This window comes from Streptomyces sp. rh34, assembly GCF_002551245.1.
Classification (GTDB): Bacteria; Actinomycetota; Actinomycetes; order Streptomycetales; family Streptomycetaceae; genus Streptomyces.
Genome location: NZ_NTGZ01000026.1, coordinates 1 through 45,341, shown reverse-complemented (window position 1 = coordinate 45,341; position 45,341 = coordinate 1). Strand labels below are relative to the sequence as shown.

The 45,341-nt window shown below is 70.5% G+C and carries 37 protein-coding genes and 2 tRNA genes; 26 read left to right on the top strand and 13 right to left on the bottom strand.

Annotated elements, in window-relative coordinates:
• The coding region (locus CR470_RS08440; RefSeq protein ID WP_097866939.1) for a hypothetical protein at window positions 1-622 on the top strand (622 nt) is incomplete at its 5' end.
• A gap of 5 nt (window positions 623-627) precedes the next feature.
• Here CR470_RS08440 and CR470_RS08435 read toward each other — a convergent pair.
• The 3 genes from CR470_RS08435 to CR470_RS08425 form a co-directional block, all read right to left on the bottom strand.
• On the bottom strand, window positions 628-1,377 hold the full coding sequence (locus tag CR470_RS08435) for a DUF2071 domain-containing protein (protein ID WP_097866938.1): 750 nt from the start codon (window positions 1,375-1,377) through the stop codon (window positions 628-630).
• Window positions 1,374-1,709: a metalloregulator ArsR/SmtB family transcription factor gene (locus tag CR470_RS08430; protein WP_097866937.1), complete on the bottom strand. Its 336-nt coding sequence runs from the start codon at window positions 1,707-1,709 to the stop codon at window positions 1,374-1,376. The genes CR470_RS08435 and CR470_RS08430 overlap by 4 nt, the downstream gene beginning before the upstream one ends.
• A 170-nt stretch (window positions 1,710-1,879) precedes the next feature.
• Entirely contained in the window at window positions 1,880-2,521 is a 642-nt protein-coding gene (locus tag CR470_RS08425; RefSeq protein WP_097866936.1) for a superoxide dismutase, read from the bottom strand.
• Window positions 2,522-2,835: 314 nt separating this feature from the next.
• Here CR470_RS08425 and tkt point away from each other — a divergent pair, with 314 nt between their 5' ends.
• The gene (gene tkt, locus CR470_RS08420) at window positions 2,836-5,055 is read left to right on the top strand and encodes a transketolase (RefSeq protein ID WP_097866935.1); all 2,220 of its coding nucleotides are present in this window, start codon (window positions 2,836-2,838) and stop codon (window positions 5,053-5,055) included.
• Window positions 5,056-5,133: 78 nt separating this feature from the next.
• Entirely contained in the window at window positions 5,134-5,805 is a 672-nt protein-coding gene (locus CR470_RS08415) for a Dps family protein (protein ID WP_097866934.1), read from the top strand.
• 27 nt (window positions 5,806-5,832) lie between these two features.
• Here the strand turns inward: CR470_RS08415 and CR470_RS08410 are convergent, their stop codons facing one another.
• The 4 genes from CR470_RS08410 to CR470_RS08395 form a co-directional block, all read right to left on the bottom strand.
• Window positions 5,833-7,068, bottom strand: a complete 1,236-nt coding sequence (locus CR470_RS08410) for an epoxide hydrolase family protein (protein WP_097866933.1) — start codon at window positions 7,066-7,068, stop codon at window positions 5,833-5,835.
• A 141-nt stretch (window positions 7,069-7,209) separates the two neighbouring features.
• Window positions 7,210-8,277, bottom strand: a complete 1,068-nt coding sequence (locus tag CR470_RS08405) for a glycerophosphodiester phosphodiesterase family protein (protein WP_097866932.1) — start codon at window positions 8,275-8,277, stop codon at window positions 7,210-7,212.
• A 304-nt stretch (window positions 8,278-8,581) separates the two neighbouring features.
• On the bottom strand, window positions 8,582-10,054 hold the full coding sequence (locus CR470_RS08400) for an amino acid permease (RefSeq protein WP_097866931.1): 1,473 nt from the start codon (window positions 10,052-10,054) through the stop codon (window positions 8,582-8,584).
• A 122-nt stretch (window positions 10,055-10,176) separates the two neighbouring features.
• A complete protein-coding gene (locus CR470_RS08395; protein ID WP_097866930.1) occupies window positions 10,177-11,658 on the bottom strand; it encodes an amino acid permease in 1,482 nt (493 codons plus the stop codon).
• A 338-nt stretch (window positions 11,659-11,996) separates the two neighbouring features.
• On the opposite strand from CR470_RS08395, the gene CR470_RS08390 reads away from it, so the two are divergent.
• A complete protein-coding gene (locus CR470_RS08390; RefSeq protein WP_097866929.1) occupies window positions 11,997-12,590 on the top strand; it encodes a biotin transporter BioY in 594 nt (197 codons plus the stop codon).
• A gap of 12 nt (window positions 12,591-12,602) precedes the next feature.
• Here the strand turns inward: CR470_RS08390 and CR470_RS08385 are convergent, their stop codons facing one another.
• Window positions 12,603-13,889, bottom strand: a complete 1,287-nt coding sequence (locus CR470_RS08385) for an FAD-binding oxidoreductase (protein WP_097866928.1) — start codon at window positions 13,887-13,889, stop codon at window positions 12,603-12,605.
• A gap of 98 nt (window positions 13,890-13,987) precedes the next feature.
• A complete protein-coding gene (locus CR470_RS08380) occupies window positions 13,988-15,421 on the bottom strand; it encodes an amino acid permease (RefSeq protein WP_097866927.1) in 1,434 nt (477 codons plus the stop codon).
• Between the two features lie 225 nt (window positions 15,422-15,646).
• On the opposite strand from CR470_RS08380, the gene CR470_RS08375 reads away from it, so the two are divergent.
• The 3 genes from CR470_RS08375 (at window position 15,647) to CR470_RS08365 (ending at window position 18,411) form a co-directional block, all read left to right on the top strand.
• Complete coding sequence (locus CR470_RS08375; RefSeq protein WP_032790965.1) at window positions 15,647-16,135, top strand: ribose-5-phosphate isomerase; 489 nt, start codon at window positions 15,647-15,649, stop codon at window positions 16,133-16,135.
• An 80-nt stretch (window positions 16,136-16,215) separates the two neighbouring features.
• The gene (locus tag CR470_RS08370) at window positions 16,216-17,040 is read left to right on the top strand and encodes an Fpg/Nei family DNA glycosylase (protein WP_097866926.1); all 825 of its coding nucleotides are present in this window, start codon (window positions 16,216-16,218) and stop codon (window positions 17,038-17,040) included.
• Between the two features lie 225 nt (window positions 17,041-17,265).
• Complete coding sequence (locus CR470_RS08365; RefSeq protein WP_097866925.1) at window positions 17,266-18,411, top strand: PP2C family protein-serine/threonine phosphatase; 1,146 nt, start codon at window positions 17,266-17,268, stop codon at window positions 18,409-18,411.
• A gap of 90 nt (window positions 18,412-18,501) precedes the next feature.
• On the opposite strand, the gene CR470_RS08360 is transcribed toward CR470_RS08365, so the two are convergent.
• Entirely contained in the window at window positions 18,502-19,686 is a 1,185-nt protein-coding gene (locus CR470_RS08360; RefSeq protein ID WP_097866924.1) for a cation:proton antiporter, read from the bottom strand.
• 273 nt (window positions 19,687-19,959) lie between these two features.
• Between CR470_RS08360 and CR470_RS08355 the strand changes: the two genes are divergently transcribed.
• Window positions 19,960-20,460 carry an HD domain-containing protein gene (locus CR470_RS08355; protein WP_097866923.1) on the top strand — a complete coding sequence of 167 codons (501 nt, stop codon included), beginning with the start codon at window positions 19,960-19,962 and terminating at the stop codon, window positions 20,458-20,460.
• A gap of 91 nt (window positions 20,461-20,551) precedes the next feature.
• Here CR470_RS08355 and CR470_RS08350 read toward each other — a convergent pair whose 3' ends face one another.
• A complete protein-coding gene (locus CR470_RS08350; RefSeq protein ID WP_097866922.1) occupies window positions 20,552-21,718 on the bottom strand; it encodes an acyltransferase family protein in 1,167 nt (388 codons plus the stop codon).
• A 511-nt stretch (window positions 21,719-22,229) separates the two neighbouring features.
• On the opposite strand from CR470_RS08350, the gene CR470_RS08345 reads away from it, so the two are divergent.
• The gene (locus CR470_RS08345) at window positions 22,230-22,424 is read left to right on the top strand and encodes a hypothetical protein (protein WP_026290750.1); all 195 of its coding nucleotides are present in this window, start codon (window positions 22,230-22,232) and stop codon (window positions 22,422-22,424) included.
• Between the two features lie 61 nt (window positions 22,425-22,485).
• Here the strand turns inward: CR470_RS08345 and CR470_RS08340 are convergent.
• Window positions 22,486-22,559: transfer RNA gene (locus CR470_RS08340), tRNA-Gly, on the bottom strand.
• A gap of 144 nt (window positions 22,560-22,703) precedes the next feature.
• Here CR470_RS08340 and CR470_RS08335 point away from each other — a divergent pair.
• The 5 genes from CR470_RS08335 to clpX all read left to right on the top strand — a co-directional run bounded on the left by CR470_RS08335 (window position 22,704) and on the right by clpX (window position 27,469).
• A tRNA-Pro gene (locus tag CR470_RS08335) sits at window positions 22,704-22,780 on the top strand.
• Window positions 22,781-22,930: 150 nt separating this feature from the next.
• Entirely contained in the window at window positions 22,931-24,343 is a 1,413-nt protein-coding gene (gene tig / locus CR470_RS08330) for a trigger factor (RefSeq protein ID WP_097866921.1), read from the top strand.
• 300 nt (window positions 24,344-24,643) lie between these two features.
• Window positions 24,644-25,249, top strand: a complete 606-nt coding sequence (locus tag CR470_RS08325; RefSeq protein WP_169808568.1) for an ATP-dependent Clp protease proteolytic subunit — start codon at window positions 24,644-24,646, stop codon at window positions 25,247-25,249.
• Between the two features lie 82 nt (window positions 25,250-25,331).
• A complete protein-coding gene (locus CR470_RS08320) occupies window positions 25,332-26,015 on the top strand; it encodes an ATP-dependent Clp protease proteolytic subunit (RefSeq protein WP_097866920.1) in 684 nt (227 codons plus the stop codon).
• A gap of 155 nt (window positions 26,016-26,170) precedes the next feature.
• Entirely contained in the window at window positions 26,171-27,469 is a 1,299-nt protein-coding gene (clpX, locus tag CR470_RS08315) for an ATP-dependent Clp protease ATP-binding subunit ClpX (protein ID WP_097866919.1), read from the top strand.
• 73 nt (window positions 27,470-27,542) lie between these two features.
• Here clpX and CR470_RS08310 read toward each other — a convergent pair whose 3' ends face one another.
• The gene (locus tag CR470_RS08310) at window positions 27,543-28,553 is read right to left on the bottom strand and encodes a hypothetical protein (protein WP_097866918.1); all 1,011 of its coding nucleotides are present in this window, start codon (window positions 28,551-28,553) and stop codon (window positions 27,543-27,545) included.
• 138 nt (window positions 28,554-28,691) lie between these two features.
• Here CR470_RS08310 and CR470_RS08305 point away from each other — a divergent pair, with 138 nt between their 5' ends.
• From CR470_RS08305 to CR470_RS08250, 12 genes are all read left to right on the top strand, one after another.
• On the top strand, window positions 28,692-31,313 hold the full coding sequence (locus CR470_RS08305; protein ID WP_097866917.1) for a valine--tRNA ligase: 2,622 nt from the start codon (window positions 28,692-28,694) through the stop codon (window positions 31,311-31,313).
• 135 nt (window positions 31,314-31,448) lie between these two features.
• Window positions 31,449-32,972, top strand: a complete 1,524-nt coding sequence (gene folC / locus CR470_RS08300) for a bifunctional tetrahydrofolate synthase/dihydrofolate synthase (RefSeq protein ID WP_097866916.1) — start codon at window positions 31,449-31,451, stop codon at window positions 32,970-32,972.
• Between the two features lie 8 nt (window positions 32,973-32,980).
• On the top strand, window positions 32,981-33,334 hold the full coding sequence (locus CR470_RS08295; RefSeq protein WP_097866915.1) for a DUF4233 domain-containing protein: 354 nt from the start codon (window positions 32,981-32,983) through the stop codon (window positions 33,332-33,334).
• 188 nt (window positions 33,335-33,522) lie between these two features.
• Entirely contained in the window at window positions 33,523-33,936 is a 414-nt protein-coding gene (gene ndk / locus CR470_RS08290) for a nucleoside-diphosphate kinase (RefSeq protein ID WP_097866914.1), read from the top strand.
• A 288-nt stretch (window positions 33,937-34,224) separates the two neighbouring features.
• Window positions 34,225-35,244, top strand: a complete 1,020-nt coding sequence (locus tag CR470_RS08285) for a rod shape-determining protein (protein ID WP_018959187.1) — start codon at window positions 34,225-34,227, stop codon at window positions 35,242-35,244.
• A 195-nt stretch (window positions 35,245-35,439) separates the two neighbouring features.
• Window positions 35,440-36,489 carry a rod shape-determining protein MreC gene (gene mreC / locus CR470_RS08280; RefSeq protein WP_097866913.1) on the top strand — a complete coding sequence of 350 codons (1,050 nt, stop codon included), beginning with the start codon at window positions 35,440-35,442 and terminating at the stop codon, window positions 36,487-36,489.
• A gap of 11 nt (window positions 36,490-36,500) precedes the next feature.
• Window positions 36,501-37,166: a rod shape-determining protein MreD gene (mreD, locus tag CR470_RS08275; RefSeq protein WP_097866912.1), complete on the top strand. Its 666-nt coding sequence runs from the start codon at window positions 36,501-36,503 to the stop codon at window positions 37,164-37,166.
• Window positions 37,167-37,265: 99 nt separating this feature from the next.
• The gene (gene mrdA, locus CR470_RS08270) at window positions 37,266-39,488 is read left to right on the top strand and encodes a penicillin-binding protein 2 (RefSeq protein WP_097866911.1); all 2,223 of its coding nucleotides are present in this window, start codon (window positions 37,266-37,268) and stop codon (window positions 39,486-39,488) included.
• Entirely contained in the window at window positions 39,488-40,681 is a 1,194-nt protein-coding gene (gene rodA, locus CR470_RS08265; protein WP_097866910.1) for a rod shape-determining protein RodA, read from the top strand. The genes mrdA and rodA overlap by 1 nt, the downstream gene beginning before the upstream one ends.
• Window positions 40,682-40,710: 29 nt before the next feature.
• Window positions 40,711-42,237, top strand: coding sequence for a CYTH and CHAD domain-containing protein (locus CR470_RS08260; RefSeq protein WP_097866909.1), 1,527 nt, complete (start codon window positions 40,711-40,713; stop codon window positions 42,235-42,237).
• A 52-nt stretch (window positions 42,238-42,289) separates the two neighbouring features.
• Entirely contained in the window at window positions 42,290-44,218 is a 1,929-nt protein-coding gene (locus CR470_RS08255) for a TIGR03960 family B12-binding radical SAM protein (RefSeq protein WP_097866908.1), read from the top strand.
• Window positions 44,219-44,312: 94 nt separating this feature from the next.
• Window positions 44,313-45,341, top strand: a 1,029-nt coding sequence (locus CR470_RS08250; protein ID WP_107489454.1) for a hypothetical protein, incomplete at its 3' end; no start/stop codon positions are given.

Here is a 45,341-nt window from a genome sequence, read left to right as displayed (position 1 = left end):
CGCCACGGCGGCGGGCCTCGTCCGGGCCGCCGACGCCGGCTCGCTCCTGGCGGGCGGCGGACTCGTGCACGATCACAGCGGGGCGGTGCTTCCCGCCGCCGTCGCCGCTGCTCCCCTCCTCCTCGCCATCGCCCGCCACGGGCACCCGGCGGCCGGGGCGACCGCCCTGGGGCTGCTCGACGACGCCCTGGCGTTCGCCACCCGCGACCAGTACACCCGGGTGGCGACCCCGTACGCCGAGGCCGCCCCGATCTGCTGCGCACTCGCGGACCACCTCAGAAGCGGCTCCGGCCTCCTCGCCGCACGCGGGCGCGAAGGCAAGCGGCTGCTCGCCGACGCGGCCGGGCACTGGCGGTTCGATGCCCAGGAGGTCATCGCCGAGGGGGACGGCATCGCGGTTCTCGGGACTCTCGCGGGACGCTTTCCGGACGGGCCTCAGGCGGCGGAGCTCCACCGCGCCGGCCACGTCACCGCGCTCGAACGGGTCGTCCTTCTTCACCCACCGGAGGCGGGCGGGGGCCCAGACGCGTGCCTGCGCGTCGACGGCGTACGTCCCGATGAAATCGCCCCGCCCGCCGTCCTGTTCCCGGCCCGGTGCGCAGCCGGGCCCGTGGTCCGGTAACCGCCCTACGCGGCCACGGCCCCCGCCCCGCACCCCAGCCGGAACGGCTCCCCCTGCGACCAGTCCGCCGCCACGCCCCGCATCACCAGCGCGCTGTCCAGCACCGCGCTGCCCGGCGGGAAGCGGTCCGGGTCCTCGAAGAACGAGGAGCGTACGGAATGGGGCCGGCCCGCCGTCACCTTCCAGGCGTCCGTGGACAGTTCGAGGACGTCCAGGTGGTCCCCGCCGGCGTTGGGGGAGAGGCCCCGGCTGCCGAGGCGGAAGAACTCCGACGCCTCCGCCAGGTCCGTGAACAGCCCACTGCCGCGCAGCTCGTCGGCGGGCTCCACGGTCGCGTCCACCTCCACCTCGCCGTCCCGGGTCGCGAAAGCCACCCGTACGGAGCCGGTGTCCTCCCGGACGGTGAAGTCCGCGCGGCCGTGCTCGCCCGGGTAGATCCGCCCGCCCGCGAAGGCGTTGAGGCGGGAGGCGGTGTCACGGCGCGGGATGTAGACGCCGCGCTCGACGCCGTCCGGCCCGTCCCACTCGACGGCGATGCGGTGCGCCGCGTTCTCGCTGGTCAGCCCGGTAGCGGCGGGGGCCCATGCGGGGCGGACGCCGCCGATCCGCAGCAGACAGATCCCTGCCACCGCCTGACCGCGCACCAGTTGGGGCCGCAGCGGCGCGGGCAGCAGGGCCGCGGCGACGTGAGGGTCGACCCGGTAGTTCACCAGGAGGCGGCGTTCGATGACGCTGGAGAGCCGGGTCCGGATCATGAGGCGTCGCCTTCCGGCGCTGAGCGCCACTTGGTGGTGCGGAGCACGATCTGCTCGGGGCACACGGCGCTGAGGAAGCGCCCCACGCACATGGCGAGCCGTTCCTCGGCGAGGGAGTAGAGGATGCGGTTGGCGTCCCGGCGCTCCGTGACGAGCCCGGCCCCCTTGAGCACGCCCAGGTGGCGCGAGATGGACGGGGCGCTGATCGAGAAACGGCTCGCGATCTCCCCGGCGGCCAGTTCGCCGCCCCGCAGATCCTCCAGGATCTGGCGGCGGGTGGGATCGGCGAGCGCGCGGAAGGCGCTCGCCTCTTCTGCGGCGGGTGAATCCATGGATGCATGTTTAGCACATGAGCTAAGTAGCTAAACAGGTGCCATGGGAGAGCCCCCGCGAGTCATGTCCTCGCGGGGGCTCTCCGTTCATCCGCCTGCCGAGGTGAAGGTTGAGAAGACGATCACGAGGCAGGACGTCCGTGGTGGTGGGGCGGCGTGCCGGTGCCCGGTCAGGGGGCGAGCAGCAGCACGTCCGCGCGCTCCTTGGCGGCGGCGTAACGCTTCGCCACGTCCTGCCAGTTGACGACCCGCCACATCGCCTCGATGAAGTCCACCTTCTGGTTCTTGTACTGCAGGTAGAAGGCGTGCTCCCAGGCGTCGAACACGAGGACCGGGACCGAGCCCTGGCCGACGTTGCCCTGGTGGTCGTAGACCTGCTCGACGATCAGCCTGCCGCTCACGGGCTCGTACGCGAGCACGCCCCAGCCGGAACCCTGGGTGGTGGCCGCGGCCTTCGTCAGCTGGGACTTGAAGCCCGCGAAGGAGCCGAAGGAGTCGGTGATCGCATCGGCGAGGTCGCCCACGCCGTCCGCCGCGAGGGGCTCGCCGCCGCCGTCGCCGGTCATGTTGTGCCAGTAGATCGAGTGCAGGATGTGACCGGAGAGATGGAACGCGAGGTTCTTCTGGAGGCCGTTGATCGCGCCCCAGGCCTCCTTGTCGCGGGCCTCTTCCAGCTGCTCCAGGGTGTCGTTCGCGCCCTTGACGTACGCGGCGTGGTGCTTGTCGTGGTGCAGCTCGATGATCTGCGGGTTGATGACCGGTTCGAGCGCCGCGTAGTCGTACGGGAGTTCCGGGAGCGTGTACGTGGCCATGATGCGAGCCCTCCGACTGCTGGGAATGCCGTCCAGTTGTTATTGCAACCTATGTGCAAGAGCAGGCTAACAGCAGGAGTGCTCCGAAATGATCAGCCCTTCGGCCTAGGACCAACGGCACCGCGCTTCCCTTCCCCCTCCCTTCCTCCCGTTTGCCCGCCAAAGGTGATTTGCTCCTTATTCCGTGCTGCGTGGCCGTCGCGCGTTTGGTCCCGTCGTTCCGGGGGACCCGGCCAGGCAGCCGGGCGGCACGGGGCCGGGACCACGGTCGCGCCGTCCGCTGCCCGCCCCGCCCCGCTGATCAGGAGGACTTGATGGCACCCCCCGAAACGCCGAACGGCCCGAACGACGGTCGCGATCCGCGACTGGCCCCGCCCCTCGCGGACGCGGCGGGCTGGGAGCCGCTCGACGTCCGCGCCGTCGACACCGTGCGGGTGCTGGCCGCCGACGCCGTACAGAAGGCGGGCCACGGCCACCCGGGCACCGCGATGAGCCTGGCCCCGCTGGCGTACCTGCTGTTCCAGCAGGTGATGCGGCACGACCCGGCCGACGACCAATGGCTCGGCCGGGACCGCTTCGTGCTGTCCTGCGGACACTCCAGCCTCACCCTCTACATCCAGCTGTACCTGAGCGGCTACGGCATGGAGCTCGCGGATCTGGAGGCGCTGCGCACCTGGGGTTCCACCACCCCCGGCCACCCGGAGTACCGGCACACCAGGGGCGTCGAGATCACCACCGGGCCGCTGGGGCAGGGGCTGGCCTCCGCCGTCGGCATGGCCATGGCGGCCCGGCGCGAGCGTGGCCTCCTCGACCCCGACGCCCCGGCCGGCACGAGCCCCTTCGACCACCACGTGTACGTCGTCGCCTCCGACGGCGACCTGATGGAGGGTGTGACGGCCGAGGCCAGTTCACTGGCGGGACACCAGGAGCTCGGGAATCTGGTGGTCTTCTACGACTCCAACCACATCTCCATCGAGGACGACACCGACATCTCCTTCAGCGAGGACGTCGCCGCCCGCTACGCCGCGTACGGCTGGCACGTCCAGACGGTCGACTTCACCCGGACCGGCGACTACGTCGAGGACGTCGACGCCCTGCTCGCCGCCGTCGAGGCCGCGAAGAGCGAGAGCGGCCGCCCCTCCCTGATCCTGCTGCGCACGATCATCGGCTGGCCCGCGCCCACCAAGCAGAACACCGGCAAGGCGCACGGCTCCGCGCTCGGCGACGACGAGGTCGCCGCCACCAAGAAGCTGCTCGGCTTCGACCCGGACGCCGACTTCCCCGTCGAGGACGACGTGCTGAAGCACGCCCGCGCGGTCGTCGAGCGCGGCGCCGAGGCCCATCGCGCCTGGGAGCCCGGCTATCAGGAGTGGCGCGCCGCCCACCCCGAACGCGCCCGACTCCTCGACCGGCTGCGGGAGCAGAGGCTCCCCGAGGGCTGGGCCGACAGCCTGCCCGTCTTCGACCCCGACCCCAAGGGCATCGCCACCCGCAAGGCGTCCGGCGATGTGCTCACCGCGCTGGCCCCCGTGCTGCCCGAACTGTGGGGCGGCTCGGCCGACCTCGCGGGGAGCAACAACACCACCATGGAGGGCGAGCCGTCCTTCGTACCGGAGCGCAAGCAGACCGACGAGTTCCCCGGCGACCCCTACGGCCGCACGCTCCACTTCGGCATCCGCGAGCACGCCATGGGCGCGATCCTCAACGGCATCGCCCTGCAGAGCCTCACCCGCCCCTACGGCGGTACGTTCCTGATCTTCAGCGACTACATGCGCCCGGCCGTCCGGCTCGCCGCCCTGATGAAGCTCCCGGTCACCTACGTCTGGACCCATGACTCCATCGGCCTGGGCGAGGACGGCCCCACCCACCAGCCCGTCGAGCAGCTCGCCGCCCTCCGCGCGATCCCCGGCCTCGACGTCGTACGGCCCGCCGACGCGAACGAGACGGCCGTGTGCTGGCGCACCGTCCTGGAGCACCACGACCGGCCCGCCGGTCTCGCCCTGACCCGGCAGCCGCTGCCCGTCCTGGAGCGGGGGGACGACGCGTACGCCCCCGCCGAGGGGGCCGCCCGGGGCGGCTACGTACTCGCCGACAGCCGGGGCGGGACGCCCGATGTCATCCTCGTCGCGACCGGGTCGGAGGTCCACATCGCTCTGGAGGCGCGGGAGTTGCTGGCCGCCGAGGGGCGCGACGCGCGGGTGGTCTCCCTGCCCTGCCGCGAGTGGTTCGCCGAGCAGCCGTACGCCTACCAGGACGCGGTCCTGCCGCCCGAGGTCCGGGCCCGGGTCAGCGTCGAGGCAGCCGTCGCCCAGGGCTGGCGCGACGTGGTGGGGGACGCGGGCCGCATGGTCAGCCTGGAGCACTTCGGCGCGTCCGCCGCCTACGAGCGCCTGTACGAGGAGTTCGGCATCACACCCCGTGCCGTCGCCGACGCCGCACAGGAGAGCATCCGCGCGGCGGCCGGAGCCGTCCGGCCCGGCGGGGAGCGCGCCGGCGCCGCCCCGGTCGAAGGCGGCACCGGAGACGTCGGCTAGGCGACCTCCCCCCCCACAACCACCACCACCGTCAACCATCAACCATCACCGCTGTTCACCCCCCCCCAGAGGAGCCCCATGCCCCCCGCACGCACCCCCCGCTACACCGTTCCCGGCCTCGGCGTCGACGAGGGCCGACAGGTCATCGACCTCCTGACGCCGCGCCTGCACGCGCTCAACGACCTCGCGCTCACGCTCAAGCACATCCACTGGAACGTCGTCGGGCCGCACTTCATCGCCGTCCACGAGATGCTCGACCCGCAGACCGCCGCCGTACGGGACATGGCCGACGCCGCCGCCGAGCGCATCTCCGCCCTCGGCGGCGAGCCGAACGGCACCCCGGGCGCCCTGGTCAGGGAGCGCACCTGGGACGACTACAGCGTCGGCCGCGCCGACGCCATCGCCCACCTCGGCGCCCTGGACCTCGTCTACACGGGGATCATCGAGGACCACCGTGAGGCGGTCGAGAAGGCCGGCGAGATCGACCCCGTCACCGAGGACCTGCTCATCGAGCACCTGCGCGGCCTGGAGCAGTTCCAGTGGTTCGTCCGGGCCCACCTGGAGTCCGGCTCCGGCACCCTGTCGAACGCCGGCGCGGTCACCGAGGAAGCGGCCGCCGAGGCCGCGTCCCCGAAGCGGGCCGCCGCCAAGCGCACCCCCGCCAAGAAGACGGCACTGCCCGCCCCGGCGAAGAAGACCGCCAAGAAGGCGGCCAAGAAGACCACGGCGAGCAGGCGCACCACCCGCTGAGGAGGCCCGGGCCCTGGACGAGGTGGTTCAGGGCCTACGGCCGCGGAAGGTGCGGCGCAGGTCGCTCACCCACGCGTCGGGGTTCTCCCAGGGGATGAAGTGGCCTCCGTGGTCATGGGCGTTGACGTTGACGTGGTTGAACCAGTCCGCCTGCGGTCCGTTCTCGAACGCCCGGACGCGCTCGTCGGCGGTGTGGACGCCGGGCGGGTTCTCGTACGTGACGAGGGTGAGGCCGACCGGTGCCTGCACGACCGGGGTGCGGTCGTGCGCCGGGGCCCAGGGGTAGCGGTTGGCGTTGGCGTAGTAACGCATCGACGTGGCGATGGAGTTGTTCACCCAGTAGATCGTCGCGTGGGTCAGCAGGTCGTCCGCGCTGAAGACGGACGCCAGGTCGCCGCCGTTGTCGCTCCAGGCGTTCCACCGCTCCAGCAGCCAGGCGAGCAGCCCGGCGGGGGAGTCGCTGAGCCCGTGGGCCAGGGTGGCGCCGTCGAGCATGTGCACGGCGAGGTGCGGCGCCCAGCGGCGGTCCTGCTCGACGACCCGGGCGCGGACGTCGGCGGGCTGATCGTCGGTGAGGGGCCGGTTCCGGGCGAAGTCCCAGGCGCGGGGGCCGGTGAAGAAGTCGAGCGGGAGCCCGGAGCCGATGTGGATGCCGTACAGCTCGTCGGCGTACTTGTGGCCGAGCTGGCTGGAGACGATCCCGCCGATGTCGCAGCCCCCGGCGGCGTACTTCTCGTACCCCAGTGTCTCGGTCATCAGGGTGTGCCAGAGGTCGGACACCTTCCAGAAGTTGACGTCCGGAAAGCCGGTGAGCGGGCCGGGGAAACCGAAACCGGGCAGCGACGGCACGATGACGTCGAACGCGTCGGCCGGGTCACCGCCGTACGCCGCCGGGTCGGCGAGGGGGCCGATCACCTTCGACCAGTGCCAGAACGTCCACGGCCAGCCGTGGGTGAGGATCAGCGGGATCGGGCGGGGGCCCCGGCCGGGCCGGCGCATGAAGTGCACGGGGACGCCGTCGACGCTCACCCGGTACTGCTCGTGGGCGTTGATGGCGGCCTCGGCCGCGCGCCAGTCGTAACCGTCCCGCCAGTGGGCGACCAGCTCGCGCAGGTAACGGTCCGGAACGCCGTAGGACCAGTCCTCGTTCCCCTCGTCCAGCGGCGGCCGGGTCCGTGCGAGACGGGCGCGCAGGTCGTCGAGAACCCGGTCGGCCACGTGTATCGGGGTGGGCTCCAGGGGGAAAACGTGCGGGGCGGTCATGGCGTGGTCCCTTCCGGGAAGGAGGCAGCGCTGTCACCGGAACGTTTCCACATCCGGCCCCGCGCCGTCGTCCGCCCCGCCCCGCGCTTCCCGACGGCCCACATCCGGACCGCCGGGCAACCCGCCCCCGCACGGCGGGAGTTATGCCCGCAGGTCGTCCCTCGCCTGCGCCGCGAGGTCCGGGAAGTCCGTCACCACCGCGTCCACGCCCTGCCCGTAGTGGAAGGCGTACTCGGCGAACGCGTCGCCGAAGGCGGTGGGCGCACTGCCCCGGCGGTACGCGGCCGGGAGGTACTGGTTCTCCGCCCGGAAGGTGTACGCCCCGACCTTCAGGCCTGCCGCGTGGGCGTCCGCCAGCAGGGTGCTCGGCGGGACGAGCGAGGACTTGTCCGGGCCGATCCAGTCCGCGTACGAGGCGATCTCGCGCAGCCCGGCCGGGGTCATCATGTCCCGGTAGGAGACCCCGTGCCCGTACGGGCCGCCGCTCGTGCCCAGCGCCTGCCACAGGGGGAGTCCGAGGCGGGCCGCGGCCACCCGGCGCAGGCTCGCGGGATCGAAGGACTGAACGACGCAGTCCCGGGCGGTCAGCCGGTTCCGGCGGATCACCCGGATCAGCTCCTCCTCCAGCGGCAGCCCGATCGAGCGGAAGTACGTCGGGTGCTTCGTCTCGGGGAACACCGCGATCCGCCGGCCCGACTCCCGGGACAGCCGCCGGGCCAGGTCGATCACTTCCTGGAAGGTCATCACCGAGCCCCGCCCGTCGAAGACCGTGTTGCGGTCGCGGACCAGCGGAAGCCGTTCCACCGTGCGCAGCGTCCTCAGTTCGCGCAGCGTGAAGTCCTCGGTGAACCAGCCGGTCACCGCCTTGCCGTCAACGGTCTTCGTGGTGCGGCGGTCCGCGAACTCGGGGCGGCCGGCGACGTCCGTCGTCCCGCCGATCTCGTTCTCGTGCCGCACGACCAGGACGTGGTCCTTCGTCGGCACGAGGTCCGGCTCGATCCAGTCGGCCCCGGCCCGTACGGCATAGGTGTACGCGTCCGCGGTGTGCTCGGGCCGCCAGCCCGCCGCGCCGCGATGCCCGATGACCAGGGGGCCCGAAGGGCGGTGGGGGTGCCGGCCGGCCGGGGCGGCGACGGCCGGGGCGGTGGCCGCGGCGGTGAGGGCGGCGGTCGCCAGGAGGATCGAACGACGCCTGGGGGCAACGGACATGACGGCTCCTCGGGTGGGTGGAGCCACCACGGAAGCGAGGGCGGATGACGGCCCGGCGTACGGTGCCCGGCCCTGCGATGTCCTGTTGGTCACGGGTGCACGCAGCGCCGGAACCACACACCGGAACGCCGGACGCCGAAACGCCGGGCTCCACCCCGATCGTACGAGGAGGAGCCCGGCGTTCGTAGAGGTCGTGCGGGAACCGCTGCCGGGAGCCGTGCGGGAACCGGTGCCGGGAGGCGTGCGGGAACCGGTGCCGGGAGGCGTGCGGGAACCGGTGCCGGGAGGCGTGCGGGAACCGGCGCTACTTCCGCTGCGCCGGGATCTCGGCCGTGCCGTCGCCGCCGTCGCCGACGCCGCTCCCGCCGGTGTCGCCCCGCCGCCGCTGACGTACGAGACCGATGCCGATCAGCACCACGGTCAGCGCACCCGTGGCCAGCAGCTGGTCCCGGGTGTCCGGCTGGCGCAGCATCAGCAGGAAGATGCCCGCCATGGCCACCAGGGCGACGATCGTGCCGACGGGGAAGAACCACATCCGCACGACCAGCTTCTCGGGCGCCTCCCGCTCGGTACGGCCGCGCAGGATCAGCTGGGAGGCCGCGATGAAGATCCACACCACCAGGATCACCGCGCCGATCATGTTCAGCAGCCACGGGAAGACGTCATCCGGCCGCCAGTAGCTGAGCAGCACGCACGCGAATCCGAAGACCGAGGAGAACAGCACGGCGTTGCGCGGCACCCCGGAGGTGATCTTCCCGAGCACGGCCGGGCCCTGCCCCCGGGCGACCAGCGACCGGGCCATGCGGGACGCGCCGTAGATGTTGGCGTTCATCGCGGAGAGCAGCGCGATGAGGATGACCACGTTCATGATCTGCGCGGCCGACCCGATGCCGAGGTGGTCGAGCATCGCGTAGAACGGGCCGACCTCGGCGACCTTCGGGTCGTCCCAGGGGACCAGCGTGACGATGACCGCCATCGAGCCGATGTAGAACACCGCGATGCGCCACATCGCGGTACGGACCGCCTTCGCGACGCCCTGCACGGGGTTCTCCGACTCGGCCGCCGCGATGGTGACGGTCTCCAGACCGCCGTACGCGAAGACGGAGGCGAGGAGTCCGATGATGAACCCGTCCATGCCCTGGGGGAGGAAGCCGCCGTCCCCCGTGAGGTTGGAGAGGCCGGGCGCGTCCGTGTCGGGCAGCACGCCGAGGATCGCCAGCAGGCCGAGCACCAGGAACAGCGTGATCGCGATGACCTTGAGCGCGGCGAACCAGAACTCGAACTCGCCGAAGTTCTTCACGGCGGCCAGGTTCGTCCCGAGGAAGATCACCATGAACAGGGCGACCCACGCCCACTCCGGCGTCCCGGGCAGCCAGCCGCTGACGATCTGCGCGGCCCCGATGCCCTCCAGGCCCACGGCGACGCAGAGCAGGAACCAGAAGGACCAGCCCGCGGCGAACCCGGCCCACGGGCCGATCGCCCGCTCGGCGTGCACGGAGAAGGAACCGGACGCCGGGTTGGCGGCCGACATCTCGCCGAGCATGCGCATCACCATCATGACGAGCAGCCCGGAGATGGCGTAGGCGACGACGATCGAGGGCCCCGCCGCGGCGATCCCGGCGCCCGAGCCGACGAACAGCCCGGCGCCGATCACCCCGCCGAGGGCGATCATCGAGAGGTGGCGCTGTTTGAGGCCGTGGGTGAGCGCGGAGTCCGCCGAGGGGCCGGCGGGGGCCGCGGAGTCAGCGGTGGGGGGCGACGCGGAGGTCCGAGGCATGGACGGGCTCTGTTCGGTAGCTGAGACAAGGGGGATGAACCCACAGTCTGAACATCCGTACCGCTCACACGGAACAGGTGTCCGCTATACGGTCACCAGGCTCACACAAGGTGCACATTCGCCTACCGGTCGGTAACGGCCGAGCTGCCGCGCCGCTCCCGCCACTGCCGCCCCACCGCCACCAGCAGCACCAGCGCCGTCGCCCCGGCCGACCACAGCACCTGCGGGCGTGCCGCCGCGTCGGTCAGCATCAGCAGCAGCACCCCGAACAGCCCGGCCAGCGTCACCCAGGTCAGATACGGGAACCACCACATCCGCAGCGAGAGCGCCTCGGGAGCCTCCTGCTCCAGCCGGGCGCGCAACCGCAGCTGGGAGGCGGCGATCAGCGCCCACACGAACAGCAGCACCGCGCCGACCGAGTTGAGCATGTAGAGGAACACCGTGTCCGGCCACAGCAGGTTGAGCAGGACGGAGACGAAGCCGAAGGCCACCGAGGCCAGCACCGCCCGCCGGGGCACCCCACCCGCCCCGCCCGCCGTTTCCCCGGAGTCGCCGTCCGCCGTACCCCGGGAGCCGCCGCCCGAGACCTTCAGCAGCCCGCGCGGGGCCTCCCCGCGCTCCGCCAGCGAGAAGATCATGCGGGAGGAGCCGTACAGATTGGCGTTGAGCGCCGAGAGCAGCGCCACGAACACCACGATGTTCATGATCTGACCGGCCGACGGCACCCCGATCGCGTCCAGCACCTTCACGTACGGGCTCAGCCCCGCCTGCTGCGCGGTCCACGGCAGCACGGTCACGATCACCAGCATCGAGCCGACGTAGAAGAAGAGGATGCGCACCACCGCGCTGCGCACCGCACGCCCCACCGCGCGCGCCGGATCGTCCGTCTCGGCGGCGGCGATGGTGACGACCTCAAGACCGCCGAAGGCGAAGACCACGGTCAGCACGCCGGAGACGACCCCGCCCCACCCGTTCGGCAGGAAGCCGCCCTGGCCGGTCAGGTTGGCCATCCCGACCGGATCGGTGTCCGGGAGCCATCCGAGGACGGCCAGCAGCCCCAGCACCAGGAAGACCACGATCGCGCCGACCTTCAAGGAGGCGAACCAGAACTCGAACTCGCCGAAGTTCTTCACCGCCGTCAGGTTCGCCGCGGTGAACACCACCATGAACAGCAGCACCCACGCCCACGGTTCGACGCCCGGCACCCAGCCGTGGGCGATCTGCGCGGCCGCCGTGGCCTCCACGGCGAGGACCACCACCAGCAGGAACCAGTACAGCCAGCCGACGCTGAACCCGGCCCACCGCCCGAGCGCCCGCTCGGCGTGCACGGAGAACGAACCGGAGGCGGGCATCGCGGCGGACATCTCGCCCAGCATCCGCATCACCAGCATCGCGAGCGCCCCCGCGATCAGATACGAGACGACGATGGCGGGTCCCGCCACCGCGATCCCGGCGCCGGAGCCCACGAACAGCCCTGCTCCGATCACCCCGCCGAGCCCCAGCATCGTCAGATGGCGCTGCTTGAGCCCGTGCGACAGCGGCTCGGCCGGAACGGCGGAGGACGGGGGAACGGGGGCCGGGGTGGGGGGAGGAGCCTCGTGCATGGGGGGAGGGGTCACTCTCGGATCAGCGGGTCGTCGTAGCGGGTCGTTCGGGGGCGACCGGAGCGACCTGATCGTTTATGGGGAAGCTACAGTCTCGCCGATCGCCGCCCTCCCCGCCAAAATGCGCCGTCACCGCCCTCACCTCCGTGACGCGTGTCACGCGGGAGGGCGGTTGCGGCGCGGACTTTGTGCGAATCCCACCAAGCCATCAACCGCCGCTTTGTGGGCGGCTGATGGTGATCGAGCGTTAACCCGTGGGCTAACGTCGGCGGGAGCCCGACCCCACCCTGCCCGGCGGGGGCCGTCCCGGCCCACCTGCCCTCACCCGCGGAGTCCCGATGAGCACTGCTGCCGCCCCCGTCCGCTCCGGAGCGGTCCTCGCCGACCTGCTGCCCGCAGCCCGGCACCGCTACGCCGTGGACGCGGCCCTCGTCCTCGGCGGCGCCGCCCTGACCGGCATCGCGGCCCAGATCGCCCTCCCGGTCCCCGGCTCCCCGGTCCCGGTCACCGGCCAGACCTTCGCCGCGCTCCTCATCGGCACCGCGCTGGGAGCCCGCCGCGGCTTCCTCTCCCTGGCGCTCTACGCGCTCGCCGGCATGGCCGGTATGCCGTGGTTCGCCGAGGCATCCTCGGGCTGGTCGATGCCGTCCCTGGGCTACGTCTTCGGCATGCTCCTGGCCGCCACCGTCGTCGGCGCCCTCGCCCGGCGCGGCGGCGACCGCTCCGTGCTGCGCACCGCGGGCACGATGGTCCTCGGCTCCGCGATCATCTACGCCATCGGCGTGCCCTACCTCGCGCTGTCCACCGGGATGTCGCTGAGCGCCGCCGTCGCCGCCGGACTCGTCCCCTTCCTGATCGGTGACGCCCTCAAGGCGGCGCTGGCCATGGGCGCGCTGCCCGCCGCCTGGAAGGTCCTCGGCCGCCGGGGCTGACTCACCCCTGCCCTAGTAGGGGCCGCCGAAGAGGCCCGCCGGATCGTACTGGGAGACCAGACCGGCGAGCCTCTTCGCCGTTTCCGGCTCATGGAAACCGGCGGTACGGTCCTTGCCGCCGAAGGAGAAGTTCAGGGACCGCCCCTGAACGAGCGGCCCCAGCACCCCGGACACCTCCCCGTACAGCGACCGCACCGCCGCCACGTCCGTACCGTCCAGCGGCGACAGCAGCCGCAGGAGGAAGCCCGCGTCCCGGTAGGGCACCGCGTTGGCCGTGTCCGGCCCCCCGGCCAGAGCCCCTCCGAGATGGTTGAGCTGCACCACCGTCATCATCGGGGCCTTCGGCCCGGTCAGCTCCAGCACCCGGGCCGCCCGCCCCGCGTCCAGCTCCCGGAGCACCAGTCCCTCCCCGTAGTACGCGTGCGGGAACGGCGGGTCGCTGTGGATGGTGGGGCTCTCGGCGTACGGCATCTCCCGCAACGAGTCCGCGAGCACCGGACCGCTTTCCCGCAGCGGGGCCACCAGCCGCTCGCCCTCGGCCGCGTCACCCGTGAAGGCGATCCGCACCGAGACGACGTACCGCCCGCGCGACTCCTCGGGCAGCTGCGGCATGTCCGGGTGGACAAGTGCGGCCAGCGACGACGTCAGGGACTCCGGCACGGTCCGGGTCCACTCCAGATAGCGGCCCACCACCTCGGCCGCCCGCTCCCCGGCGAACGCGATCGAGCCTCCGTACAGCCGCTCCACCGCCACCAGGCCGATCTCCAGAGCGGTCACCACCCCCAGCCGGTGCCCGCCGCCGCGCAGCCCCCAGAAGAGCTCCGGCTCGCGCTCCGGCGTGACCCGGCGCGGGACCCCGTCGGCGGTCACCACCTCCAGCGCCCGCACATGGTCGGCGGCGTACCCGAACTCCCGCGCCAGGATGCCCAGTCCCCCGCCCAGGGTGTACGAGACCGCGCCCACCGAGGGCGACGAGCCGTTGAGCGGGGCCAGCCCGTGCGGGATCGCCGCCGCGGCCACCGCGCCCCAGGTCGCGCCCGCGCCGATCCGGGCGGTGCGGCGGACCGGGTCCACGGCGACGGAGTCCAGGGCACGGGTGACGACGAGGACACCGCCCTCGACCGCTCCGGGCAGCCCGTGCCCGGTGGCGTGCGCGGCGACGGGGAGCCCGCGCGCGGCGGCGTACGCCACGGCCTCCCGCACGTCGTCGGGGGTGGCGGCCTCGACCAGCCGGCCGGGCCGGATCGGGAAGCCGGTCTGAAAGGTGGCGGGTGCGGTTCCTGTGGACTGGGACGACATGGGGGAGGCTCTCCTTCGCTCGCGTTTCGGCGGTGCGAGGAAAAGCCTCCCCGGAATACCTGACACCCTCTGTCAGGTAGTAAGCGGACGGGTGCGGGTCACTCGGCGCCGGTCGTGCGGCCGCGCATCTCCCGGAACAGTGAGATGCCCACCACCAGGGCCGCGACCAGCAACGACAGCACGACCTGCTCACGGGCGGCGTCGTCGGTCAGCATGTAGACCAGGACGAAGGAGATCATCGCGATCGTCGCCCAGGTGAGGTACGGGAAGAGCCACATCCGTACGACCAGCTTGCCGGGGGTCTCGCGCAGGATGATCCCGCGCATCCGCAGCTGGGTGAAGCAGATGACCAGCCACACGAAGAGCGCGACCGCGCCGGAGGAGTTCAGCAGGAACTGGAACACCGTGTCGGGCCACTGGTAGTTGAAGAACACCGCCACGAAGCCGAAGACGACCGAGGACAGGATCGCCGCCTGGGGCACACCGCGCTTGTTGACCTTGGCGAAGGCCTTCGGCGCGTCGCCCCGCTCGCCGAGCGAGAACGCCATCCGGGAGGCGGTGTAGAGGCCGGAGTTGAGGCAGGACAGCACGGCCGTCAGCACGATGAAGTCCATGACCTGCCCGGCGTGCGGGATCCCGATCACGTCGAGGGCGGCGACATAGCTGCCCTTCTCGACGATCGACGGGTCGTTCCACGGCAGCAGCGTCAGCACCACGAAGATCGAGCCGAGGTAGAAGACGGCGATACGCCAGATCACGCTGTTGGTGGCCTTCGAGACGGCCCGCTGCGGGTCCGACGACTCGCCGGCGGCCAGCGTCACGATCTCACTGCCCATGAACGAGAAGACGACCATCAGCACACCGGTCAGAATCGCGCCGGGCCCCTCGGGGAAGAACCCGCCGCTGTCCGTCAGATGCGCGAGACCCGACCCCGGGTTGTCCGCTCCGGGCAGGAAGCCGAAGACCGCGAGGAAGCCGATGACCACGAACGCGCCGATCGCCACGACCTTGATCCCGGCGAACCAGAACTCGAACTCGCCGTAACTGCCCACCGAGACCAGGTTGGTGGCGGTCAGCACGACCATCACGATCAGCGCCCAGGCCCACTGGGGCACCCCCGGGATCCAGCTCTCCAGGATCTTCGCGCCCGCCGTGGCCTCGACGGCGAGCACCACGACCCAGAAGAACCAGTAGAGCCAGCCGATGGAGAAACCGGCCCAACGGCCGAGCGCCTGGTCGGCGTAGGCGGAGAAGGAACCGGAGCTCGGCCGGGCGGCGGCCATCTCGCCGAGCATCCGCATCACGAGGACGACCATCAGACCGACCATCGCGTACGACAGCAGAATCGCCGGACCCGCGGCCGCGATGCCCGCGCTGGAACCCACGAAGAGCCCGGCGCCGATCACGCCGCCGATCGCGATCATTGAGAGATGGCGGTTCTTCAGACCTGCCTGAAGCCCGCCCGACGAGTCCGGCCGGTCCGGCTCACCGGGCTCCTGGCCCGGCTTCGCCAGCGTCGTCTGCGACGTCATGGGGGGAATCCTTACGTGTGGTGCGTGAGGGGATGCCCTGCTCCGCCGTGGGGTGGTGCGAAGACAAGGCCACGTATTCAAGCCCGGACAGCGGCAGAAGCGGAACCCCCTCCTTCGGATCGTTTGCCTGATCGTTGCCCGAACGGCGTTGACCACAGCGAACGCGGCGGGAGGCCCCGACCCCGCTGACGGCTGCCCCGCGAAGTTCGTGCCACACTTCGCACCATGCGCGTGTACCTCGGATCCGACCATGCCGGCTACGAACTCAAGAACCACCTCGTCGAGTGGCTCGGTGCCCACGGCCACGAGGCCGTCGACTGTGGCCCCCACATCTACGACGCCCAGGACGACTACCCGCCGTTCTGCCTGCGCGCCGCCGAGAAGACGGCCGCCGACCCGGACAGCCTCGGCATCGTGATCGGCGGCTCCGGCAACGGCGAGCAGATCGCCGCCAACAAGGTCAAGGGCGTCCGCGCCGCACTGGCCTGGAGCGAGCAGACCGCCGCCCTCGGCCGCGAGCACAACGACGCCAACGTCGTCGCGATCGGCGGCAGGATGCACACGGTCGAGGAGTCCACGAAGTTCGTCGAGATCTTCCTCTCCACGCCGTACTCGAACGAGGAGCGCCACACGCGCCGCATCGAGATGCTCGCGGCGTACGAGAACACCGGCGAGCTCCCCCCGATCCCGGCCCACCACCCGCAGCAGGGCTGACCCGCCCCATCTCTCCCGTGCCGCCCGGTCCCGGACCCGGCGGCACGGCCATGACACCACTCCCCCCCAGGAGCCCCGCCGTGCCCGAGGGACACACCATCCGCCGCCTCGCCGACGACCACGCCGAACGGTTCGCGGGCGCGCCGGTACGGGTGAGCAGCCCGCAGGGCAGGTTCTCCGACAGCGCGGCCCTGCTCGACGGGCGGACCCTCACCGCCGCCGACGCCCACGGCAAGCACCTCTTCCTCGGCTTCGGTGACACCGGCTGGGTCCACATCCACCTCGGCCTCTTCGGCAAGCTCGGCTTCGGCACCGCCCCGCCCCCGCCGCCCGCCGACACGGTCCGCCTCCGGCTGGTCAACGCCGCCCACCACGCGGATCTGCGCGGCCCCACCACCTGCGCCCTGATCACCGGGCCCGAGAAGCGTGCGATACACGAGCGCCTGGGCCCGGACCCGCTGCGCGGCGACGAGGACGGGGAACGCGCCTGGCAGCGGATCTCCCGCAGCCGGACCACCGTCGCCGCCCTGCTGATGGACCAGAAGGTCATCGCGGGCGTCGGCAACGTGTACCGCGCCGAAGTCCTCTTCCGGCACGGCATCGACCCGTACCGCGCGGGCAGGGACCTCACCCGCACCGAGTGGGACACGATCTGGGCGGACCTGGGGGAACTGATGCGCGAAGGCGTGCGGAACAACCGGATCGACACCGTCCGCCCCGAGCACCTCCCCGAGGCCATGGGCCGCCCGCCCCGCAAGGACGACCACGGCGGCGAGGTCTACGTCTACCGCCGCGCGAACCTCCCCTGCCACCTCTGCCGTACGGAGATCCGCACCGCGGACCTGGTCTCCCGCAACCTCTTCTGGTGCCCCCGGTGCCAGCCCCCGGGACCCTCCGGCGACTGACGCCCCGGCCGGCCCCGGGACCCTCCGGCGACCGGGACCCCGGCCGTCCTCCGGAGCCCGTCCGCGATCGGGCGCCGAGCGGTCTCCGCACCACCCCCCGACCCCGCGAATCCGTGTCATATGCCAAGCGAAACCGGCTCCCGTCGCGCGGAGGACCCCATTTCGAGCGCATTGTCACCGGGGTCCCCCTGCACCGGAGGCGTTCGGGTGGATAAGGTCCCGGCAGTGGCCCGTAGCGGAGGAGCAGACGACTTCGGGGCCCGGTGGCGCAGGAAGCTGCACCGGGCCCGCATCGGCCTGCGCAAATCCGGGGTCGACTACTTCCGCGGCGACGGCTCCGACTGGATCGCCCTCGTCGGTCTGCTGCTGACGATCCCGGCCATCACCTTCGCCACGGTCGTGAGTCCGGTCTGGATCGACCCGGCCGCCCTCGCCCTGCCCATCGTGGCGGGCGGCCTCCTGCTGCGCCCCGCCAGCCTGCTGGGCCTCTACGCGACGGCCGCCGGCGCACTGATCGTCGAGGCGCTCACCCTCGGCCCGTACCTGGACGGCCCCGCCCGGGTCACCCCGGGCACCGTGCTCGTGGTCGCCGCCTGCGGATTCTTCGGGCTGATCCTGGCCCAGTTCCGGGCCCGGGTCGGCGTGCCCTGGCGGCGCGGCGGCACGATGCTCTTCGACCTGCGCGAACGCATCCGGGTCCAGAGCGCGCTGCCCCGGCTGCCCCAGGGCTGGCACCGCGAGATGGCCCTGCGCCCGGCCGGCGGCCAGTCGTTCTCCGGGGACTTCGTCGTCGCGGCCCGCACCCACGGGGGCCGCACCCTGGAGGCCGTCCTCACCGACGTCTCCGGCAAGGGCATGGACGCGGGCTCCCGGGCCCTGCTGCTGTCCGGCGCCTTCGGCGGGCTGCTCGGCTCGCTGCCCCCGCACGCCTTCCTGCCCGCCGCCAACGGCTACCTGCTGCGCCAGGACTGGGACGAGGGCTTCGCCACCTCGATCCACCTGGTGCTGGACCTGGAATCGGGTGACTACGAGATCTTTTCCGCAGGCCATCCGCCCGCCCTCCAACTGCACGCGGGCACCGGCCGGTGGGAGGAGAAGTCCGGGGAGGGCCCGCTGCTCGGCGTCTACGACGGGGCCGAGTTCGACGCGGTGAAGGGATCGCTCGCGCCCGGGGACGTACTGATGCTGTTCACCGATGGTCTGGTGGAGGCCTCCGACCGGGACATGGCCGAGGGCATCGACCGGCTGACGGGCGAGGCCGACCGCTATGTCTCCACCGGTTTCGAGGGCGCGGCCTGGCATCTGATCGAGGCCTGCGCCAAGGACGTCAACGACGACCGGGCCCTGCTGCTGCTCTCGCGCCGGGCCTGAGCGGCCCGCGGCCCGGACCCTCCGCGGCGGAGAGGCGCCCCGTCACCCGGGGGCCGGGTATCGGGGCGCCTCCTGGCCGTTCGGTGCCGCTCAGGCCGACACCGGTACCTGTTCCTGATCCTGGTCGCCGTCCTTCTCGCGGCCGCCCGGCAGGATGCGGGTCAGCCAGTGGGAGCGTCCGGCGGCCAGCGGCGCGAGGACGGCGAGCAGGAGGACGTAACCGGCGATGAACGGCGAGAGCCGCTCGTCCAGTCCGGCGGCCGCCGCCATCGTGGCCAGGATGAGCGCGAACTCACCGCGGGCGACCAGGGTGGTGGCGATGTTGGACGTGGCCTGGGCGCCGAAGGAGTACACCTTCGCCGCCGCGAGCCCGGCCGCGATGTTCATGGCGAGCGTCAGCACCACGGCGGCCAGCACCGGCCACAGCACGCTCGGGAGGTCGCCCGGGTCGATGGAGAGGCCGAAGGCGAAGAAGAAGATCGCGCCGAACGCGTCCCGGAGTGGGTGGACCAGCTTGAGGATACGGTCGGCGGACGAGGTGGAGCCGAGCATCAGACCGACCATGAACGCCCCGATCGCGTCGGCGACGCCGAACATCTCGGAGACACCGGCGACGAAGACGGCGACGCCCAGGAAGGAGATGACGAGCAGTTCGTCGTCCTTGGTGTTCATGAGCTTGCCGATGAGCTTCGTGCCGAACCGGGCCGCCAGGGCGAGCAGCAGGAGGAAGCCGAAGGCCTTGCCGCCGTCGATCAACGCGGCCGAGAGACTGTCCGCACCGGACAGGATCGGCTGGAGCGCGGCGAGGTACAGGGCGAGGAAGATGTCCTCGACGACGATGATGCCGAGGATGGGCCGGGTCTCCGGATTCCCGATGCGCCCGAGGTCCACCAGGATCTTGGTGACGATCGCGGACGAGGAGATGCCGAGGACACCGGCGAGGACCAGCGCCTCCGCCGTGCCCCAGCCCAGCGCGAAGCCGAAGGCGAGACCGGCGCCGACGTTCAGGGCGAGATAGGTCCCGCCCGCGATGGCCATCTTCCGGCCGCCCGTCCTGAGGTCGTCCATGTGGAACTCGAGCCCCAGGTAGAAGAGGAGGAGGACGAGTCCCAGCGCGGAGAGCATCTCCAGGTCGTGCGGGTTCTTCAGGAGCGTGTAGCCGGGGGTGTGCGGGCCCAGGAGGATCCCGGCCAGGATGAACAGGGGGATCGTCGGGAGCCCGATGCGGCCGCCGAGGCGGGCGAGGACGGCAGCGGCCAGGAAGGCGCCGCCCATGGCGAGGAGGGTGTCTGCGTGTCCGATGAGCCTGATCCTTCGGGGTCGGGTCAAGAGCTGGTCAAGGGGGCATTAAGAATCCATCAGTAATTAGTTTAACGAACGATTGACGCTGCAACTATGACCCCGTCGGATTGTCAGTTTTTGTCTGTTTGTTCTCCGCTGTCGATGTCATGGCGGCGCCGCGGCAACAGCCCCACGGGTCAAGCGAGTTCGGAACAGTTCCCCACGCGGCCCCGGTCGCGGTCCCGGGGGCGGCCGTAGGGTCGGCCCATGACCGGACACGATCTCAGCGTCTCCGAGGTGGAAGCCATCGCCCGCGAGGCCCATGCGCGGCAGACCGACAAGGCGGGCCGCCCGTACGCGGAACACCTGGCGGCGGTGGCGACAGGTGTACGGGAGCGCGGCGGCGACGACGGGCAGATCGCGGCGGCCTGGCTGCACGACGCGATCGAGGACGCCGTGCTCCCGGCCCGGTGGCTGGCGGCCGCCGCCCTGCCGCAGGAAGTGAAGGACATGGTCCTGGCCGTGACCAAGCGGCCGGGCGAGGAGCTGTCCTCGTACACCGCGCGGATCCTGGCCACGCCGGGCGCGTTGCTCATCAAGGAGGCGGACCTCGCCCACAACGCGGATCCCGCTCGCCTCGCGGTTCTGGACGCGGCGACGCGTACCCGACTGACGGCGAAGTATGCGCAGGTACGCGAGCTGTTGGGGCTGGTCGGCGGCGAATCACCCTCGGACCGAAAGAATCCGGCCAACCCGGAGACGCACTGATCCACCCGCCGGCCGGGCCGACGGGTGGATCAGGGAAAGCGGTGAGGGGGCGTCGGCCGGTCCGTGTGCGGCCGGTCCACCCGCCGGAGGCTCAGCGGCCCGCGGGGTCCTTCCGGAACGCCCACGTCATGTCCGGCTCGGTGGCCCACTTCAGGGCGCGTCCCACCGGAGGGGTGCACATGAGCGTCACGGCCGCCGCCGCCGTGAGCGAGACGACGATCAGCCCGACCGGGTCGGAGAGCCAGGTGTGGCGGTCGAACAGGCCCGCGTACTCGGCCCCCTTGACCAGGAAGCCGTGCAGCAGATAGCCGCAGATCGTTCCCGCGCCGAGCGCCGTGAACCACCGGGCCCTGCCGGGCACCCAGGCCAGGAAGCCGACCGTCAGCGCGAGGGCGCAGCCGAACATCGCGAGCGTCATCACCGCGCCGGACCACCACGGCGCGTCCATCTCCTGTGCGCTGTTGGCGCGGTAGAGCCAGCCGAGCTGCATGTGCGGGGCGACCCAGTACGCGAACAGCAGCGCGCCGGCGACCAGCGGCAGGGACAGCAGCCGCACCTCGCGCCGCCTGACCAGCTGGAAGTGCTCGGGCTTCATCAGCAGGCCGAGCACGAAGAACGGCAGGAACTGCAGCACCCGCTGGAGGTCGAGGTCGTCGCCGATCTCGGGGGAGACGGAGGCGAGCACGGCGATGGCGAGCGCCACCGGCAGCGGATGGCGCAGCGTGCGCCAGATCGGCGTGGTCACCCGCCAGATGAACAGGGCGATCAGGAACCAGGTCAGGAAGAAAGGGTCGATCAGGCTGATCGCCATGTCGGGCGAATCGTCCGCGTACCGCTTGAAGAGTGAATAGGCCGTCTCGAACAGCACGTACGGCACCGCGACCGAGGTGATCAGCCGCTTCACCTTGGACGGCGTCATGTCGAACGAGCGGGAGAAGTAGCCGGAGATGAGGATGAAGGCCGGCATATGGAACATGTACACGATCATGTACAGCGCCCGGGTGGCGCGGCTGCCGTCCATCACGGGTTCCCAGGCGTGCGCCACCGCGACGAGAACGATGGCCAGATACTTCACATTGTCGAAGTAGGGATCGCGCTTCTTCGCCGCCGCGAACACCGGAGCGGGGGCCGCCTGGACGCTGGACCCGGGGGAGGGGCGGGGCGCGGTGACGGTGAGCGTCTGCTCGCGGCCGGGCTCCGACTCCCGGGTCGCCGGGGGGAGCGGGGCCCTCTGAAATACGCTCGGAGCTTGGAACATCTAAGGCACCTTAGACCGGTCGATTGCCTCGCGTAAAACTGCGGGGAGATATCGCGTGTTCCCCTCTATTCGAATGTGAAACCGTCGAACACTGCCCGCTATGACAGGCTTGATCCCGCTTAAATAGGGCATATCGGCAGGGTGTTGGCCGGAGTGAATTACGTCGCATCCACGCGGTCAATTGGCTGTGAATGAAGTGTGTGGATGCGGAAACGATCGCCGCGGTGGATATTCGGCCGCGGGGATTTCACAGTCGACGCACAGGGAGTGCGAGGGCGGCGCGACGTCCGCGCGCTTCCCGCCCGCTTCCCGGGTGTGGTGCGGGGTGCGTGCCGTCCCGCGCCTGTCGCCGCGGCGGCGCCGGCCCGTGAAGGATGGCGGGATCCCGTCAGTCCGTTCCGTCACCCGGCAGCAACCACGGGGGAGTTGGTGGCACGATGGGGGCGACGGGGCGCGCGGTGGTGCACGCTTCCGGGCCGGCAAGGCGGACCGACCGAGGGTGTGATCAGACGTGGCTATTTCACTGTCTATGGTGCTGCTGTTCGCGGTCATCCTGGTGGTAATGATCCGTGGTGGCTCCATCAAGGCCGGTCCCGCGATCGTCGCCGTGCTCTTCGGCTTCTTCCTGGCATCGACCGGCATGGCGCCGTCGATCAACAGGTTCATGAACTCGATAGCCGACACCATCAACCAGATCAGCTTCTGAAGCACCGCGACGCACGAGGGCCGGGCCGGAGGATCATCCTCCGGCCCGGCCCTCGACTGCGTGGAGCGGGCGACGGGAATCGAACCCGCGTAGCTAGTTTGGAAGACTAGGGCTCTACCATTGAGCTACGCCCGCAAACGTCGCACCACGGGTCCGTGGACCGCGGCACGAAGAGCATCGTAGCGGGTCGGCGGCGGTGCCCGCACACCCGTTGTGCCGGCCACTCCGTAAAGCGGCGGAACCACGGCTCCCGTGCATGTACCCTACGTGTCGCACCGACGGGGTGTGGCGCAGCTTGGTAGCGCGTCCGCTTTGGGAGCGGAAGGTCGTCGGTTCGAATCCGGCCACCCCGACCACCAGCAAGATCGCATTGTGGGAGTCATCCCCCTTGCCGTTACTATGCAAACTGCGTGCCCGTGTGTCTGATGTACCGGGCTCGGTCCGCGAAGCCGCCACTCGGCGGCCCAGCAGAACCCCAAGAAGTCAGCCACCAAGGAGACCGAACCGTGAAGAGCGCCGTGGAGACCCTGAACCCGACTCGGGTTCGGCTCAGCATTGAGGTGCCCTTCGAGGAGCTCAAGGACAGCCTCGACGCGGCGTACAAGAAGATCAACCAGCAGGTCACGGTGAAGGGCTTCCGCAAGGGCAAGATCCCCGCCCGGGTCATCGACCAGCGGTTCGGCCGCGGTGCGGTGCTGGAGGAGGCCGTCAACGACGCCCTCCCGAAGTTCTACACCGAGGCGGTCAACGAGGGTGAGCTGAACGTCCTCGGCCAGCCCGAGGTCGACATCACCGAGCTGAAGGACGGCGAACTGCTGTCCTTCACCGCCGAGGTTGACGTACGCCCCGAGATCGAGATCCCGGACTACTCCGGCATCGAGGTCACCGTCGACGCCCTTGAGGTCACCGACGAAGAGGTCGAGAAGGCCGTGGAGCAGCTCCGCGAGCGCTTCGCCGCCACCAACCCGGTCGAGCGCGCCGCCGCCGACGGCGACGTCGTCACGATCGACCTGGAAGCCAAGGTCGACGGCGAGGTCCTGGAGGACGGCGTGGCCGACGGTGTCTCGTACACCATCGGTTCCGGCGAGCTCCTCGACGGCATCGACGAGGCCGTGACCGGCCTGGAGGCCGGTGGCGAGGCCACCTTCACCTCCGAGCTGAAGGGCGGCTCCGCCGAGGGCAAGGCCGCGGAGGTCACCGTCAAGGTCACCGCCGTCGCCGCCCGTGAGCTCCCCGAGCTGGACGACGACTTCGCCCAGATGGCCAGCGAGTTCGACACGCTGGAGGAGCTGAAGGCCGACAGCCGCAAGCGCCTGGAGACCACCAAGCAGTACGACCAGGCCACCCAGGCCCAGGAGCGTGTCCTGGAGGAGCTGCTGAAGCTCGCCGAGGTCCCGATCCCGGAGAAGCTGCTCGCGGACGAGGTCCAGACCCGCAAGCACAACCTGGAGCACCACCAGCTCGGTCAGATGGGTCTCGACCTGGAGAAGTACCTCGAGATCCAGGGCAAGACCCTGGAGGAGTTCGAGAACGAGACCTCCGAGCAGGCCATCAAGGGCATCAAGACCCAGTTCATCCTGGACGAGCTCGTCAACAAGGAGAAGCTGAACGTCAACCAGGAGGAGCTCACCGAGCACCTCATGCGGCGCGCGCAGTCCTCCGGCATGAGCCCCGACCAGTTCGCCCAGGCCGTCGTCGAGGGTGGCCAGGTGCCGATGCTCGTCGGCGAGGTCGCCCGCGGCAAGGCGCTCGCTGTTGTCGTCGAGGCCGCCAAGGTCGTCGACACCAACGGTGAGGTCGTCGACCTGGAGGACGAGGAAGAGGCCGCCGAGGCCGCCGCCGAGACCACGGAGGCGGCCGCCGAGGCCGTCACCGAGGACAAGGCGGAGGGCAAGGCCGAGGAGAAGAACGAGGCCTGAGCCTCGCCCCGATCCCAGGGCGGCCTCCGGGCCGGCCGGCCCGACGGGCCCCGGACGCTCCACGCGTCCGGGGCCCGTCGCCGTATCGCGCCGTATCGCTGTGCGAGCCCCGGAACCCTTGTGCCCACTGCGGACCTTGCGCTCCCAGCGAACAGTTGCGGAAGCGGGATGGCGTTGTCCCACCTGCGCGTTAGGGTCCATGAAGAGGAAGGGTGGGGCAGTGGCTTCACCCGCCCGGTACGAAGACGCTGAGACGGCCGGAGCCGTCAGAGACGAGCAGGTGGATACGTGACGAATCTGATGCCCTACGCCGCCGGAGAGCCGTCCCTCGGTGGAGGCCTCGGTGACCAGGTCTACAGCCGACTGCTCGGCGAGCGCATCATCTTCCTCGGTCAGCAGGTCGACGATGACATCGCCAACAAGATCACCGCACAGCTTCTCCTCCTTGCCGCGGAGCCCGACAAGGACATCTACCTCTACATCAACAGCCCCGGTGGTTCGGTGACGGCCGGCATGGCGGTCTACGACACCATGCAGTACATCCCGAACGACGTCGTCACCATCGGCATGGGCATGGCCGCCTCCATGGGCCAGTTCCTGCTCACCGGCGGCGCCGCGGGCAAGCGCTTCGCGCTCCCGAACACCGACATCCTCATGCACCAGGGTTCGGCCGGTATCGGCGGCACGGCCTCGGACATCAAGATCCAGGCCCAGTACCTGCTCCGCACCAAGACGCGGATGGCGGAGATCACCGCCCGCCACTCCGGCCAGACCGTCGAGACGATCATCCGCGACGGCGACCGCGACCGCTGGTACACGGCGGAGGAGGCCAAGGACTACGGCCTCATCGACGAGATCATCACGGTCGCGTCGGGCATCCCGGGCGGCGGCGGCACCGGTGCCTGACCCGGTTCCCACCGGACCGGCCGCACCGCCTCCCGCACGCCTCTCGTACGCCGAGACCTCCAGCCCACAGAACGCCACCAGGATGGTGAACACCCACATGAACAACTTCTCCGGCGCCTCCGCGAGCGGCCTCTACACCGGCCCGCAGGTGGACAACCGCTATGTCGTCCCGCGCTTCGTGGAGCGCACCTCGCAGGGTGTGCGTGAGTACGACCCGTACGCGAAGCTCTTCGAGGAGCGCGTGATCTTCCTGGGCGTCCAGATCGATGACGCCTCGGCCAACGACGTCATGGCGCAGCTGCTCTGCCTGGAGTCGATGGACCCCGACCGCGACATCTCGATCTACATCAACAGCCCCGGCGGCTCGTTCACCGCGCTCACCGCGATCTACGACACGATGCAGTTCGTGAAGCCGGACATCCAGACGGTCTGCATGGGCCAGGCGGCCTCCGCCGCCGCCGTCCTGCTGGCCGCGGGCACCCCGGGCAAGCGCATGGCGCTCCCGCACGCCCGGGTGCTCATCCACCAGCCGTCCTCGCAGACGGGCCGCGAGCAGCTCTCCGACCTGGAGATCGCGGCCAACGAGATCCTCCGCATGCGCACGCAGCTGGAGGAGATGCTGGCCCGGCACTCGACGACCCCGCTGGAGAAGATCAGCGAGGACATCGAGCGCGACAAGATCCTCACGGCCGAGGACGCCTTGGCGTACGGTCTGGTCGACCAGATCGTTTCCACCCGCAAGACCACCGCGGGCGCATCGGTCTGACGTCCGTCTTTCCCCTTGGCACATTCCGTTCGCACGGCTGAGGCCGGGTGAACCGTGCCAAGGGGGGCCCGAACGGGGGCCCAGGCAAGGTACCGTCGGATAGAGGCACCAGGGGCGCTGAACCAGGCGTCTCCCAGGCGAAGGGGATTCACCTCGTGGCACGCATCGGTGATGGCGGCGACCTGCTCAAGTGCTCGTTCTGCGGAAAGAGCCAGAAGCAGGTGAAGAAGCTCATCGCGGGACCCGGTGTGTACATCTGCGACGAGTGCATCGATCTCTGCAACGAGATCATCGAGGAGGAGCTCGCGGAGACGAGCGAGGTGCGCTGGGAAGAGCTTCCCAAGCCTCGCGAGATCTACGAGTTCCTGGAGGGGTACGTCGTCGGGCAGGAGCCCGCGAAGAAGGCCCTCTCGGTCGCGGTGTACAACCACTACAAGCGGGTCCAGGCCGGGGAGAACGGCGGCGGCGCCCATCGTGAGGACGCGATCGAGCTCGCCAAGTCGAACATCCTCCTGCTGGGCCCCACGGGTTCCGGCAAGACGCTGCTCGCGCAGACGCTGGCCCGCATGCTCAACGTCCCGTTCGCCATCGCGGACGCGACGGCGCTGACGGAGGCCGGCTATGTGGGCGAGGACGTCGAGAACATCCTGCTCAAGCTGATCCAGGCGGCCGACTACGACGTCAAGAAGGCCGAGACCGGGATCATCTACATCGACGAGATCGACAAGGTCGCCCGCAAGAGCGAGAACCCGTCGATCACCCGCGATGTCTCCGGCGAGGGCGTGCAGCAGGCCCTGCTGAAGATTTTGGAGGGCACCACCGCCTCCGTACCGCCGCAGGGCGGACGCAAGCACCCGCACCAGGAGTTCATCCAGATCGACACGACGAACGTGCTGTTCATCGTGGGCGGCGCGTTCTCCGGCCTGGAGAAGATCATCGAGTCCCGGGCCGGCGCCAAGGGCATCGGCTTCGGCGCCACGATCCGCTCCAAGCTGGAGATCCAGGCGAGCGACCAGTTCCAGGAGGTCATGCCGGAGGACCTGGTGAAGTTCGGGATGATCCCCGAGTTCATCGGCCGTCTCCCCGTGCTGACCTCGGTCCACAACCTGGACCGCGAGGCCCTCCTCCAGATCCTCATCGAGCCGCGCAACGCTCTGGTCAAGCAGTACGAGCGACTGTTCGAACTCGACGGTGTGGAGCTGGAGTTCGAGCGCGAGGCGCTGGAGGCCATCGCGGACCAGGCGATCCTGCGCCAGACCGGTGCACGTGGTCTGCGGGCGATCATGGAGGAAGTCCTCCAGTCCGTGATGTACGAGGTCCCGTCCCGCAAGGACGTCGCCCGCGTCGTCATCACTCCCGACGTCGTCCGCAACAACGTCAACCCGACGCTGGTCCCGCGCGAGCCGCGCACGATCGGCAAGAACGACGGCGGCCGGCACGAGAAGTCCGCGTAACCGCAGACGACTTGCCCACGCCGAAGGGGCGCCCACCGGATGAACCGGCGGGCGCCCCTTCGGCGTTGAGCGATCAGATCTTGGTGCGGGAGGTGTTGTAGAGCTTGGCGGCGAGGTCGGCCACATCTTCCTGCGGCGCGCCCTTCCCCGTCAGCGCCGAGGCGATATCGATGCTCGCCACGATGCCGACCGTGCTGTAGTCGGCCCAGATGCACACCGGCATGGTGAACTCCTTCGGCCCCTTCGCGGGGGTGCCGTCGGACTTGTCGTTGACCACCTTGAGGTCTTGGCACTTCATCAGCGCGCCCTCGAAGCCCTCGGGCTTGAACTCCTTGGGGCTGCCCACCAGGGAGGCCTTGTTCTCGCCGCTGCCGTTGCCCTTCATCATGTTCACCTCGGCCTTGGCGAAGGCGTCGTCGAGCGTCTTCGCCGGGTCCGAGACCTCTCCCCAGACGCCCTCGAGCATGAGCGCCTTCTGGGCGATCGGGTTGTCCTGGGAACCGCTCTTGTACGAGGCCTCCACCTTGTTGGCGTCCTTGACCCCCATGGCCTCGGCCTCGTCCTTGTCCTTGCCGGTGACCGGGCGGGACACGGAAGGCTTGGACGCGTCCTTCTTGAAGTCCTCCACGCTGGCCGGGGGCGTCAGCTTGTACCCCTTCGTGGAGTCCGCCACGTCACCGCTGCCGCCGCCGGAGGTCAGGAAGTACACCCCGCCCGCGATGACCGCCAGGGCCACCACGGCCACGCCCACGATCAGGCCGGTCTTCTTCTTCGGCTGCTGCGGCTGTCCGTCGTACCCCGGCTGACCGCCGTACGGAGGCGCCGGCGGCTGCTGGCCGTAGGGGCCCGGCTGCTGGGCCTGTGGGTAGCCGTAGCCCTGCTGCGGCTGCTGCGGCTGCCCGTACGGGTTCGGCTGCTGCGGAGGGACTCCCTGAGGGGCCTGCTGCGGGTAGCCGTAGCCGGGCTGGCCCTGCGGGGGGCCCTGGGGCGGCGGGGCGCCGTACGGGCCCGGCTGCTGTCCGTACGGTCCGGGCTGGCCCTGCGGCGGCTGCCCGCCGTACGGGCCCGGCTGGTTGTAGCTCATTGCGGTGTCCCCTCCAGAATTCCTTATGCGTTGCGAACATCCTGACGGAAGCCGTCCTGACATGGGGGATCGGGTCGGACACCGTTACTGAACCAATCCGTTTCAGTGCAGACCTGTGACGGCCCTAAACTGTCTCCCGTGACCGAGAACTCATCGCAGCAGCCAGCCAGCAACCCCGAACTGCCGACCACGTACACGCCGGCCGATGTAGAGGGGAAGCTGTACGAGCGCTGGGTGGAGCGCGGTTACTTCGAGGCCGACGCCAAGAGCGAGAAGCCCCCGTACACCATCGTCATCCCGCCGCCCAACGTCACCGGCGCCCTGCACCTGGGACACGCTTTCCAGGTCACGCTGATGGACGCCCTCACCCGCCGCAAGCGGATGCAGGGCTTCGAGACGCTGTGGCTGCCCGGCATGGACCACGCCGGCATCGCCACGCAGAACAAGGTGGAGCAGCAGCTCGGCGAGGAGGGCAAGTCCCGCCACGACATCGGCCGCGATGCCTTCGTCGAGCGGGTCTGGCAGTGGAAGGAAGAGTACGGCGGCCGGATCCTCGGCCAGCTGCGCCGCCTGGGCGCGGGCCTCGACTGGTCGCGCGAACGGTTCACCATGGACGAGGGCCTCTCCCGCGCCGTCCAGAAGATCTTCAAGGACCTCTACGACGACGGTCTGATCTACCGCGCCGAGCGCATCATCAACTGGTGCCCGCGCTGCCTCACCGCCATCTCGGACATCGAGGTGGACTACCAGGAGGACGACGGCGAGCTGGTCTCCCTCCGGTACGGCGAGGGCGACGAGACCCTGGTCGTCGCCACCACCCGGGTCGAGACGATGCTCGGCGACACCGCCGTCGCCGTCCACCCCGACGACGAGCGCTACGCCCACCTCATCGGCAAGCGCATCAAGCTGCCGCTGACCGACCGCACCATCCCGGTGGTCGCCGATACCCACGTCGACCCGGAGTTCGGCACCGGCGCCGTCAAGGTGACCCCGGCGCACGACCCGAACGACTTCGCGATCGGCCAGCGCCACGACCTGGAGTCCCTCACGGTCATGGACGAGCGCGGTGTTATCACCGTGCCCGGTCCCTTCCAGGGACTCGACCGCTTCGAGGCCCGCTCGGCCATCGTCGCCGCGCTGCGCGAACAGGGGCGTGTCGTCGCGGAGAAGCGCCCGTACGTCCACTCCGTGGGGCACTGCTCCCGCTGCAAGACCACCATCGAGCCGAGGCTCTCCCTCCAGTGGTGGGTCAAGGTCGAGACGCTCGCCAAGGCCGCCGGTGACGCGGTGCGCGACGAGCGGGTCGCCCTGCACCCCAAGGACATGGAGAAGCGGTACTTCGACTGGGTCGACAACCTCCACGACTGGACGATCTCTCGCCAGCTCTGGTGGGGCCACCGCATCCCCGTCTGGTACGGGCCGAACGGCGAGGTCGTCTGCGTCGGCCCCGACGACGAGGCGCCCACCGGAGAGGGCTGGACCCAGGACGAGGACGTCCTGGACACCTGGTTCTCCTCGGGCCTGTGGCCCTTCTCCACGCTCGGCTGGCCGGAACAGACGCCGGACCTCAAGAAGTTCTACTCCACGGACGTCCTGCTCACCGGCCACGACATCATCTTCTTCTGGGTCGTCCGGATGATGATGTTCGGCCTGTACGCGATGGACGGCGAGGTGCCCTTCAAGACGGTCGCCCTCACCGGCCTGGTCCGCGACGAGTTCGGCAAGAAGATGTCGAAGTCCAACCCGAACGCGGTCGACCCGATCGAGTGGATGGACGCCTACGGGTCCGACGCCGTCCGGTTCACCCTGGCCAACGGCGCCAACCCGGGCGCCGACGTCCCGATCGGCGAGGACTGGGTCAAGGCCTCCCGCAACTTCGCCAACAAGATCTGGAACGCCACCCGTTTCGCCCTGATGAACGGCGCGACGATCGAGGGACCGCTCCCGGACCCCTCCGCGATGACGGCCACCGACCGCTGGATCCTGTCGCGCCTCAACGAGACCGTCGCCGACGTCGACCGGTACTACGACGACTTCCAGTTCGCCAAGGTCTCCGACGCGCTGTACCACTTCGCGTGGGACGAGGTCTTCGACTGGTACGTCGAGCTGTCCAAGACGACGTTCTTCGCCGGTGGCGAGCAGGCCAAGGTCTCCGGCCGGGTCCTCGGCGAGGTCCTCGACGTCACCCTGCGCCTGCTCCACCCGATCGTCCCGTTCGTCACGGAGACGCTGTGGACCACGTTGACCGGCGGCGAGTCCGTGGTCGTCGCCGACTGGCCCGCCGACTCCGGCTTCCGTGACGAGGCGGCCGAAAAGGAGATCGAGCTGGTCCAGCAGGTCATCACCGAGGTCCGCCGCTTCAAGGGCGACCAGGGGCTCAAGCCCGGGCAGAAGGTCCCCGCCGAGCTGACCCTCGTCGGTACCGCGCTCGCCCCGCACGAATCGGCCATCCGCCAGCTGCTGCGCCTGGAAGCGGCCGGAACGGGCTTCAGCGCCACCGCCTCCCTCCCGGTCGCCGGGGCCACCGTCGCCCTGGACCTGTCCGGCACCATCGACGTGCCGGCCGAGCGCAAGCGCCTCACGAAGGACCTGGAGGCCGCCCGGAAGGAGAAGGCCCAGGCGGAGGGCAAGCTCGGCAACGAGGCCTTCCTCGCCAAGGCCCCGGACAACGTGGTCGACAAGATCCGCGGCCGGCTCTCCAAGGCCGAGGCCGACATCGAGCGGATCGGCGCCCAGCTGGCAGCCCTCCCGCAGAGCTGATGTCCTGAGGCCGGAGCCCCCGCACCCCCGACCGACCGGGCGAGCGGGGGCTTCGCCGTACGCCCCCGTGCCCCGCCCGGCCCCACTCCGCCGGGCGCTGCGCGCGATGTCGGCGCCCATCCGTAGACTGGGCGCGTGAGTAAGCCCCGCCCTTCAGACCGGCACGACGCGCCCGATCCCGACGACACCTTCGAGGAGATCGTCGACGAGGCGACCCAGCGCGACCCCGACCTGGCGGTGATCGAGGCCGGGAGCCGCACGCTGCGCGCCCACTCGGGCCAGCCCCAGGGCGAAGCGGCCCCGGCCCGCCCGGCCGACCCCGAGACCGACCAGGCGCTGCGCGCGGTGGAGCAGGAGCTCGCCGGACGCTGGGGCGAGACCAAGCTGGAGCCGTCCGTCACGCGCATCGCCGCGCTGATGGACGTCCTCGGTGAGCCGCAGCGCGCCTACCCCTCCATCCACATCACCGGCACCAACGGCAAGACCAGCACGGCCCGCATGATCGAGGCCCTGCTCAACGCCTTCGAGCTGCGCACCGGCCGCTACACCTCCCCGCACGTCCAGTCGATCACCGAGCGGATCAGCCTGGACGGCTCCCCGATCGAGCCCGAGCGCTTCATCGAGACGTACGAGGACGTCAAGCCGTACGTCGAGATGGTCGACGCCCAGCAGCCCTACCGGCTCTCCTTCTTCGAGGTCCTCACCGGCATGGCGTACGCGGCCTTCGCCGACGCGCCCGTCGACGTGGCGGTCGTCGAGGTCGGCATGGGCGGCACCTGGGACGCCACCAACGTCATCGACTCCACGGTCGCCGTCGTCACCCCGATCTCGCTGGACCACACCGACCGGCTCGGCACCACGCCCGCCGAGATCGCCGGGGAGAAGGCCGGGGTCATCAAGCAGGGCGCCACGGTCATCCTGGCGCAGCAGCCGGTCGACGCCGCGCAGGTGATGCTCAAGAAGGCCGTCGAGGTCGACGCCACCGTGGCCCGCGAGGGCATGGAGTTCGGTGTCACCTCCCGCGAGATCGCGGTCGGCGGACAGCTGCTGACGCTGCGCGGACTGGGCGGCGAGTACACGGACATCTTCCTTCCGCTGTACGGGGCCCACCAGGCGCACAACGCGGCCGTCGCGCTCTCCGCCGTCGAGGCGTTCTTCGGCATCGGCGCCGAGCAGGCCCGCTCCCTCGACATCGACGCGATCCGCAAGGCGTTCGCCTCGGTGCTCTCGCCCGGCCGCCTGGAGGTCGTGCGCTCCAGCCCGACCGTCGTGCTGGACGCCGCGCACAACCCGGCGGGGGCCAAGGCGGCGGCGGACGGCATCTCCGAGGCGTTCAGCTTCTCCCGGCTGATCGGCGTGGTCGGCACGAGTGGTGACAAGGACGCCCGCGGGCTCCTGGAGGCCTTCGAGCCGATCTTCGCCGAGATCGTCATCACGCAGAACTCCACCGCCCGCGCGATGGACGTGGACGAGCTGGCCGCGATCGCCGTCGAGGTCTTCGGCGACGACCGGGTCCAGGTCGAGCCGCGCCTCGACGACGCGCTGGAGGCGGCGATCACGCTGGCCGAGGAGGAAGACGAGTACGCGGGCGCCGGGGTGCTGGTGACCGGATCCGTGATCACGGTCGGCGAAGCCCGGCTGCTGCTGGGAAGGGGCTGAACAGAAGGATGCGGACGCTCTGCGCCTCGACGCTGATCGGCGAGTTCTTCGTGATCGGCTTCGCCGGTCTCGTCGCGATGAAGCTGGACGACGCCTCCATGGCCCTGGTCTGGACGGTGTGCGGCATCGGCATGGCCCTGTCCGTGCTGCTGTGCGGACTGATCACCCGGCCCGGCGGCGTCCAGCTGGGCTGGGCGCTCCAGGCCGCACTGGTCCTGAGCGGTTTCGTCGTCCCGATGATGTTCGTCCTGGGCCTGGCCTTCGGCGGTCTGTGGTGGGCCTCGGTCCACTACGGCCGCAAGATCGACGAGGCCAAGGCCAACTGGGCGGCCCAGCGGGAAGCCGGAGAGGCCACGGCCTGAGGCCCTCGGCCGGGCTTCCCGTCCGGATGTCCGGATCGTGCCGGGCCTGCCCGGCATGCTCGCCCCCGGGCCCCGGAAATCCGGGGCCCGAAGGTGACCCTGGGTGAACCCGGGCGCGGACCCGCCTCCGGACCCCTGTAATCTCGCCCTCACCGCACCCGTATGCCTGGCCTTGCAAGGAGCCGTACATGACTCAGCGCACTCTCGTCCTGCTCAAGCCCGACGCGGTCCGCCGTGGCCTGATCGGCGAGATCGTCGGCCGCATCGAGCGCAAGGCGGACTGGCGGATCACGGCGCTGGAGCTGCGCACCCTGGACCACGAGACGCTGGAGCAGCACTACGGCGAGCACCAGGGCCGCCCGTTCTACGAGCCGCTCATGGAGTTCATGAAGTCCGGCCCCGTCGTCGCCCTGGTGGCCGAAGGTGAGCGGGTCATCGAGGGCGTCCGCGCCCTGGCCGGCCCCACCGACCCGATCGCCGCCGCGCCCGGGTCCATCCGTGGTGACTTCGGCACGATCACCCGGGAGAACCTCATCCACGCCTCGGACTCCGAGGAGTCCGCGGAGCGAGAACTGAAGCTTTTCTTCCCGGGACTTTCCTGACTCGATCGGCCAAACAGCGCTGTACGCCTGGGGCGACCGAAGTAATTCGGTCGCCCCTCGGCATAGGGTTTGGGATCGCGGGAACGCATCCCTCCGACGTAACGTCACCATGGGTAGAACGGGCACCCGTTCCGCTCACACTGGCGAAGGACCCTCGCGCTGTGTCCGTGCATACGGCACTACGATGGAAGCTTCCACGCCCGCAGCGCCAACCTCGCCTACCAGAACAAGCCATCTTCGCTACCTGGGAAGGCCCGACGCATCCTCATGGGGAACAAGGGGAACTCAATGTCGTTCATCGGCCGTGACATGGCTATCGACCTCGGGACTGCCAACACGCTGGTGTACGTCAGGGGGCGCGGCATCGTTCTGAACGAGCCGTCCGTCGTGGCCATCAACACCAACACCGGCGGAATTCTGGCGGTCGGCTCCGAGGCCAAGAAGATGATCGGGCGCACGCCGGGCAACATCGTTGCCGTGCGGCCCCTGAAGGACGGCGTGATCGCCGACTTCGAGATCACCGAGCGGATGCTCCGCTACTTCATCCTCAAGATCCACAAGCGTCGCTACCTGGCCCGCCCCCGCGTCGTCGTCTGTGTGCCCTCCGGTATCACCGGGGTCGAGCGCCGCGCCGTCATCGAGGCGTCCACGCAGGCCGGCGCGCGCCAGGTGCACATCATCGAGGAGCCCATGGCCGCGGCCATCGGTTCGGGCCTGCCGGTCCACGAGGCCACCGGGAACATGGTCGTGGACATCGGCGGCGGCACCACCGAGGTCGCCGTGATCTCACTCGGCGGCATCGTCACCGCCCAGTCGATCCGCACCGCCGGTGACGAGCTCGACAACGCGATCATCCAGCACATCAAGAAGGAGTACTCACTCCTCCTCGGTGAGCGGTCCGCCGAACAGATCAAGATCACCATCGGTTCGGCGTTCGACCTGGAGAAGGACGAGCACACCGAGATCCGCGGCCGCGACCTGGTCTCCGGGCTGCCCAAGACGGTCGTCATCTCGGCCGCCGAGGTCCGCAAGGCCATCGAGGAACCGGTCAACGCGATCGTCGACGCCGTGAAGACGACGCTCGACAAGTGCCCGCCCGAGCTGTCCGGCGACATCATGGACCGCGGCATCGTCCTCACCGGCGGCGGCGCGCTGCTGCGCGGTCTGGACGAGCGGCTGCGCCACGAGACGGGCATGCCGATCCACATCGCCGAGGACCCGCTGGACTCGGTGGCGCTCGGCTCCGGCAAGTGCGTCGAGGAGTTCGAGGCGCTCCAGCAGGTCCTGGACGCCCAGCCCCGCCGCTAGAGCACTTCGGGAGGTGCCCCTCCGGGGACATCACCCGATCCGGCGAGCGGACGCTGACGCTCCGCCCGCCGGATCGTTGATATAGATCGTTGCTGTACCTGTACCGACGCGGAGACACATCGACGCGGCGTACGCACGTACAGCGACGTACACACAGGCACGAACATTCCGACGAGGAAGGCACGGCCGCCGCACGTGAGGGACACACGAGAGAGCCGGCTGCTCCTGGTGCTGCTGATCGCCATCGCATTCGCCCTGATCACGGTCGATATCCGGGGCGGCGAGGAGTCACCGGTCGACGGCGCGCGGCAGGCCGCGGCCACCGTCTTCGGGCCGGTCGAGAACGGCGTGGCGGCAGCGGTCGATCCGGTGGGCAACGCCATAGGCGCGGTACGGGACTCCGGCAACCGGCACGACCGGATCTCCACCCTGGAGCTGGAGAACGCCGCGCTGAAGGCCAAGCTCGGCAGCGACGACCGCACCGACAGCCGGGTCCGCCAGCTCGACGCCATGCTGAAGAACGCGGGCGCCGGACAGTACGGCATCAAGGGCGCCGAGGTCATCGCCATAGGAGCGGCCCAGGGCTTCTCCTGGACGGTCACCATCGACGCCGGGGCCGACGACGGCATCCGCCGCGACATGACCGTCCTCAACGGGGAGGGGCTGGTCGGCCGGGTCACCACCGTCGGCCCCAGCACCGCGACGGTCCTGCTCGCCAACGACCCCGACTTCACCGTCGGCACCCGGATGGAGAAGACCGACGAGCTCGGCTTCGCCACCGGCCAGGGCTCGCGCCCGCTGTCGGTGCAGTTCCTCAACGGCAAGGCCAAGGTGGAGGCCGGCGACCGGCTGGTCACCTTCGGCTCCAGCAAGGACAAGCCCTTCGTGCCCGGAGTGCCGGTCGGTGAGGTCGTCCGCGTCGACCCCTCCGGCGGCGCGCTGACCCGGACCGTCTACGTGAAGCCGTACGTCGGGTTCACCAAGCTCGACATCGTCGGCGTCGTCGTCCAGGCGCCCCGCGAGGACCCGCGCGACACGGTCCTGCCCAAGCAGCCCGTCAAGAAGAAGCCGAAGCCGACCCCCACGGTCACCGTCACGGTGCAGCCCAACGGGGACCTGGTGGACGGCTCCGGCAAGGTCGTCGGCAACATCAACGAGAAGCCGGGCGGCGACGCCGCCGGTGACGCGGCAGGCGACCAGCAGGGCAACGCCCAACCCGACAACGCGGCCAACGACCAGGAGTAGAGCTGATCCCCATGCGCATCAACCGGACTCTGCTCTCCACCGTTCTGGTCGTCATCGCCCTCGTCGTCCAGGTCTCCGTCCTCGCCCGCCTCCAGCTCCCCGGGGCCGTCCCCGACCTGCTGCTCCTCACCGTCCTCGGACTCGCCTTCGTGTACGGGCCGGTCAGCGGCTCCCTCATCGGCTTCGGCGCGGGCCTCCTCGCGGACCTCGCCCCGCCCGCCGACCACGCCGCCGGGCGCTACGCCCTGGTGCTCTGCGTCATCGGCTACCTCGCCGGCCTGGCCCGGCCGGAGAACGGGCAGCTGAAGTCGGCCTTCGCCCCGATGGCCGTGGTCGTCTCCGCCGCGATCGGCTCGACCCTGCTGTATGCGGGCGTCGGCGCGCTCGTCGGCGACACCGCCGCCCGCCATGTGGGCCTGGGCAGCCTGCTGTTCACGGCCGCGATCTACGACCTGCTGCTGGCGCCCTTCGTGGTGCCGCTCATCATGGCGCTGGCCAGACGCACCGAGAACGATCCGCTCGCCGAGGCCTCCTCCGGCGGCAACGACGTCGCCGCCGGCTGGCTCGCCTCGGGCACCGGTCTGCGGATCGGCAACCAGCGCGGCGGGCTGCGCGTCAAGGCCGCCCGCAACCGCGCCGCCCGCGCGGGCAGGATCAAGGGGGTCAAGCGACTGTGAAGCCGTACGCGACCGAGGAGGCCGGGGGCGCTCCGTGAGGCTGTATTTCCCGGGGGACGACCCCCGCACCCCCAGCAGGACCACCCCAGGGGGCACCGCGTGAGCAACATTCCCGAGACCGGGCGGACCCAGCGGGTCCAGATCCGGCTCATCGTCATCCAGGTCCTCGTCTTCTCGCTGCTGCTCACCCTCGGCGGGCGCCTGTGGTACCTCCAGATCCGCAACGGCGACGAGTACACCGCCGAAGCCGCGGGCAACGGGGTGCAGCAGGTCGTCCAGCCCGCCGTGCGCGGCTCGATCCTCGACGCCCGCGGCGTACCGCTCGCCGACAACGAGACCCGCCTCGTCGTCTCCGCGAGCCGCACCGAGCTGTTGAAGATGAAGGACGACGGCGTCGGCGTCCTCACCCGCCTCGCCGACGTCCTGGACATGAAGGCGCAGGACGTCCGGGACAAGGTCCGCCTCTGCGACTCCAAGACCCCCCAGCCCTGCTGGAACGGATCGCCCTACCAGCCGATCCCGGTCACCGACGAGGCCACCACCCAGCAGGCCCTCCAGATTCGCGAGCGCGCCGAGGACTTCCCCGGCATCACCGCCGAACCCACCGCCGTACGCCGCTACGCCGCGCCCGGCAAGGCGAGGACCGCACAGGTCCTCGGCTACCTCTCGCCCGTCACCGACGAGGAGATCCAGAAGGCGCAGGACGGCCCGTCGCCCTACCTCCGCTCCGACCAGGTCGGCCGCTCCGGCCTGGAGCGCACGTACGACAAGGAGCTGCGCGGCAAGGCGGGCGTCACCCGCTACGAGGTCGACAACCTCGGCCGCGTCATGGGCGAGGCGGAGAACGACCCGGCGGTGGCCGGCTCCAGCCTCGTCACCAGCCTCGACGCCCGGGTCCAGGCGGTGGCCGAGTACGAGCTCGCCCAGGCGATGAAGACCGTCCGCCAGGAGACCGACAAGATCACCGGCCGGAAGTACGAGGCCGACTCCGGCGCCGTCGTCGTGATGGAGTCCAAGACGGGCCGCATCGTGTCGATGGCCTCCCAGCCCGACTACGACCCCAACGACTGGGTCGGCGGCATCTCCGGCAAGCAGTACGCCAAGCTCACCAGCAAGAAGTCCAACTACCCGCTGCTGAACCGGGGCATCCAGGGCCAGGCCCCCGCAGGCTCGATCTTCAAGGTGGTGTCGGCGAGCGCCGCCGTGCGCGCCGGTCACGACTTCGACGACCTCTACCAGTGCAGCAGCTCCTACAGCCTCGGCAACCAGACCTTCGCCAACTTCGAGTCCCAGGGGCACGGTCCCATCACCCTCGGCGACGCGCTCAAGTACTCCTGCAACACCGTCTTCTACCGTCTCGGCCACGAGGAGTGGGCGAAGGACGGCGGCATAAAGCCGAAGAAGAACGCCAAGGACTGGTTCTACCGCACCGCCCGTGACTTCGGGCTCGGCGCCGAGACCGGCATCGACCTGCCCAACGAGGTCAAGGGCCGCATCCCGGACCGCCAGTGGAAGCAGGACTTCTGGGAGGCCAACAAGGACGCCTGGTGCAAGGAGGGCAAGAAGGGCGGCACCTACGTCCAGCAGATCGCGTACGAGAGCTGCCTCGAAGGCAACCAGCTCAAGGCCTACGACAGCATCAACTACTCGATCGGCCAGGGTGACGTGCTGGTCACGCCCATCCAGATGGCCACCGCCTACGCCGCCATCAGCAACGGCGGCACCCTCCACGAGCCCACCGTCGGCAAGGCCGTGATCAGCCCGGACGGCAAGAGCGTCCAGGAGATCAAGCCCAAGGTCAGCGGCAAGCTGCCGGTCAGCGCCCAGACCATCAAGGACCTCGACAAGGGGCTGCGCTCGGTGGTCGAGCCCGGCGGCACCGCCGCCTGGCGGTTCGGCGGCTGGCCGCAGGACAAGATCCCGATGCGGGCCAAGACCGGCACCGCCCAGGTGTACGGCAAGCAGACCACCGGATGGTTCGCGACCTACACCGACGACTACACGATCGTCATGACGATCTCCCAGGGCGGCACCGGCTCCGGCTCCTCCGGGCCCGCCGTCCGCAAGATCTACGACGCGCTCTACGGCCTCGACGCCGAGGGCAACCAGGACAAGAAGAAGGCCCTGCTGCCGAAGCCCCAGAAGGCGCTGCCGAAGATCCAGCCCGACGGCTCGATCTACGCCCCCGAGGTCAAGCCCTACGACCCCACTCCGGCCGAGCCCCAGCAGCAGCCGGGCGGACAGGAGCCCCAGTTGCCCCTGCCGCCCGGAGGCCAGCCCGGACTCACCGGATCGCCGGCGTCGAACGGGAGGCAGCCCTGATGGCAGGTGGATTCTCCGTCTCCCGCTACGGCCCGGACGAGGGCTCCTGGGCCAAGCTGACCGCCCGCGACTCCCTCGCGCGGCGGCTGGACTGGCCGCTGCTCGGGGCCGCGCTCGCGCTCTCGTTCCTCGGCGCGCTGCTCGTGTGGTCCGCGACCCGCAACCGCGACCACCTCACCCAGGGCGACCCGTACTTCTTCCTCCTGAGGCACGCCCTCAACACCGGCATCGGCCTCGCCCTGATGATCGGCACGATCTGGCTCGGCCACCGCACGCTGCGCGGGGCCGTCCCGGTCCTCTACGGCATCTCGGTGCTGCTGGTCCTGGCGGTCCTCACCCCGCTCGGCACCACGGTCAACGGCGCCCACGCGTGGATCAAGCTCCCCGCGGGCTTCTCGATCCAGCCCTCCGAGTTCACCAAGATCACCATCATCCTCGTGATGGCGATGCTGCTGGCGGCCCGCGTCGACGCGGGCGACCAGGCCCACCCCGACCACCGGACCGTCGCCAAGGCGCTGGGCCTCGCGGCCATCCCCATGGCCATCGTCATGCTCATGCCGGACCTCGGCTCGGTGATGGTCATGGCCGTCATCGTCCTCGGCGTCCTGCTGGCCTCCGGCGCCTCCAACCGCTGGGTCTTCGGCCTCCTCGGCGCGGGCGTGGCCGGAGCCGTCTCCATCTGGCAGCTCGGCCTGCTCGACGACTACCAGATCGCTCGCTTCGCCGCCTTCGCCAACCCCGCGCTCGACCCGGCGGGCGTCGGCTACAACACCAACCAGGCCCGTATCGCGATCGGCTCCGGCGGACTCACCGGCACCGGGCTCTTCGAAGGCACCCAGACCACCGGTCAGTTCGTGCCCGAGCAGCAGACCGACTTCGTCTTCACCGTCGCCGGCGAGGAGCTGGGCTTCCTCGGCGCGGGACTGATCATCGTGCTCCTGGGCGTCGTCCTGTGGCGCGCCTGCCGGATCGCCCGCGAGACCACCGAGCTGTACGGCACGGTCGTCGCCGCCGGGATCATCGCCTGGTTCGCCTTCCAGTCCTTCGAGAACATCGGCATGACGCTCGGCATCATGCCGGTCGCCGGACTGCCGCTGCCCTTCGTCTCCTACGGAGGGTCCTCGATGTTCGCCGTCTGGGTGGCGATCGGGCTGCTCCAGTCCATCCGGGTGCAACGGCCGATGTCCGCCTGAACCCGGCGCACGCGGGTAGGTGTCCGTACATGGCGGACACCAAGCGCGAGATCGAGCGGAAGTACGAAGCCACCGACGACACCCGGCTGCCCGACCTGACCCGGGCGGCCGGGGTCGACCGGATGGCCCACCACGGCCTGACCGAGCTCGACGCGGTCTACTACGACACCGCCGACCTCCGCCTCGCCGCCGACGCCCTCACCCTGCGCCGCAGGACCGGCGGGGCGGACGAGGGCTGGCACCTGAAGTTCCCCGTCGCCACCGGCATCCGCGACGAGATCCACGAGCCGCTCGCCGACGCCCTGCCGCCCCCGCTGGCCGCCCTCCTGCGCTCCCGGGTCCGCCACGCGGAGATCGCCCCCGTCGTCCGGCTGCTCTCCGCCCGCGACGTCCACCGGCTCACCGCCGCCGACGGCGCCCTCCTCGCCGAGGTCAGCGTCGACCGGGTCCGCGCCGAGCGACTCGCGGGGGAGGGGACCGGCACCACGGCCGCCTGGACCGAGATCGAGGTGGAGCTGGCCGACGACGGCGACCCCGCGATCCTGGACGCCGTCGAGAAGCGGCTGCGCAAGGCCGGGGTGCGCCCCGCCACATCCGCCTCCAAGCTCGCCAGGGCACTGGAGGAGACGACACCGCGTCGCGACGAGACCGGCCACGGCAAACCGGCGCTCCACACCGCGGGCGACCACGTCCTCGCCTACGTACGCGAACAGATCCGCGTGATCGTCGACCTCGACCCCGCCGTCCGCCGCGACCTGCCCGACTCCGTGCACAAGATGCGCGTCGCCACCCGCCGGCTGCGCAGCACCTTCAAGACCCACCGGGGACTCCTCGACCGCGAGGTCACCGACCCCCTCGGCGCGGAGCTCAAGTGGCTCGCCGCCGAACTGGGCCTCGACCGCGACCAGGAGGTCCTGGACGAGCGCCTCGGCTCCCGCGTCGACGCCCTGCCCGCCGCCCTGACGCTCGGCCCGGTGCGCGGCCGCATGCGCGCCTGGTCGGCCGCCCGCCGCACCGGATCGCGCCGCAGGATCATCGACGTACTGGACGGGAAGCGGTATCTGGACCTCCTGGACGCCCTCGACGCGCTGATCGCCGACCCGCCCCTGCGCCCCGCCGCCGGCCGCGCGCCGGAGAAGGCCCTGCCGCGGGCGGTCCTCAAGGACTACAAGAAGCTCGCGCGCCGTATGAGCCACGCTCTGGAGCAACCGCCGGGCCCCGGGCGGGACACGGCGATGCACGAGGCCCGCAAGGCCGCCAAACGCGCCCGGTACGCGGGCGAGACGGCCCGCCCCGCGCTCGGCAAGCCCGCCAAGCGCTTCGCCAAGCGTGTGAAGGCCGTGCAGTCCGTCCTCGGCGACCATCAGGACAGCGTCGTCGCCCGCGAGGCCCTGCGCATGCTCGCGATCCAGTCGCACGCGGCGGGGGAGACCGCGTTCACCTGGGGACTCCTGTACGGGCAGGAGGAGGCCGCGGCCGAGGCCCGGGAGCGCGAACTGCCCGAGGTCTGGGCCCGCGCCTGCGCTCCCGGACTGCGCGCGGATCTGAAGCGTTGAGTACCGGGGTACGCTGGATGGTCACCCCTGCCGGCTCACGAAGGTTCGCGAGATGTCTGCCGCATCGGTCTTCCCACAGCTCGAAGCTCTGCTCCCGCATGTGCAGAAGCCCATCCAGTACGTCGGCGGTGAGCTGAACTCCACCGTCAAGGAGTGGGACAGCTGCGACGTCCGCTGGACCCTCATGTACCCCGACGCCTACGAGGTCGGACTCCCCAACCAGGGCGTCATGATCCTCTACGAGGTGCTCAACGAGCGCGAGGGCGTCCTCGCCGAGCGCACGTACAGCGTCTGGCCCGACCTCGAAGCGCTGATGCGCGAGCACAACGTGCCGCAGTTCACCGTGGACAGCCACCGCCCCGTCGGCGCGTTCGACGTCTTCGGGCTGAGCTTCTCCACCGAGCTGGGCTACACCAACATGCTCACCGCCCTGGACCTCGCGGGCATCCCGCTGGAGTCCAAGGACCGTGACGTCGACCACCCGATCGTCCTCGCGGGCGGCCACGCCGCGTTCAACCCCGAGCCGATCGCGGACTTCATCGACTGCGCGGTCGTCGGCGACGGCGAGCAGGCCGTCCTGGAGATCACCGAGATCATCCGCGCCTGGAAGGCCGAGGGCCGCCCCGGCGGCCGTGACGAGGTGCTCTTCCGGCTGTCGAAGACCGGCGGGGTCTACGTCCCGCGCTTCTACGACGTCGAGTACCTCCCCGACGGCCGGATCGGCCGCGTCGTGCCCAACCGGTCCGGCGTGCCGTGGCGGGTCTCCAAGCACACGGTGATGGACCTCGACGAGTGGCCCTACCCCAAGCAGCCGCTCGTCCCGCTCGCGGAGACCGTGCACGAGCGGATGTCCGTGGAGATCTTCCGCGGCTGCACCCGCGGCTGCCGTTTCTGCCAGGCCGGCATGATCACGCGCCCCGTGCGGGAGCGAAGCATCACCGGCATCGGCGAGATGGTCGAGAAGGGCCTCAAGGCGACCGGCTTCGAGGAGGTCGGCCTGCTCTCGCTCTCCTCCGCCGACCACAGCGAGATCGGCGACATCGCCAAGGGCCTCGCCGACCGCTACACCGAGGACAAGGTCGGCCTCTCGCTGCCCTCGACCCGCGTCGACGCGTTCAACGTCGACCTGGCCAACGAGCTGACCCGCAACGGCCGCCGCTCCGGCCTCACCTTCGCCCCCGAGGGCGGCTCCGAGCGCATGCGCAAGGTCATCAACAAGATGGTCTCGGAGGAGGATCTGATCCGGACCGTCGCCACCGCCTACGGCAACGGCTGGCGTCAGGTGAAGCTGTACTTCATGTGCGGCCTGCCCACCGAGACCGACGAGGACGTCCTCCAGATCGGCGACATGGCGGTCAACGTCATCGCCAAGGGCCGCGAGGTCTCCGGCCAGAACGACATCCGCGCCACGGTCTCCATCGGCGGCTTCGTCCCCAAGCCGCACACCCCCTTCCAGTGGGCCCCGCAGCTCAGCGCCGAGGACACCGACGCCCGGCTGAAGAAGCTCCGCGACAAGATCCGCGGCGACAAGAAGTACGGCCGCTCCATCGGCTTCCGCTACCACGACGGCAAGCCCGGCATCGTCGAGGGACTCCTCTCGCGCGGCGACCGCCGCGTCGGCTCCGTCATCCGCGAGGTCTACGAGTCCGGCGGCCGCTTCGACGGCTGGCGCGAGCACTTCAGCTACGACCTCTGGATGAACTGTGCCGAGAAGACGCTGCCCACGTTCGGGGTCGACGTCGACTGGTACACCACCCGCGAGCGCACCTACGAGGAGGTCCTGCCCTGGGACCACCTCGACTCCGGCCTGGACAAGGACTGGCTCTGGGAGGACTGGCAGGACGCGCTCGACGAGACCGAGGTCGAGGACTGCCGCTGGACCCCCTGCTTCGACTGCGGCGTCTGCCCGCAGCTCGACCTGGACATCCAGATCGGCCCGACCGGCAAGAAGCTCCTGCCGCTCAGTGTCGTCAACAAGTAGCCCCTCGCGTGTTCCGAGCGTGTCCCGTGTGACGACACGGTGACGTCAGGCCCGGCCGGCAACCCCGGACCGGGCCTGACGCGTCCTTGACGGCATGGACTACGGCAAGCACCAGGATCCTCAGGGGTACGAGCCCGGCGAAGCCATCCTGACCACGCTGATCAGGATCCCGGTGCGGATCGTGGTCCTGGTGCTCGTCCTGCCCGTCCGCATGGTCTGGGACGCGCTCACCGCGCTCTGGCACGCCACCGACCGTGTCCTGCTGCGCCCGCTGGGCCGGGCCCTGGCATGGCTCCTCGACACCCTCGTACGGACCCCGTTGACCTGGCTGTACACCTGGGTCCTCACACCACTGGGCAGGGCCGCCTCCTGGCTGGCCGTCGCCCTCCTCCTGTGGCCCTGGATCGGCCTGTGGCGGTACGTGATCGTTCCCGTCGCCCGCTACGGGATCGCCACGTCGGCCGTATGGCTGTACGGGGCCGTCCTCACCCCGCTGGGCCACGGCCTGCGGTGGATCGGCACCGCCCTGCTGGCCCCGGCGGCACGCGGTCTCAAAACCGGCCTGGCCTGGCTGTTCGCCACCCTGCTCGTCCTGCCGGTCGCGGCTCTGTGGCGGTACGTGATCGTCCCCGTGGTCCACTACGGCCTGATCGTCCCGGTGGTGTGGCTGTACGGGGCCGTCCTCACCCCCCTCGGCCTCGGCGCGGCGTGGGTCCTGGGCAGGCTGTGGCAGGGCACCGCCTGGGCGCTGGGTCAGCTCTGGCGGGGGACCGCGGCGACCGGACGCGGGCTGGGCATCGCCCTCGCCTGGCTGGTCATGACCCTCCTGGTCGCCCCCGCCTCCTGGACGTACCGCCGGATCCTCGCCCCGATCGGCCGGGAGACCGCCGCCGCGTTCGAGGTCGCCTGGCGGATCGCCGGATACCTCTCCCGGGCCGTCGGCCGGGCCCTCGCCACGATCGCCCGGTACCTGATCGGCGCACCGGTCTCCTGGGCGTACCGCACCGTGTGCACCCCCGTCGGCCACTTCCTGCGCGACTCCGTGTGGGCCCCGGCCCGCCGCGCCGCCGCCGAGGCGGGCCGGTCCGCCCGCGCGGCCCTCGCGCTGTCTCTTATACACATC

Bases quoted from the DNA above. Each gene is read 5' to 3' on its own strand.
- CR470_RS08355 (WP_097866923.1), top strand. From the start codon at position 19,960: ATGACCGGACACGATCTCAGCGTCTCCGAGGTGGAAGCCATCGCCCGC.
- mreD (WP_097866912.1), top strand. From the start codon at position 36,501: ATGCGCATCAACCGGACTCTGCTCTCCACCGTTCTGGTCGTCATCGCC.
- CR470_RS08390 (WP_097866929.1), top strand. From the start codon at position 11,997: ATGAGCACTGCTGCCGCCCCCGTCCGCTCCGGAGCGGTCCTCGCCGAC.
- tkt (WP_097866935.1), top strand. From the start codon at position 2,836: ATGGCACCCCCCGAAACGCCGAACGGCCCGAACGACGGTCGCGATCCG.
- CR470_RS08375 (WP_032790965.1), top strand. From the start codon at position 15,647: ATGCGCGTGTACCTCGGATCCGACCATGCCGGCTACGAACTCAAGAAC.
- CR470_RS08285 (WP_018959187.1), top strand. From the start codon at position 34,225: ATGTCGTTCATCGGCCGTGACATGGCTATCGACCTCGGGACTGCCAAC.
- CR470_RS08395 (WP_097866930.1), bottom strand. From the start codon at position 11,658: ATGCACGAGGCTCCTCCCCCCACCCCGGCCCCCGTTCCCCCGTCCTCC.
- ndk (WP_097866914.1), top strand. From the start codon at position 33,523: ATGACTCAGCGCACTCTCGTCCTGCTCAAGCCCGACGCGGTCCGCCGT.
- CR470_RS08255 (WP_097866908.1), top strand. From the start codon at position 42,290: ATGTCTGCCGCATCGGTCTTCCCACAGCTCGAAGCTCTGCTCCCGCAT.
- CR470_RS08320 (WP_097866920.1), top strand. From the start codon at position 25,332: ATGGTGAACACCCACATGAACAACTTCTCCGGCGCCTCCGCGAGCGGC.
- CR470_RS08405 (WP_097866932.1), bottom strand. From the start codon at position 8,277: ATGTCCGTTGCCCCCAGGCGTCGTTCGATCCTCCTGGCGACCGCCGCC.
- CR470_RS08295 (WP_097866915.1), top strand. From the start codon at position 32,981: ATGCGGACGCTCTGCGCCTCGACGCTGATCGGCGAGTTCTTCGTGATC.
- CR470_RS08360 (WP_097866924.1), bottom strand. From the start codon at position 19,686: ATGGGCGGCGCCTTCCTGGCCGCTGCCGTCCTCGCCCGCCTCGGCGGC.
- rodA (WP_097866910.1), top strand. From the start codon at position 39,488: ATGGCAGGTGGATTCTCCGTCTCCCGCTACGGCCCGGACGAGGGCTCC.
- CR470_RS08410 (WP_097866933.1), bottom strand. From the start codon at position 7,068: ATGACCGCCCCGCACGTTTTCCCCCTGGAGCCCACCCCGATACACGTG.
- CR470_RS08260 (WP_097866909.1), top strand. From the start codon at position 40,711: ATGGCGGACACCAAGCGCGAGATCGAGCGGAAGTACGAAGCCACCGAC.
- CR470_RS08310 (WP_097866918.1), bottom strand. From the start codon at position 28,553: ATGAGCTACAACCAGCCGGGCCCGTACGGCGGGCAGCCGCCGCAGGGC.
- CR470_RS08325 (WP_169808568.1), top strand. From the start codon at position 24,644: ATGCCCTACGCCGCCGGAGAGCCGTCCCTCGGTGGAGGCCTCGGTGAC.
- CR470_RS08350 (WP_097866922.1), bottom strand. From the start codon at position 21,718: ATGTTCCAAGCTCCGAGCGTATTTCAGAGGGCCCCGCTCCCCCCGGCG.
- CR470_RS08385 (WP_097866928.1), bottom strand. From the start codon at position 13,889: ATGTCGTCCCAGTCCACAGGAACCGCACCCGCCACCTTTCAGACCGGC.
- CR470_RS08435 (WP_097866938.1), bottom strand. From the start codon at position 1,377: ATGATCCGGACCCGGCTCTCCAGCGTCATCGAACGCCGCCTCCTGGTG.
- CR470_RS08400 (WP_097866931.1), bottom strand. From the start codon at position 10,054: ATGCCTCGGACCTCCGCGTCGCCCCCCACCGCTGACTCCGCGGCCCCC.
- CR470_RS08425 (WP_097866936.1), bottom strand. From the start codon at position 2,521: ATGGCCACGTACACGCTCCCGGAACTCCCGTACGACTACGCGGCGCTC.
- CR470_RS08430 (WP_097866937.1), bottom strand. From the start codon at position 1,709: ATGGATTCACCCGCCGCAGAAGAGGCGAGCGCCTTCCGCGCGCTCGCC.
- CR470_RS08380 (WP_097866927.1), bottom strand. From the start codon at position 15,421: ATGACGTCGCAGACGACGCTGGCGAAGCCGGGCCAGGAGCCCGGTGAG.
- CR470_RS08415 (WP_097866934.1), top strand. From the start codon at position 5,134: ATGCCCCCCGCACGCACCCCCCGCTACACCGTTCCCGGCCTCGGCGTC.